The following is a 57,671-nucleotide window of genomic DNA, read 5'->3' as shown; positions in this document are numbered from 1 at the left end:
GAATCGTCCGAAAGAAGAAGTGGATGCTCTGATGCAAATTTTAATTTCCACCATCAATAAAGAAACCGAAACGCTTAATAAAAATAATATTAAGCTTAATGCCATTGGCGATATTCAATCACTACCACAAGAATGTATTGATGATTTGAAAGAAGCGATGGCAAAAACCGCCCATAACGAGAAATGCACTTTAACGCTGGCTTTAAGTTACAGCTCAAAATGGGAAATTGTAGAGGCCGTAAAGAAAATTGCAGCAGCAGTCAAAAACGATCACATCACTTTGGATGATATTGATGAAAACCTTTTTTCATCGGAACTTACAACCGTAAATATCCCCGATCCGGAATTGATGATTAGAACAAGTGGCGAACATCGGATTAGCAATTATTTGCTTTGGCAAATGGCCTACACCGAGTTTTATTTTACGGATGTTTTATGGCCAGATTTCAGACGAGAAAATCTTTTTGAGGCTATAGTTGACTATCAAAAACGCGAACGCCGTTTTGGTAAAATTAGCGAACAATTAAACTAATTTTTCTTTTAACACTTTTTAACAAGCGTTTAAACTAACTTAGCACCACTTTTATACGATAAATGAAACCACTTAAAAGGGAAACTAAATAAAGTAAATTTTGCTTTATAAAACATTGTTACCTTCGTGGCCATTACTGAACAAATTATTTTAATGAAAAGAATATTTCAAGTTTTAATCCTACTCGTTTTAGCATCTCCTGCCTTTGCTCAAATACGTCCACAAGGTCAGGCACAGGCAACACCTTCATTAAAGGTTGGAGGCTTAGATCTCGATTATTTTAGTCCAAAAGAATATATCATCGGTGGTACAACCATTACCGGAACGCAGTACTTGGATAAAGAAGTTTTGGTTACGCTATCTAAATTAACCAAAGGCGATAAAGTTGTGCTTCCTGGCGATGCTACGGCTGATGCAATTAAAACGCTTTGGGCACAAGGATTGTTTGACGATGTTAAATTAAATATCGAAAAGTTTGTTCTGGATACGGTTTATTTTGAAATTGAAGTAGTTGAGCGCCCACGTTTAAGTTCTATCGATTTAAAAGGCATTAACAAATCTCAAAGAACAGCCATCCAAGAAAAGCTTAACGATAAAACAGGAAAAATTGTAAACGACAACCTATACAACACCACAACTGCTATTGTAAAAAAATACATGTTGGATAAAGGTTATTTCTTCACACAGATTGATTACAAAACCCGTAAAGATCCAAATGCAGAAAATAGCGTTGTTTTAGAAGCCTACATCGACAAAGGAAGCCGTGTAAAAGTGCAACATATTGATTTTACAGGCAATAAAGATTTTAAATCAGCAAAGCTGAGAAAATACCTAAAAAGCCCGAAACAATTTGCTTGGTGGCGTTTTTGGGGTTCTGGTAAGTTTTCGAAAGAAAAGTATGAGGAGAACAAGGTAAAAATGATTGCCAAAATGCATGAAAAAGGTTACCGTGATGCCGAGCTTTTGAAAGATACCATCTATCAATACAATAAAAAGAAAGTTAACATCAGAATGGATTTGTATGAAGGCAAGAAATATTACTTCGGTAAAATTACTTGGGCTGGAAACGCCATTTATCCCGATAGTATCTTGAATAAAGTATTAACCATCGAAAAGGGAGATATTTTCAGTGAAGACAAATTAAATAAAAAACTTAATGGTGGTGGCGAGAACGGTGGCGATATTAATAGTTTATATACCGATAACGGTTACCTAACTTTTAATATTGATCCAGTGCAAACGAAAATTTACGGCGATACCGTAGATGTGGAAATGCGCATGTACGAAGGTCCTCAATACACCAACAATCGCATTACTTTAAAAGGAAATACGATTACCAATGATAAAGTGGTTTTGCGTGAAATTCGTACCAAGCCGGGGCAGAAATTTAATAAAAGTGATTTGATTCGTACCATTCGTGAGATTGGACAGCTAGGTAACTTTGATGAATCTAAAACCGTTCCAACACCACGCCCTAATCCGGCCGATGGAACCGTTGATATTGAATATTCAGTAGAAGAAAAACCTTCAGATCAAATTGAACTTTCAGGTGGTTTTGGCGGTGGCCGTATTATTGGTACCTTGGGCTTAACCTTCAACAACTTCTCTTTACGTAACCTGTTTAATTTAAAAGCTTATAAACCACTACCAAAAGGAGATGGACAAAAATTAAGCTTACGTGGACAAACCAATGGTAAGTATTACCAATCTTATAGTTTCTCCTTCTCTCAACCTTGGTTTGGTGGCGAGAAGCCAGTTAGCTTTGGTGTAAGTGCCTTTACCTCATTACAATCTAACGGTTTCGATCAAGAAAGTTCATCTTATCAAAAAATCCGTTTAAATGGTGTAACCGTAAGTTTGGGTAGAAGATTAAACTGGCCAGATAACTACTTCCAATTAAGCCATGCGGTTAACTTGCAACAGTACATCTTAAATAATTACACAGGTTATTTATTCAGTACAGGTACATCATATAACTTAAACTTGTCACAAGAGATCAGTCGCGATTCAAGAGATTCGCCAATTTTCCCTAAATCAGGTTCGTTCTTACGTTTTACCATTCAGGCAACGCCACCATACTCGTTGTTTAACAAAACGAACTATGCAACGGCATCTGATAAAGAAAAGTATCGCTTCACAGAATACCACAAATGGAAATTCGATTCACAATGGTATCAACGCGTTGTCGGAAACTTGGTTATCAAAGCACAAGCTCAATTTGGTTTCTTAGGGCAATACAATAAAGCCGTAGGTCAATCCGCATTTGAAAGATTTAAATTAGGTGGTGATGGTATGCAAGGATTTGATTTCTTACAAGGATCGGAATTGATTGCCATGCGTGGTTATGCCAACAATACCGTAATTCCGGTAGGTTCTGATCCAACCATTGCGCAACAATCGGGTAGCCCAATTTATACCAAATATGTTTTGGAGGCCCGTTATCCAGTAATTGCAAGTCAGCAAGCCACCGCATTTGTGTTGGCATTTGCCGAGGGCGGTAATACTTGGAATAAGTTTAACGATTTTAACCCATTTAACATCAGAAGATCAGTTGGTGTGGGTGCTCGTATTTTCTTGCCAATTTTTGGTTTATTGGGTATTGATTACGGTTATGGCTTCGATAAGATTCCTGGTTTACCAGATGCGAACAAAGGACAGTTCCACTTTAGTATTGCACAACAATTAGGTGGATTTTAATTGATAAAGAATAAAAATTTAACTATTTATGCAATAAAACATATTAAGTTGAGTTTATAGAAAGCTTAGGTTATTAGTAAGCATTAAATACACACACTATGAAAAAATATCTTTTAATCGCATTCTTACTTTGCACAACTTTTGGTGCCTTTGCGCAGAAGTTTGCTTATGTAGATACGGAGTATATCCTTAAACATTTGCCTGAATATAAATCGGCATTAAGCCAATTGGATGTAGCTTCAAAACAGTGGCAACAACAGGTTGATCAAAACTTTGGCGAAATAGACAGAATGTACAAAGCGTATCAGGCCGATCAGGTTTTATTAACGGATGATATGCGTAAGCGCCGCGAAAATGAAATTATCGAAAAAGAGAAACAAGCGAAAGAATTTCAACGCCAGAAATTTGGTCCGGATGGAGAACTTTTCCAAAGCAGAACGAAACTTATTAAACCCATTCAAGATAAAGTGGCCGATGTAATTAAACAAATTGCCAAAGCAAAATACCTTGATTTCATTTTTGATAAGAGCAGCGAAGCAACCATGATGATTTACGCAAGCAGTAGTTACGATGTGAGTAACGACGTGATTGTAAAATTAGGTTACAAGCCGGGAACTGTGAATAATTAATTATATTCGCCCCTTGATTTTTAAGAAAAACAATTAAAAAAATAATAAAGTAAAATAGAACGATGAGAAAGTTAATTAACGTATTCTTTGTAGCAGCAGGTTTATTGTTTACAGCGAATATGGCAAATGCACAACAAAAATTGGGTCACATTAATTCGGAAGAGGTATTTGCAAGTTTGCCTGAGGCTAAAACTGCTCAAACTACGTTAGAAGGGTTAGGTAAAACCAAACAAGCAGAAATTGATGGTATGATTAAAGAATATCAAACTCAATTGGCTGCTGCACAAGCTAAAGAAAAAACTTTAAGTGAAGCAAACAAAGAGCAAGTAGGTAAAGAATTGCAAGCTGCGGGCCAATCGTTGCAAGATCTTGAAAAACGCATTACTGATGCACGTACAAAAGCATCACAAGATTTAAGCACAAAGCAAGGCGAATTATTCGAACCAATTCGTGTTAAAGTTGGAAATGCAATTTCTTCAGTATCAAAAGAAAAAGGATTAGCATACGTATTTGACATCTCAAACGGACAAGGTGGTAACAACCTAGTTTTCTGGGAAGGGGGTGATGATATTACTGCTGCTGTTAAAACTAAATTGGGTATTTCTGCAACTGCGGCGAAACCAGCAGCGCCAAAGAAATAATATTGGGCCTTTAAGGCACAATTAAATTACATTGCGGAATTAAGTTCAATCTTAATTCCGCTTTTTTATTTTAAATAAATTGTAATATTGGGTAGTAGAATTTGTTCGTTGCCTTGTTTCGTGTTGCACCAGCAGATAAATGATTGTTAGCCATGGCAGGTGTTAGCAAGGAAGGATCGGGAGTGTATTTAACGTTAAAAGCTTGCTGCAATGGGTTTTGCACGGTGGCTCGCGTTAACGATGGAAGCGGCATCCTTTTTGGCTCTTTCAGCCAAAAAGATATAGCGGACAGCGTGTTTAAACGCCCAAAAAATTAATATTTCAACGCCGATAGATTAAAGTCCAGTTATGAAAAACACGTCGCCAATAGGTATTTTTGATTCGGGTTATGGCGGTTTAACCGTTTTTAAATCTATTGCTGAACAATTGCCACAGTATAATTATATCTATTTGGGCGATAATGCCCGCTCGCCCTACGGCGACCATTCTTTTGATACCATTTACCAATATACTTTAGAATGCGTGGAGTGGCTGTTTGCTAAAGGATGTAAATTGGTAATTTTAGCTTGTAACACGGCTTCGGCAAAGGCGCTGAGAACAATTCAACAAAAGGACTTGCCAGCTAAATATCCAGATAGAAGAGTTTTAGGCGTTATTAGGCCTACAGCCGAAGTTATTGGTCGATATACTCGCTCCAACCAAGTTGGTGTAATGGGAACCAGAGGAACGGTGAATTCACAATCATACCTGTTAGAGATTAATAAGTTTTATCCAGGCATTCAAGTGCATCAACAAAGTTGTCCAATGTGGGTACCGCTTATCGAGAATAACGAACATTTACAAGCTGGTGCAGATTTCTTTGTACAAGAATATTGCAATGCACTACTTCAGCAGTCGAGCGACATTGATTGTGTACTACTTGCCTGTACGCATTACCCTTTATTGCTGCCCAAATTGAAAACCGTATTGCCAGAATCTATAACCATACTATCGCAAGGCGAAATTGTAGCCAAAAGCTTGATGGATTATTTAGATAGGCATCCAGAAATGGAAATGCAACTTGGTAAAGGAGGAGAGAAATTCTTTTACACCAGCGGCGATCCAACGGCATTCGATGCGCACGCATCTATCTTTTTTGGTGCTGAGTTGGAGAGTTGTAAAATGTAGGGCTCATTTTCTAAAAGACACAAATAGGCCATTAGAGCTCATATTTTATTACAATCAGCTGAAAATCAATTAAAATCCTCGGTGCCTAATCTCTCTAATTTTTTATGAGTTTGGGATAGACTAAAATGGGTGTCAACTTCAGCATCATTTTTGCAATTCAAATTAACCGGTTTGTGACAAAAGAAAACACTTTTGTTTAGGTTGTAAGTGTTTAAAAAGATAACTTTGCGGCTTCAAACCCACACCATGAGTGATCAGATAAAACACGAATGCGGAATCGCTTTTATTCGCCTGTTAAAACCACTTTCTTACTATCAGCAAAAGTACGGTACAGCACTTTACGGCCTTAACAAGCTATATCTTTTAATGGAAAAGCAGCACAACAGAGGTCAGGACGGCGCTGGTATTGCAACCATTAAATTGGATATGAAACCTGGCAGCAGGTACATTAGTCGATACCGGAGCATGGCCTCAAATGCGGTAGCAGACATTTTCGAATATGTACAGAACAAATTCGTAGATATACAAGAAAACACACCTGAATTAATGCAGGATACAGAGTGGCTCAAAAACAACGTTAGCTTTATTGGCGAGGTGTTAATGGGCCATTTGCGTTATGGTACTCACGGTAAAAATAGCATCGAAAATTGCCATCCGTTTTTGAGGCAAAATAACTGGATGACGCGGAACTTGGTTATTGCAGGTAACTTCAACATGACTAATGTGGATGAGTTACTGGAGCAATTGTATGAGTTGGGGCAGCATCCAAAAGAAAAGGCCGATACCGTTACGGTACTTGAAAAAATTGGTCACTTTTTAGATGATGAAAACCAAGAACTTTTCGATACTTATAAAAAAGATGGACACGATAATGTTTCCATTACACACAAAATTTCTGATAACTTAAACATCGCGAATATATTACGTCGTTCGGCCAAAACTTGGGATGGGGGATACTCCATCTGCGGTATGGTGGGTAATGGAGATTCCTTTATCATGCGAGATCCAGCAGGTATTCGTCCGGCATATTATTATTACGATGATGAGATTGTTGTTGCTGCATCAGAAAGACCAGCACTACAAACTGCATTCAATATCCAATTTAAAGATGTAAAGGAAATTGATCCTGGTCATGCCTTAATCATAAAGAAAAATGGAGAGGTAAGCATGGAGCAATTCCGGGAACCTACCGAGCGTTTATCTTGCTCATTTGAACGTATTTATTTCTCTAAAGGAAGTGATGTAGAGATTTACCAAGAGCGTAAGCAATTGGGGCGTTTACTTTGCGACCAGGTTTTAAAAGCCGTTGGGCATGATTTGAAAAACACGGTCTTCTCGTTTATTCCAAATACTGCGGAAGTTGCGTTTTTCGGAATGGTTGATGGTGTAAATCAATACGTGCGAAATCATCAAAAAGACGTTTTACTGAATAAGAAAGAACAGTTAAGCGATGCGGACTTAGAAGAGCTGCTATCCATGACGCCAAGAGTAGAGAAACTTGCTGTGAAGGATGTAAAACTGCGTACCTTCATTACCCAAGATGCTGATCGAGGTGAAATGGTGGCGCATGTTTATGATACCACTTATGGGATCATCAAAAACCATCAAGATACTTTGGTCGCATTAGATGATTCAATCGTTCGTGGTACTACGTTAAAACAAAGCATCATTAAAATTGTAGATCGCCTACACCCCAAAAAAATAATTATCGTTTCTTCTGCACCTCAAATTCGCTATCCCGATTGTTACGGAATTGACATGAGCAGAATGGGGCAGTTTGTAGCTTTCGACGCAGCAATTCAATTATTAACAGAGCGTGGGATGTGGCAAGTGATTGAAGATGTTTACACAAAATGTAAGGCTTCTTTATTACTTCCAAAAGAGCAAATCATTAATCATGTAAAGGAAATATATAAGCCATTCAGTCCTGAAGAAATTTCCGCAAAAATTGCGCAAATCATTACTCCGAAAGGCACTGTAGCTGAGGTGGAAGTCATTTATCAAAGTTTAGAAAACCTGCATAGCGCTTGTCCGAAAAACAAAGGCGATTGGTATTTCTCTGGTAACTATCCAACTCCTGGAGGCAATAAGGTAGTAAATAAGGCTTTCGTAAATTGGAAAGAAGGAAATAATCAGAGAGCTTACTAAGCATTAAAAGCAATCTATTTTATAGAATAAATGAAGTCGTGGCTTTTAGCTACGACTTTTTTTTTGGAGGGATAGATGAAACGTCTGACCATTTACCGCTGATGCCCGCTACGACACCTTAAACACAAAAGCAAATAGACAAATTGGTTTAAAATGGTGATTGATGTTGGTGGAGCATGTCTTCTCGGCCTTAGGGCTGTGGATTTTCAATTCCCCTAGTATTCAACATATCAAGGCATGTAAGAATTCATAACCTAAATTGTATGATGAAGAAATGTTTTCTCAATCATGCACCCAAATTTATATAGTAGAATCTTAACATAGAATATTGCTTAATTATTTTTTACAACTTATCTTTGTAAGAATGAAGCTTAACCTTAAATACATAGTTGTTGTTTGCATTGCCACCTTACTCATTTTGAAGGTTGGGAATGTAATGGCGTATTTTAAGTTTAGCGCTCAGGTAGTATGCGAAGCGGTTAGCAATGATGATGCTGAAAAAGAAGAAAAAAAGATTGAAAGCGAAGTTTTATACGATCACTTTTCCCCTAACATAGTACTTTACTTCGTGCCAAAATCAATTAAAAAGATTGCTATTCCGGATAGCTTTTTGCCCTTATCATACTTTCCTGAAGTTTTAACACCTCCTCCCTCCGTATAAGTTCATTTCTTAAGTCTGTGTGCCCTCTTTTTTACAACTGAGGCCATCTATCTATTTTCAATTTTAAATATACAACGATATGAAACGAGCAATTTTATTCGTGGCTTTATTTTTAGTCACGGTATTTACCTTAAGCGCACAAGAGATCGCGCAAAACAATGTCAAACCTTTAAGCAATTCGTTAGAACGAGTGTTAAAACTTCAACCGGTAACCTTTAATTACGATGAGAATTGGGCTGAGCGATTAAAATTATCGAAAACTACGCAGTTGGGCTTTGTAGGTTCGGATGTAAAAACCACCCTTCCGGAAATTGTGACTGTGATTGGTAAAGATTACAGTTCCGGAAAAAATGCCTTCAGAACAGCAACTCTTACCAAAGTTGATTATGAAAGCTTAATTCCACTTTTGGTGGGCAGCATAAAGGAACAGCAACAACAAATTGATAAGCTAAAGCGTGAATTGGAAGAAATGAAAACCAAGACTGCCGAATAAATAACCAATTGTGTTTCAATTTTCTATGGATAAAAGAGATGGTTTTCTAAATAAGAGATCATCTCTTTTTTTGTCTGAATACATCACCGCTACAACAGCTTTCAATAAGGGTAAGTGGTGCCACCTACAACGGCGAGCAATTAGTTGCTGTTCTTTCTTAATTGCTACGATGTTAGATTTTGCTACTGCTTTCGGTCGAGAAGTGTTTTTTCGAGCCTAGAACTGCGGATTTGCAGTGCATGTAAGAAATTCTGAGAAATAATACCTATGCGTAAAACTTCAAGTAGGTTTTGGCGATGAGCCAAAATGCAAAAATGATGATGATTACGCCTGCAATTTTATTCAATTTACGCAAAGCATCTTCCTTAATTTTATATCGTAACTTGCTCGAATAATAACTCTTTGCGCCATCTATAGTCAGTTGTGTGGCCATGGCAATAAAAAAGCATACTAGCTTTTCATTCAGCATATTATTAAGCTTAACGGAGATGATTCCACTTACGATAATCCAAAACATTAAGGTAGAAGGGGTGAGGATGCACATTAAAAATCCTTTGATGAGATAACCCCGCTTGCTTACTTTTTGAAGGGTATCACTCTTATAGTGGATAGAGATTTTAGAAACCAAATAATATATGCCCACAGCAAGTAAAAAAACACCTCCAACAATGCCAACATATTTATCAAAACTGGCTTGATAATTTAAAAACTGACTGCCAAAAAGAACTAAGGCAATCAAGATCACATCACTAACAATAACACCAATAGCTAAAGAAAAACCAGCCTTAAAGCCCTTTTCTATACTGGTTTTAATCATTGCAAAAAATACCGGACCTGTTAAAAACGACGAAATAATCCCTGCCCCAATACCTAATAATATGGCTTCAAACATGCATTGTATTGTTTATAATATGCGAATATGCAATTTTAAAGCTAAACAACTAACATTTATTTTTGTTGCATTAGTTGCATGATAGTTGTCATTTTTTACATTTTTTTTAATTATGTTTAACCCCATTAAACTAAATTTAAAAATGAGTTCAGAACAAGCACAGACCAAGTGGGGGCAATTTATACCCTTAGTTACCGTATTCTTTTTTTGGGGCTTTGTAGCCGCAAGTAATGACATCTTAATTCCTGTATTTAGAAAGGCATTCGACTTATCACAAGCAGAGAGCCAATTGGTTTCATTGGCATTTTACATTGCCTATACCGTAGGTGCATTGATTTATAATGGTATATCGGTTTTAATGAAACAAGATATTGTTAACAAACTGGGTTATAAAAACTCTTTAGCCCTTGGTTTAGTTATTTCAGCTCTTGGAACTCTACTTTTCTATCCAGCAGCCAATTTGCATTCCTTTCCATTAATGCTATCGGGTTTATTTATCGTTGCGTTAGGCTTTTCTTTACAGCAAACCGTTGCCAACCCATTAGCCATTGCGTTAGGCCCCATCAGAACAGGTTCTCAGCGTTTAACCTTAGCCGGTGGAATTAATAACTTTGGTACCACCATCGGGCCCTTGGTCGTGAGTTTCGCCATTTTTGGCTCAGCAGCCAGCGCAACTACAGATATTAGTATTGAAAGTGTTAAAATTCCTTATTTGATTCTTGGCGTAGCTTTCATCGCGGTTGCTGTTTTCCTAAAATTATCTTCTTTACCAGACAGACCAGCTTTAGTTGAAGCCAAAGTTGATGATTTAGGCGAAAAAGGTTCTGCCTTAAAATACCCACAGTTGGTACTAGGTATGATCGCAATCTTCGTATATGTTGGAGTTGAGGTTTCTACCGCGAGTAATTTACCGGCATACATGGAGAAAGATTTAGGCTTTGCCATTAAAGATATTGCACCATACATCTCTCTATATTGGGCAAGTATGATGATTGGCCGTTGGACAGGTGCTGTTGAAGCATTTACGGATAACGTGAGCACCCAAAAAGTTTTAAGGTTTATTGCACCTTATTTGGCATTTGGTATCTTCTTGGCAGTTAATGCAATAGCTAAGCATGATCTTGCTCCATTCTATGTTTACGGATTAATTATTTTAGTACTCATCTTTGCCGATATGGCAAGTAAAGGGAATCCAGCCAGAATGTTGTTAATTTTCTCTGCTATCGGAATCACTGCATTGTTAATCGGAATGTTTACAACAGGCATGGTGAGTGTTTATGCAATCACCAGTGTTGGATTATTCTGTAGCACCCTTTGGCCATGTATTTTTACTTTAGCAGTAAGTGGATTAGGTAAACATACCAGTCAAGGTAGTAGCTTCTTAATTATGATGATTATGGGTGGTGGTATCATCAGTTGGTTACAAGGAATCGTATCCGAATTTACAGGTATTCAGTACAGCTATATCGTTGGGATTATCTGTTTCGCTTACCTAGCGTTCTATGCTTGGAAAGTAAGCGGGATATTGAAATCTCAAGGCATTAATTTCGACCAAAAAATTGCCGGTGGGCATTAATTTTTAATAAACTAATTTTACAGCCACAGATTGCTTGACGCTTTCTGTGGCTTTTTTAATTATTTGCATGACGAATAAACCAAGTTTCGATACCATATTTATGAATTTGGCAACCGATTTAGCTGCACGATCGCATTGTGTGCGTGCGCATGTGGGTGCCGTTTTAACAAAAGATACCAGAATTATTTCCATTGGATATAATGGCCCACCTGCCGGAACCCATAATTGTGATGAGGAATGGCCCGAACATGGTTGTGCTAGAGATAGCAAAGGAAGTTGCTCACTCGCGCTTCATGCAGAAGAAAATGCCATTCTTTACGCTTCGAAAAACGGCTCCAAAATAGAGGGATGTACCTTATACACCACATTATCGCCCTGTATAGCTTGTGCCAGATTAATATTGTCATCAGGCATAAAACTGGTTTATTATTCGAAATCTTATGCAGCTTACAAAGGTTTACCGAGCGATGAAGGTGTAGATTTTCTGAGAAAATTTGGCGTTGAAGTGACGTTGATGGAAACTTAAACTTATTGAATAACTAGGCAAGCTGTCTCAACAAACAAAAATAGCTTTAGCCAACAAAATAAAATTTAGAGCACCTAAGCAACCTAAGAACAAGGCACGTAAAGGGCAATTGAAAGTTCGGTTAATTTAATTTATCTGTTCCGGATATTCAGTGTTTCCGTGGCGAACAAAAAACTGAAAACTGAGCTCCCAAATCTCGTATCAAATTGGTAGCTTTGCGGATGCAAGAAAAAATCATTATCGTCGATTTTGGTTCGCAATTTACACAACTCATTGCCCGTAGAGTACGCGAATTAAATATTTACTGTGAAATTTATCCATTCAACAATCTTCCTGAAATTACTTCAGATGTAAAAGGAATTATCTTCTCTGGTAGTCCGTATTCTGTACGTCAGGAAGATGCTCCACAAATAGATTTAAGCCAATACCATTTAAAATATCCATTACTAGCCGTTTGTTACGGTGCACAATACATTGCACAACAATCTGGCGGGCAGGTGCAGGCCTCTTCAACAAGAGAATATGGTCGTGCCAACCTAAATTTTGTAAATCAAGAAAATAAACTTTTCAAGGGCATCAATATCGATTCTCAAGTTTGGATGAGCCACGGTGATACCATTACCGATATGCCTGAAAACGCAGAGCTTATTGCGAGTACAGAAAGCGTAAAGGTTGCCGCCTATCATATTAAAGATTCTGATACCTATGCCATTCAGTTTCACCCGGAGGTTACCCATAGTATTGACGGAAAGGTTCTGTTGGAAAATTTCTTGGTTGATATTTGTGGGTGTAGTCAAGATTGGACTCCTGCATCATTCATCGAAACCACAATTGCCGAGTTAAAAGCAAAACTAGGTGACGATAAAGTTGTTTTAGGTTTATCAGGCGGTGTAGATAGTAGTGTAGCGGCGGTTTTATTGCATAAAGCAATCGGAACAAACTTACATTGTATTTTTGTAGATAATGGACTGTTGCGTAAAGATGAGTACAACCAAGTGCTAGAGCAATACAAGCACATGGGATTGAATATCAAGGGCATAGATGCAAAAGATCGATTCTTGAGTCAATTGGCAGGATTAAAAGATCCCGAATTAAAACGAAAAGCCATCGGACGTGTTTTTATAGAGGTTTTTGACGATGCAGCGCATGAGGTTACCGGCGTAAATTGGTTGGGTCAAGGTACCATTTACCCTGATGTAATCGAATCAATTTCTGTAAACGGACCATCAGCTACCATCAAATCTCACCATAATGTGGGCGGTTTGCCAGATTTTATGAAACTTAAAGTTGTGGAGCCATTAAACACTCTGTTTAAAGATGAAGTGCGTAGAGTAGGTAAGGCCCTAGGAATTGACGATGTAATTTTAGGTCGCCATCCTTTCCCTGGGCCAGGCTTAGCCATCCGTATTTTAGGAGACGTAACAGCAGAGAAAGTGGAAATTTTGCAACATGCTGATGCAATTTACATTAATGAGTTAAAAGCCGCAGGCTTATACGACAAAGTTTGGCAAGCTGGAGCAATCTTTTTGCCTGTTCAATCTGTTGGTGTAATGGGCGATGAGCGTACCTACGAAAATGTAATCTGTTTACGTGCAGTAGAATCAGTTGATGGAATGACCGCCGATTGGTGCCACTTACCTTACGATGTTTTGGCAAAAATATCAAATGAGATCATCAATAAAGTTAAAGGCATTAATAGAGTTGTTTACGACATTAGCTCTAAACCACCCGCAACAATTGAGTGGGAATAATTTAATTGTGATTTAAAATCACAATCCTAAATATAAAAAAGATTATGCTAGTAAGTTGATAAGGCTTTACTGGCATATTTTGTTAAAATAACATGGTATGCGTTTTAAAAATACAGCTTGGTTTTTCGTTTTAGCTATTCTGGTTTTGGCAGCTTGTTCTCCAAAAGTTAGAACAGTAAAGAGGGAAGAAGAAAAACCTATTGAGAAAGAAAAACCAGCCGAAAAAAAGCCAATAAAAAGGTTTAGTCAGGCCAACATTTCTTTGCTTATTCCATTTAAGCTAAACGAAATCAATCTGAAAACAGCCACAAAGGCAGAGGTTGAAAAATATGCCATGCCAATTGATTTCTATCAAGGCTTCAAATTAGGATTAGATTCTGTCGCTGCATCAGGCTTAAATTTTAAGTTAAATGTTTTCGATACCCAAGACGATAATGCGCATATCGCTTCACTGTATAGTAACGATCGATTTAGAAAAAGCAATTTAATTGTTGGACCAGTATTTCCAGAGGGGGTAAAATACATTTCCAACTATTCGAAACTGAATAATGCGGTGGTTGTTTCACCATTAGCCGCGTCTCATCCTTCCGAATTTGACAATCCAAATCTGGTTTCTGTAGTCAACAACATCGATTTACATGGAAAAAAAATAGCTACTTACATTGCTAAAAATTACAGCCCAACCAATACCATTATCGTATTGATTAATCCAAAGAAAACCGAAGATGAGCAGTTTGCTGCACCCATTCGAAATTATTTTTCAAATCAAAGCTCCACAAAGTTTGTCGTTCAGGAATATGCATCTGCATTTACATTTGAAACGAAGATGATAAAGGGAAAACAGTATTTGGTAATCGTTACCTCTTCCGATCGGGCTTTTGTATCTCCAACCATAGATAAATTGTACAAGCTTAAAAATCTGCCAACAGGTGGTTACAACATTAATTTGTTCGGGCATCCCAACTGGGTTAAACAAAACTATCCGACAGACAAATTACAGGGCATGAATACTATTATAAGCTCTTCATTTAAAGTTGATTATAGAACTCCCGCTGTTGTATCCTTCATTAAGAAATACCGTGCCAAATATGGTTTTGAGCCCGGGGAATTTGCTTTTAAAGGCTTCGATGTGGGTTATTATTTTGGTAAGCTGCTTTCTAATTACGGCGAAGATTATCTAAACTACATCACAAAAGAGAAATATAAAGGTTTACAAAATAGCTTTTCTTTCATCCACGATGAAAAATTGGGCTACATTAACACCAGCCTAATGTTGTTGCGTTACAAGAACTTTGCGCTAAACGTTGTGGAATAGTACGTCGATTTATTTTTTCTTTAATCCTGAGATATGAGAGTAGAGCATCAACTGAAAGCATTTGAACAAATTTTAAATCGTTACGATGGTAATTTACCATTACATCGGTTTTTGCCTGCCTATTATAAACAGAATAAACAAATGGGTTCATCCGATCGGAGATGGGCCACGAGGCATATTTATAGTTACTATAGATTAGGTAAAGCCTTACCCAAACTTAGTATTGAAGAGCGCTTGAGCATAGCAGATTTTCTTTGCCATGATACGCTAAGCCCAGTATTGGAAAAGAATTTGCCCAAGTTTGTTGAACATATTTTGCTGCCCCTTGAGGATAAACTTAAATTGGTTGAAGAAGCTTATCCCGATTTTAGTTTGGAAGATGTTTTTCCTTTTCACAGTCATTTGTCTGAAAAAATAAGTAAAATCGATTTTTATACTTCGTTTTTTAAGCAGCCAGATTTATTCATTCGGGTAAAGGAACATGAAATAGAGGGGATTGGATCTGTCTTAGAGGGAAACAGTATTGAAGTAAAGCAAATTGGAGCAACCGCTTTGGCCTTACCAAATGGAACAAAATTAGAAACTATTTTAAAAGAAGGTTCTTATCAGGTTCAGGATTTATCTTCCCAGCATACTGGAACATATTTTATGCCCAATAAATGGGATAAATGGTGGGACTGCTGTGCCGCATCTGGCGGGAAAACATTACTCTTGCACAGTTTGGAGCCCGTTATCGAACTTTTAGTTTCTGATCTTCGCGAAAGTGTGCTTACCAATCTTGATGAACGCTTCCGTTTGGCAGGTATAAAAAAATATCATAAGAAGGAATTGGATCTTCTACAGAATAATGATCAAATTCTTCATCATTACGCATTTGATGGAATCATTTTAGATGCACCCTGCACGGGTTCTGGTACATGGGGACGTACACCTGAGATGCTAAGCTTTTTTGAGGAACGCAAAATCAGTTATTTTGCCAACCTCCAAAAAAGCATCGTTCAAAATGTAGTTAAGTACTTGAAGCCCGGTAAACCATTAATTTATATTACCTGTTCGGCATTTGCGCAGGAGAATGAAGAGGTTGTGGAGCATATGCTAAACACCCTACCGTTAACGCTCGAAAAAATGGAATTGATTAAGGGGTATGAACATCACGCCGATACCATGTTCGTAGCAAGGCTAATTAAAAAGCTCGATTAAAGGTGGGGAGGCAAACCAAGCATGACTGCGTTTAAGGCATCAATTTGCACTGCACGAAATTAGCCGTGTTCGAACCATGTTTTGAGGTTCTTTCTAATGTATTTTATAGCTTCTATCAAAACAGCTATTGCTCCAATAATAAGCGTATATTCTTCAAAGCTATTCATGAGCTAAGCTTTTGTATTTAGATGAATATACGGAATTTTTGTTACATGCTAACATTTTACTGGGCGATCTTCTTTCCCAATTTACATGATTTGCCAATTAAAGCCCTGTGTTGTTTCTAAACAACTTAATGGCAATGGCCAGTAAGATTACGCCAAAAGCCTTGCGTAGAATATTTAAGCCCGATTTGCCAAATAGTTTTTCAAGACGGTTTGTGTTTTTCAGAACGAAGTAAACAAAAAGCATATTCAATAAAATACCCACCAATATATTTTGCGTATCGTATTCTGTTTTTAAAGATAAAAGCGTTGTCATAGTTCCTGCACCTGCAATTAGCGGAAATGCAAGTGGCACGATGGATACGGTTTCTGGAGCTTCTTCTTTGAAGATGGTTAAACCTAAAACCATTTCCATGGCAATGAAAAAGATTACAAATGAGCCAGCGATAGCGAAAGATTCTACATCAAGTCCAATTACTTTCAAAAGGGATTCGCCTAAGAAAAGAAATAAGATCATTAATCCAGTTGCCACTAGCGAAGCCTTTTCCGATTGAATATGACCAGCCTTTCGGCGAAGTTCAATTACTACAGGTATAGCACCTAAAATATCAATTATGGCGAAAAGTACCATTGTGGTCGAGATGATCTGACTTACATTGAATTTCATAAAGCGTTTGGTTTATATACAAATGTAGAGCAATTAAATTCTTAGCGCAATTATTGAGCATAAAAAAGCCCCGATTTTGGTCGGGGCTAAAAATATTTTAATGTTAATCCAAGATGTCTGGTTTCGGTGGATCTTGAGGTGGTACCGTTTTTCCGGTGGTGCGCAAGATAGAATGTTTTGCGCTGTAGCCGAAGTAAATAATAAAACCAAGTGCTAACCAACCGAACAACCTTAACCAATTTGTCCAGCCAAGTCCAAGAATCATTAAACCGCAAGCTAGAACACCTAGAATTGGAATTAATGGTACCCATGGCGTTCTGAACTGACGAGGAAGATCTGGATCTGTTTTTCTCAGAATAATTACCGCAACACATACCAACATGAAAGCGAATAAAGTTCCAATACTCGTCATATCGCCAACCACGTCGCCTGGAATGAAGGCTGCAAATAAACCAACAATTACTAAAATAACTAAGTTCGCTTTATATGGCGTTTTAAATTTTGGATGTAAATCGCTGAACATTTTAGGCAATAAACCATCTTTACTCATCGAATAAAATACACGGCTTTGGCCTAAAAGCATCACTAAAATAACAGAAGAAAAACCTGCTAAAATTGCAACGGTAACCAATTTAGCTAACCAAGAGTAACCCGTCATGTATTCGCTAATTGCAGCTACAACAGAAGCTTCGCCACCTTTAGTTCTAAAGAATTCTACTGGAGCAATACCTGTTAAAACGTGAGCGAAAAGGATATAAAGAATGGTACAAACCGCTAGTGAACCTAAAATACCAATTGGCATTGCAGTTTTTGGATTTTTAGTTTCTTGCGCTGCTGTACTTACGGCATCAAAACCAATAAAAGCAAAGAAAACCGTTCCCGCTGCCCCGACAACACCCCAGAAACCACCAAAACTATGGCTAATTCCAGCATGATCTACATAAGTTGTTGCTGGTGGAATATATGGATGGTGATTGGCTTCATTAATGAAACCCCAACCTAAAACAATAATTAAAATTACAATGGCAACTTTAGTAATTACGATAACGCCATTTACAAAAGCAGATTCTGATGTTCCTTTAATGAGCAGCAAACTTAATATTCCCACAATAAATAGGGCAGGTAAGTTCATTATCCCGTTCACAGTTCCATCCGGATGCGACTGAAAAGGGGAGTGGCACCATTCATAGGGTATGGGCGACATGTGCAATACTTCTACAAGTAGTTTATTCAAATATTCGCTCCATGCAATACCCACCGTGGCAGCACCCACAGCGTATTCTAAAACTAAATCCCAACCAATTACCCAAGCCATTAACTCACCCATGGTTGCATAGGTATAAGTATAAGCACTACCAGAAATTGGAATAGATGAAGATAATTCAGCATAACATAATCCAGCTAAGGCACAGCCAATTGCAGCAATTATAAAACCGATTGTAACTGATGGCCCAGCATTCTGAGCAGCTGCTGCTGCAGTACGCACAAATAGTCCGGCACCAATGATTGCGCCTACACCTAATGCGACTAGTGCGCCTGCGCTAAGTGTGCGCTTTAAGCCTTTTGCAGAATCTCCCGCTTCCTCAAGCAGTAGATGCATTGGCTTTTTAGTAAATAAACCCATATTATAGTTTTTGTTTAGATTAATTCAGTTCCAAACCTAAATAAAAATTACGGAAAAGAAAAAGGGATTTTGGTTAAAAAATCCCTTTTACTCGTATTATATCTATGTTTTTACAACTAATTTGTTAAAGTGTCAGTGGTATTGATTAAAGTATCCACAATTGCATTGCCCAAACTGTCCATTTTTTGTTCAATCCTGATTTCTTTCCGAACTTCTAGCTTACGATCTGACGCTACAGCCTTAACTGCAATGTATGGCGCAATAACTAATGAAACAATCGACATTAACTTGATCAAAATGTTCATGGAAGGGCCTGAGGTGTCTTTAAAAGGATCTCCAACCGTATCTCCCGTTACGGAAGCTTTATGCGGTTCAGATTTTTTGTAAAACATTTCACCATTAATCATTACGCCTTGCTCGAAAGATTTTTTAGCATTATCCCAGGCACCACCGGCATTGCTCTGAAAGATTCCCATCAATACACCTGTAACGGTTACACCAGCCAACAATCCGCCTAAAACTTCAGGACCAAAAGTAAAACCAATAATAATCGGTGTAATTAAAGCAATTGCACCTGGCATCATCATTTCGCGAATAGATGCTTTGGTGGAAATCGCCACGCATTTCTCATACTCTGGTTTAGCTTTATATTCCATAATTCCAGGTATTTCACGGAACTGGCGGCGCACCTCCTGCACCATATCCATTGCAGCTTTACCCACCGCTTGAATACAAAGAGCAGAAAAGATGAACGGAATCATACCGCCAACAAACAAACCAGCCAAAACTGGTGCTTTATAAATATCAATAGCCGTAATGCCTGCAATACCGACAAAGGCAGCGAATAAGGCCAAAGAGGTTAAAGCCGCAGAAGCAATTGCAAATCCTTTACCCGTAGCCGCCGTAGTATTTCCAACCGCATCTAAATTATCGGTACGCTCACGCACTTCTGGTGGCAACTGACTCATTTCCGCTATCCCACCTGCATTATCGGCAATCGGCCCAAAAGCATCAATGGCCAATTGCATAGCCGTTGTAGCCATCATCCCAGCAGCGGCAATGGCAACCCCATACAATCCAGCAAAATGGTAAGAAGCCATAATCCCACCAGCCAAAACTAAAATTGGAATCACGGTCGATTTCATTCCGACAGATAAACCTGCAATAATGTTCGTCGCATGGCCGGTTGAAGATTGCTGAATGATCGAATTTACCGGTCCTTTACCCATTGCTGTGAAATACTCGGTTACAACACTCATAATGGTGCCTACAACCAAACCAACAAGTATGGCATAAAACACATTAATGCTCGAAAACTCGTATCCACGCAAATTCAATGTTTCTGGTAACATCCACTTCACAATAAAGAAAGAAGCAACCGCAGTAATTAAAATGGATGACCAATTGCCCAGATTCAAAGCATTTTGAACATTCGACTTTTCATCCTTAATGGTTACAAACCAAGTTCCAATTATTGAAAAAATAATGCCTAAACCACAAATTACCATAGGCAATAGGATAGGAGACATGCCACCAAACTTATCTACAACCGTAATTTCTTGTCCTAAAACCATGGTGGCTAATATTGTTGCTACGTACGATCCAAATAAATCGGCACCCATACCTGCAACATCCCCCACATTGTCGCCCACATTATCGGCAATTGTTGCAGGGTTACGCACATCATCTTCTGGAATTCCAGCCTCAACCTTACCTACCAAATCTGCGCCAACATCTGCCGCTTTGGTATAAATACCTCCACCAACACGCGCAAATAAGGCAATAGATTCTGCCCCCAAAGAAAAACCTGTAAGCACCTCAATGGCTGTTCTCATTTCGGTGCTATCTACATGCGTTACATGGAAAAGTTGTAAAAAAACGATAAACAATCCGCCTAAACCTAAAATGGCTAAGCCAGCAACACCCAAGCCCATTACGGTACCGCCTGTAAACGAAACCTTCAAGGCTTGTTTTAAGCTTGTTCTTGCGGCCTGTGTGGTTCTAACGTTGGCTTTTGTTGCAGATTTCATACCGATGTATCCAGCCGTAGCCGAAAATACTGCACCAATAATAAAGGAGATGGAAATAATCCAGCTCGAATGCATGGGCACGCCTTTAATTTCAGTAATGGTGCCCGAATAGGCAAGCAAAGCAGCCGTAAAAACTGCAAAAATACTTAGCACTCTCCATTCGGCTTTCAAAAAAGCCATAGCTCCATCGGCAATATAGCCTGCGAGTTCCTGCATGTTCTTGTCGCCAGCATCCTGTTTGTTTACCCAGGCGCTTTTAAACATCATCACAATAATCCCGATCAGGCCAAGTGCGGGAATACAATAAAGTAAATTGTCTTGTAAAAAATTCATAGTTAATATTTGGTTATGGTTCATTAATTCATCCCTTCCTAAAACAGGAACCGAGATGTTAGGTGATTTGAAATTATAATTTGGTTATTCGTTAAGCAATATAATAATTTTATTTCCTTGAGGTTAAATAATTAACAACCCAAGAGAATATTTTTTATTCAATTAAAATAATACATTCCAACACCTGCCTATTTATTTTTTTTAGATAAATTAGCCACAAACTACATAAACCAAACAAAACGATAAAATGGAAAAACTGCAGGAACAAGGATCTCCCAAGAGAAAATTAGGTCTTTTTGATGCTATAATGCTGGTAATGGGCTCGATGATTGGGAGCGGTATTTTTATCGTAAGCGCCGACATTATGAGGAATTTAGGCTCTGGTTATTGGTTAATTGTGGTTTGGCTCATCACTGGTGTAATGACCGTTGCCGCCGCCATTTCTTACGGGGAACTTTCTTCCATGTTTCCTAAAGCTGGTGGTCAATACACTTATTTAAAAGAAATTTTTGGCAAAATGATGGGTTTCTTGTATGGTTGGGGGCTTTTTACCGTAATACAAACTGGTACCATTGCAGCCGTGGCCGTTGCCTTTGGTAAGTTTACAGCCTATTTAATACCTGCTTTGAACGATGCCGCCCCGATTTTTCAAAGCGGCGGTTATAAAATTACATGGATTCAGATTTTAGCCATTTTTGTCATTTTGCTTTTAACCTACATCAATACTAAAGGTGTAGAAAGCGGTAAAATTTTGCAGAATATTTTTACAGGTTCTAAAATTGTAGCGCTAATCGGCTTAATCCTTTTGGGTTTTCTGTTGGTGAAGAATAATTTTTGGGCAGATAACATGCAGTTCAAATGGAGCGCATTTAACAACCTCAAAACCGATGTTAGTGGAAATTTCCTGAAATCTGGATGGGAATCTATATCTGGCATGGCCATAATGGGTGGTATAGCTGCTGCAATGGTGGGTTCTGTGTTTTCTAGCGTCGCTTGGGAAAACGTAACTTTCGTTTCTGGCGAAATCGAAAACCCCAAAAAGAATGTGGTACGATCGATGGTTTTAGGTACTTCGGCTGTAATGGTACTCTATTTACTGGTTAATTTTATTTACCTCAATACCTTAAATAGAGATAGTATTGCATTCGCTGTTAACGATCGCGTTGCTGTTGGGGCATCCGAGCAAATTTTCGGCAGTGGCATTGGCACAATCGTGATGGCCATATTGGTAATGATTTCCACTTTTGGTTGCGTAAACGGTATTGTACTTGCGGGTGCAAGGGTTTTCCAAACGATGGCGCAAGATGGAATGTTTTTTAAAGCCGCGCTTCAGAACAATAAAAACGGAGTGCCCGAAAAATCACTATGGATGCAAGGCATTTGGGCATCGGTTTTATGTTTAAGTGGCCAATATGGTAACCTGTTGGATATGATTTCTTTTGTGATTGTACTCTTTTATATGATAACCGTTTTTGGGGTAATTTATTTGCGTATTAAGAAACCGAGTTTAGAACGTCCATACAAAACTTGGTTATATCCCCTTACGCCAATTATCTACCTATTAATCGGCGCTGCATTTTGTATTTTGCTGCTCATTTACAAACAACAATATACTTGGCCTGGGCTCATCATCGTATTAATAGGTGTTCCTGTCTATTTTTTCATCAATCGTAAACAGGCGTAGGAGCATATTCTCAAATCGCAATTCATTCAGTTTTTAATTGGAAAGCAAATGCTTGGTAATTGTGGTCCGGGTTTATTGTACTCGGGTAATTGCAAGAACCGCCAATCTCTAAACCCGATATTGCGGATACCGGTGATTGGCTTAGGCCTATAGGCGCCTGCCTGCGGTAGGCAATTCACGGGATGTATGCTAAAATGAAATGCTGGCCTTGCTTTCCAAATCAATAAAAGGTGTTGTTAATTTATTTAAAATTGGAAAGCAAATGCAGTGGTAATCGGCTACGATAGTCCCGTGCTTACTTCAATCTTTTACCTCAAATCCCTGAAAAAGGGATTTGGTAAAAGGATTTCCGTGCCGCCCGGGTTTATTGTACTCGGGTAATTGCAAGAACCGCCCATCTCTAAACCCGGCATTGCGGATACCGGCCAGTGGCTTAGGCCTGCACGGGTATGAGCAAATGACAGGATGAACGCTAAAATGAAATGCTGACTTTGCCTACCAAATCAATAAAAAGTGTTATTAATTTATTTAAAATCGGAAAGCAAATGTAGTGGTACTCGGCTACGATAGTCCCGTGCTTACTTCAATCTTTTACCTCAAATCCCTGAAAAAGGGATTTGGTAAAAGGATTTCCGTGCCGCCCGGGTTTATTGTACTCGGGTAATTGCAAGAACCGCCCATCGCTAAACCCGGAATTGCGGATAGCAGCCAGTGGCTTAGGCCAGCAAGGGTATGAGCAAATGACAGGATGAACGCTAAGATGAAATGCTGACTTTGCCTACCAAATCAATAAAAGGTGTTATTAATTTATTTAAAATTGGAAAGCAAATGCAGTGGTACTCGGCTACGATAGTCCCGTGCTCACTTCAATCTTTTACCTCAAATCCCTGAAAAAGGGATTTGGTAAAAGGATTTCCGTGCCGCCCGGGTTTATTGTACTCGAGTAATTACAAGAACCGCCCATCGCTAAACCCGGAATTGCGGATAGCAGCCAGTGGCTTAGGCCTGCAAGGGTATGGACAAATGACAGGATGAACGCTAAAATGAAATGCTGACTTTGCCTACCAAATTATTATGAACATGCGCTAGAAAACTCTCTTGACGATGCCTTAAACCCATCCGTCATGCTGAATAAACAATCCGTCATGCTGAATTTATTTCAGCATCTTAATGGGCATTAAAATTGGTTTTAAATTATGCGTATCGAAAATACCTTTAAAAAAAGCTAGCTAAGGCCCTGAAATAAATTCAAGTTGACGATACCTTGAAACCATCCGTCATGCTGAATTTATTTCAGCATCTTAATGGGCATTAAAATTGGTTTTCCATTATGCGTATCGAAAATACCTTTAAAAAAACCTAGCTAAGGCCCTGAAATAAAGTCAAGGTGACCATGGCTCAGCTTATGATAAATGAAAATATAATAAAATACAGAACCTTAATAGTAAATATTAAGGCTTTGTAATCTTAACACTTCTTCGCCCGAACTCGCTACTAATTATGTATTTTTGCGTTTAATGGGAACACAGGTAGATTTAGGCATTAAGGGCTACAAAAATTACGGAACGCATTTGCGTGAAAAATATAACGGACAGCGGGTTTTTAAAACAATTGTTGATGGAGGCTTTACTTGCCCCAATCGAGATGGGAGTAAAGGCTATGGGGGTTGTACCTACTGCAATGTAGATTCTTTTACCCCAGAAATTTCCAGGAAAATGCCCACCATTCGCGAACAGTTGGAAAAAGGCATGGAACGGGGAAAGAATTTTTATAAAGCCGATAAGTTTATTGTTTATTTCCAGCCGAACACCAACACCTATGCACCCGTACATTATTTAAAGATGATGTATGATGAGGCTTTATCTATTAATACCGAAGATGTTGTTGGTTTTTCGGTAGGTACCCGTCCGGATTGCATAGATGCCGAGAAAGTGGCCCTGTTGGAAAGTTATACCGATCGTTTTGATGTGGATTTGGAAATGGGCATGGAATCTATATATGATGAAACGCTAAACCAAATTAATAGAGGATGTAGCCATGGCGAATTTGTAGAAGCAGTAAAACTTTTAGAAAACAGTAAGTTGGATTTGTGCGTGCACACCATTTTCGGATTTCCTTGGGAAACTAAAGAAATGATGTTGGGTTATATTCATGAAATTAACCGATTCCCCCAGATAAAATTTGTTAAGTTTCATCACCTTCACATTGTAGAGGGTTCTATCATGGGCGCAAAATACAAAAAGGAGCCTTTCAAGTTATTTTCTTTGGAAGAATACACAGATTTACTTTGTGAGTTGATTCCTTTACTGCGACCCGACATCGTTATCCAGCGTTTGTTCGGGATTTCGGATTGGGATTTGCTAATTGCCCCCAATTGGGGACTGAATAAGTCAGCAATTCAAACTTATATTGATAAAGAAATAGAGAAAAGAGGTGTCGTTCAAGGTTCTCGATATTTTGAATAAAAGCGCTTTATTTTAGATAAGTTTTTCAAAAAACCTGCGAAATTTCGTGGGTTTTTTCTTTTTATATGTGTTTTAAAGCCAAATTGTTATAATATTTTGATAAAATATCATAATTCGGTACTAAAAGTGGATTTTCTTTTTGTTAAAAACGAGCTTATTTAGACTTCATTTTTTTTATTAATTACATTTTTTAAATTGTTTTTTGCTTGGTTTTGCAAAAATTCAATGAATTTGTTTGAATATTTCCAAAATATGGTGTAAAAATTACAATATGTTGTATTTTTATAAAAATTAAATGGATATAAATCGATTATTTTATTAAAACAAACAAATTAAACTAAAAACTATGAGTAAATTTTCCTTTAAACAAGCTGCGCCGTTTCTGGTGCTCTCTATTGTAGCCATTGCTGCGATATTTATTCCCGCTAAAGCGAATTATGATGTAGGAAAATATAATGCCGCAGATGTTGCTTGGATTCTTGTTGCAACGGCATTGGTATTTTTAATGACTCCGGGCTTAGCATTCTTTTATGGTGGTATGGTGCATAGAAAAAATGTATTATCTACCATGATTAAAAGTGTTGTGGCAGCAGGTGTTGTATCGGTATTATGGGTAGTTGTAGGTTTCAGTTTGGCTTTTGGTAAAGATATTGGTGGTTTCATTGGCGATCCATCTACATTCCTTTTCTTTAAGGATGTAAACTCTGGCGAACCATGGAGCCTTGCACCAACCATTCCATTAACTTTATTTGCCTTGTTTCAATTGATGTTTGCCATCATAACACCAGGTTTAGTTGTTGGCGCGATTGCAGAACGTATTCGTTTTACATCTTATATTTTATTTACGGTGCTTTTCGGCCTATTGGTTTATGCGCCATTGGCTCACATGACTTGGAGCCCTGATGGTTTATTAATGAAAATGGGTGTGTTTGATTTTGCCGGCGGTACAGTTGTTCATATTTCAGCAGGTATGGCTGCGTTAGCAGGTGCTTTAGTGTTAAAACGTAGAAAAGCGCACTTAGATCATAAAGAAATTCCACCTGCAAACATTCCATATGTATTAATTGGTACAGGTTTATTGTGGTTTGGCTGGTTTGGTTTTAACGCAGGCTCTGCATTGGGCGCTGGTTCTTTAGCGGTTTCTGCTTTTGCTACAACAAACGTTGCTGCAGGTGCTGCAGGTTTATCTTGGATGTTCTTTGATGTACTTCGCGGTAAAAAGCCTTCGGTATTAGGTTTCTGTATTGGTGCTGTAGTTGGCCTTGTTGCCATTACACCAGGCGCAGGTTATGTTGCTATTCCACAAAGTATTTTTATTGGTGCATTTGCAGCCATCGTATCTAACTTGGTGGTTTATGCGAAATCTAAAACGACAATTGATGATACTTTAGATGTATTTCCTTGCCATGGTGTTGGTGGTATTGTAGGTATGATTTTAACTGGTGTTTTTGCAACCAAAACCGTTAATGCTGCGGGTGTAGATGGTTTATTGTATGGCAACCCAGAATTTTTCTTTACCCAATTAAAAGGTGTGGCACTTGTGGTTGTATTTAGCTTTGTGGTATCGTTTATCATCTTCAAATTCGTGAATTTAATTCAGCCAATCCGCGTTTCAGATGAAGAAGAAGAATTAGGTCTTGATGCTTCACAACATGATGAAAAATATTCTCAAGGTACTTTATTGGTAGAAGAGAAAGCCATTTACATCGAAAAAAATAGTCCAGTTCAAGAAACGATTTAATATATTATCTAAACCCCCAATCCGCTCAAACATGAAGAAACTTTTAACCGCTATATTTGCTATAGCTAGCACTACGTGTGCCTTGGCTCAAGAGACGCCAACATCACCACTTGAAATTTCAGGTTCGGTTGATACTTACTTTAAATATGATTTTGCTAAAAAGCCAAACAATATTTTAACTTCTTTTGCCTCTGATCACAATTCAGTTTCACTGGGAATGATTGATTTAGCATTGAAGAAAAAAACCGGAAAAGCATCATTCGTTGGCGAACTTTCTTTCGGTCCGAGAGGCCAAAGCCAATCCATTCCAGATGCCGCCAATGGTGGATCATCTTTCCACATTCAGAATTTATACATTAACTATGATTTTTCTGACAAATTTGCAATGACTGCAGGTTATATGGGTACTTTTATTGGATATGAAGTGATTTCTCCGGTAGGAAATTTCAACTATTCAACTTCATATTTATTTACCAATGGACCATTCCAAAATGCAGGCATTAAAGCAACATACAAATTCTCTGATAAAGTGAGTTTAATGGCTGGTTTGTTTAACGATTGGAATGTGTACAGCGCAACTCGTGGCGTATCAAGTGTGGGTGGTCAGTTAATGATTGCTCCAGTTGAAGGTTGGACGGCGTATTTAAATGTATTATCTGGCGCTGGTGGCGGTGGTTATGGCACCATCGAGGATTTAACGACTGCTTATCAGATTACAGAAAAATTTAAATTGGGCTTAAATGCAGCCAATTATGATATTGATAATGATGGCGGTGGTTATGCTGGCGTTGCTCTGTACCCTCAATATGCGGTTGGAAGCGCAGTAACACTAGGTTTAAGAGGCGAATACTTTAAAACAAAAGATGTTGGCCCCGTTACAGGTACAAAATACACCGCTGTTACCTTAACGGCCAATGTTAAATCTGGTGGTTTAACTTTTATCCCTGAGGTAAGACTTGATCACAATGGCGATAAACCATTTTTTAATAAAAATAGCTTATCTGCTCCAAATGCAGGTCAGTTCTCTTTAGCTGCTGTTTACGCTTTCTAAAAAATAATTGATTTTGATTTAAGGCCGTCAGCTTTCTAAAACTGACGGCCTTTTTTAATGTGCTTTGTTTATATTTTGCCCTAATAATTTCTACATTTATGGCTTACCGAAAACTCCTACGAATGAAAAAGTATTTAACCTTCATCATGCTCTTAACCACCTTTGCAAGGCTCTCGGCCCAGCAAAAGCAACTTCCTTTGGATGATCGCGGCAAATATATTTACTATGAGGTTGTTGAGGTAAAAGCAATAAACAAAGATAGCTTGCTTAAACGGGCTGCAGATTTTATACATCAGGATTATAAAAAATCCATGAATTTGGAATCATCAACAGATACATCAATTCTTGCTAAAGGAACCCTAGTTATCGATAAAACGCTGTTGGTGGCGGGTCATCCAAGTGGTGAGGTAAAGTATAATTTTACAGTTGAATTCAGATCAGAGAAATATAGGTTTTGGCTTACGGATTTTGAGTACATTCCTTACCAACGCGATCGGTATGGAAATTTTGTCGCTTCTACCAACATCGGTACGCCTTTAGAAAAAACGCCGAGTAAATTGAATGCAGGGCAATGGAAAGATATCTTGGGTGGAGTATCCGTAAAAGCAACCAAGTTTGGTGAGGATTTCAAGAAATTCTTAGCAAGCTCTAGAATTGAAACAGCTAAAAAGAAAGCAGAAACCATTTCAACTAAAAAATGGTAAATGCATTCCTATTCGATAAGTTTGTTAATTGATTTTAAAGCTTACCAAAAAGTTCTTCTACCTTTTTAAACCTAAAATTAAAAATTTCGTTTATTTTTTTGCTCACTATTAAGCTGTTTGCAATCGCTCCGATAGGGCCAAATCCAATACCATAATGCAAAATATCGTGCATTAAAACGCCTCCTTCTACAGCTTCAAAATGATGATTGTGATGCCAAAAGGCAAATGGGCCAAAGCGCTGCTCATCAATAAAGTATTCCTTTTCTTTTACGTGGGTAATTTCGGTCATCCAGTTCAGTTTTATGCCCAAAAGGGGAGAAACTTTATAGGTGATAATCATGCCAGGATACATTTTAGCGCCTTCCAGATTGGGGGTTGTTACATCAAAAGTCATGTCTTTCGGTGTAATTTCTGAAAGATTAAGGGGTGATGAAAAGAAATCCCAAGCGGTATCTAAATCAACAGGTATTTTTTGTGTAAATTCTATTCTATAAGTTTTCAATTTTGATTATTTAAGGATAAATGGAATTGAGTTATTTTGTGGATAATGTAGATAATTTATCTTGAATAATTTTGACTAAAGTTTTAAACTCGCTTTCTTCATAACCCATTGATTGATAGATGATTTTTCCATTTTCATCAATCAAAATGTTTCTCGGGATGGATTGTTTGGCAAACTTACTAAAGATGGATCGGTCGGCATCGGGTAAAATTGGGAAAGTAAAACCTTTTTTCGCTTTGTAAGGCACCAGTTTTTCCCAACCTTCTTCACGACCGAAAACAAAGAAAGCGAAATTTTTATTGTCTTTGTATTGATCCCAAATTTCCTTTTGAGCCAGCGGGAGTTCTACATTGCAGGGTGGGCACCAAGTGGCAAATAGATTAATCAAAACAACTTTACCCTTATAATCGGCTATATTTACGGTTTTTCCCTTTTCAATTTCGAATTTGAACGGAGGGACAGGACCGCCAACTTTAACATAAGAATCCGGATCGGCTTGAGCAAAAGCCACAAGGGTATTCGTTAAAATAAACAGCGTGAGGAGTATCTTTTTCATAGATGATGATTTATGAATTAAAGATACTCCTAAATAATTTGTTTTGAAACTAATGCACCATTTTATCGGCACACGTAGAGCTAGCAAAAGCTTCAGGCTTGGCTTTGAAAATAAAACCCATGCTTAAAATATAGCCCATAGCATCGTTTAAAGCTTTGTTTGATTTAAACGAGGGGTTTGTGTTAATATCAGCATGAACTTCCAAGGCAACATCATAAATGTCCAGCAAATCGCAAATAGAATAAGCCGTTTCGATAGACTTTTGCACTTCCAAGAGCATTCGCTCTTTAATGCTTACTTGTTGCGAACTTTTTTCTTGATGGATGTACATGAAGCCGCCATGATGTTCTCTTAGCAAAACGATAACGGTTGCGAAATCGGTTACTGCGCCTTTAACTTGAGAATCTGTACCTATACAGACCTTTAGTTTGTAGCCATTTTCAGTTTCTCTAATAATAGCTTGTTCTACTTCTTCTAAGATTGATGATTGGACGATTTCACCACTAAATTTTTTCCAGGTCATACACGATATTGTTTGAGGTTAACAAATGGTAATCAGGTTTTTATAAAAATAAGCGCTAAAAATTAAATCCGTGTTAAGTGTATTTGTTTATTTGCTAACAAAAACTTAGTTATCAACAAGTTAGTTAAAATAATCGGAATTGATTTGATGTTTTTTGAAACATTTAAATATTCTTGTCGTTGTTAATTAGTATATCACTAAACCGATAAAGTTATGAGAATCGAATTAATCCAAGAGTTTGAGCAATTACAGCAAAGCAGAGCCAATAAGTTTGCAGATGAATTAACCGACAAATTTTTATCATCTGTTGATTCTGTTAATGAAAAGATTACATCTTCTTTATCAAAAAGAGGAAAGATGCTTTTTTTGTTAGAAAAAAGATTGAATCTTTCTACTCTTAAACGATTTAGTAAAAAATATTTAAAGTACTAAACCTAATCTAAAAAGCGCCCAATGCAGAAATGCTTATCTTTGCGGCACAATGGTAGAGAACGCGCTTAAAAGATTAAACATTTCTGCACTTAATGAAATGCAACATGCTTCCATCAAATCGGCCAAAACCGGTAATGATGTTTTGCTTATTGCCCCAACAGGTTCTGGAAAAACCCTTGCCTTTTTATTGCCCTTAATTAGTAGTTTAAAGGCGGATGTAAAGGGAGTGCAAGCGCTTATTTTAGTTCCATCAAGAGAATTGGCGCTGCAAATTGAGCAGGTTTTTAAGCAAATGGGCACACCTTTTAAAGTAAACTGCTGTTACGGTGGCCACGCTGTTCGAGTTGAAAAAAACAATTTAGCACATCCACCTGCGGTACTAATTGGTACGCCTGGTAGAATTGCCTACCATTTAGACCATCAAAACTTCGACGAATCATTTGTAGAAACCTTAATTTTGGATGAGTTTGATAAATCGCTTGAATTTGGTTTCGAAGCAGATATGTCATTCATCATTGGTTCCCTACGATCATTGAAACAAAGAATTTTAACATCGGCAACCAAAATGGAAGAAATTCCGCCTTTCGTTAAAATTAACAACCCTGTATCTATAGATTTTTCTAATAACATTCAGGCAAAACCAGACCTTAAGCTTAAAAAGGTAATGGCGCCAGCTGCAGATAAACTGGAAGTTTTATTCAAATTATTAAGCAAAATAGGTAGCCAAAACACTTTGGTTTTCTGCAACCACAGAGAAACCGTCGATAGAATTAGCGATTTGCTTTTTGAACATGGTTTGGGACATGATGTTTTTCACGGTGGGATGGAGCAGATAGATCGAGAAAAATCTTTATTAAAATTTAGAAATGGTAGCCATAAAATTTTAGTTACAACAGATTTAGCCGCCCGCGGCTTGGATATACCTGAAGTAGAGCATATTGTGCACTACCAATTGCCCTATACTGAAGATGCCTACATCCACAGAAACGGGAGAACTGCACGCATGCACGCTAAAGGCACCGCATATGTCGTTTTAACCGAAGAAGAGCATTATAAATACCTCCCAGAAAGCATAGAAGAAGAGGTTTTATCTGATAAATATACACTGCCAGAACAAAGTGATTGGCAAACTTTATACTTGGCACACGGTAAAAAAGACAAAATCAATAAAATTGACATCGTTGGCTTGTTTTTGCAAAAGGGCAATTTACAAAAGGACGATTTAGGGTTAATTGAAGTTAAAGACACCACAAGCTATGTGGCTGTAAAAAGAAGTAAAGTAGAAAAGCTACTTAAAATTTTACAAGGAGAAAAAATAAAAGGTAAGAAACTAAAGTTAGAAATAGCAAGCTAGTTTGGCGTATAGAATTGTTGAGCCAGCTAGGCTTCAATCGGGGCCTTTCGAGCTTTGACTTTCGTTAATTTTATTAAACGATAATTAAATATGAGCAATAACGATATTTTAAAAAAATTGAGGGTAGCCTTATCCTTAAAAACAGAAGATATTATTACCATTTGTGATTTAGTTGGCTTTAAAGTAACAAAGGCAGAATTGGGTGATATTTTCAGAAACGATGACCATGAGAATTTTAAACCCTGCGGAGATCAAATTCTTCGTAATTTTTTAAATGGCTTGGTCATTTATAAAAGAGGTCCGAGGGATGAAAAAAAATAGTAAACGTGTTATTTTATTAATTTTTGTACTGACCGTTACCGCCTTTAGTTCATTCTCTCAGGTTCAGTTTAAGGTTATTGGTATGGTAACCGACTCACTGAAGAATCCGATTGAGGGTGCAAGTATTCGTTTAATTACCAAAAAGGACACACTTCGATCCACTACGGATCTTAGTGGGAATTTCTCTTTCCCAAACGTAAGCGACAATAAATTTAACATCGTTGCCTTTGCTTTAGGCTATAAGCGATATAACTCTATGCATGAGGTAGATTCGAAAACGAAAGAAACTACCCTAGCTGCCATTGTGCTCAAAAATGAAGGTATTTTTTTGGATGATGTTGAGATCAAAGTAAAGGCAAATCCAATCAAAATCAAAAAAGATACAGTTGAATATAATGCTAAGGCTTATAACATTAGGCATAATGATAAGGTAGAAGATTTGCTAAAACAACTACAAGGCATAGAGGTTGACGAAAACGGTACGGTTAAAGCAATGGGCAAAAAAATGACCAAGATTAGGGTTAATGGAGAAGATTTTTTTACCAGTGATTTAAAAGATTACATGAAGCAGTTACCCGCAGAAATTGTTGATAAACTGCAAGTTATTGATGATTATGGTGATGAGGCTAACTTTACAGGGATAAAAACTGGTGAACCACAGAAAATGCTCAATTTGGTAACCAAACCAGGCTTGGGAAGTGGAATATTTGGTAATGCTGACGCAACATCTGCAACAAGCAATGCACATAGTTTGGCTGTAAATGGGAACACCTGGGCAAAAAGTAAGCAAATTGGTTTTGGCGCTAACTATGGGATCACCAATAATGCTTTCTCCAAATTGGATAACATGAGCTTGAATGGCAATATAAGAGATAAACTCAATAAAAACCTGAACATTACAGGTGGCTATAGTTTAACCAACAACTCCAATAAATCCATTGTCAGCAATTACACCGAAACTTTTAATCCACAGGGCACCATCTTTGACTTAAGGGAAAATGCAAATGACAGTAAATCTTTTAGCAATAGAATTAACTTCGGCTTAAATGGTGCCACAAAGAAAAATTTTGTAAACGCATCCATTTCTGGCTCATTTGGAGCCAATAGAAACAATTCATTATCTAGCTCAAATAAAACTGGCTTCATTAAGCAAGATTTACTCACAAATGCGGAAGTTAAAAATAACAACCCTAATGTAAATGGAAACATCAATTGGGCCCGAAAAATGGATAACAACCGTAAATCATTGTCGGTCAGCTTCAACTTCGGTGCTAATGGTGGGCAAACGAACAGTAGTATCAATGATATTATAAAGTACTATAATGCAACCACCAATATTTTGGTAAAAGATTCTTTACTGAATAGACTCGTATCAAATAACACCTCAAATTTAAATGTAGGTGGTAATATTCAATTCGCCAATTCTTTAAAAAAGCAAAACGATAGTAGTGGCTATAGTTTTATAAGTATGAGTTATGGCATTTCATTGAGCAGAAGCAAGAACTTGCAAAGCACCCGTGTCGAAGATCAAATGGGAAATGGCTTTATTGTCGATTCACTGAGTCAAAACTATGTGTCGAATTTTATCAACCAAAACATTAGTTTGGGCTTTAATGCAGACAAGAAAAGGCTTAGCTACAGTTTTGGTGTTAATTTTTCGCCAAGTATTATTATTGGTGAATATAGAACCACCGGCGAAAGCTTAAGAAATTATCAGCTAAATTTTTCACCCTCTGCTAATCTCAGTTATCAAATTAAAAATAATAAAACCCTAAATTTTGGTTACAATGGCTACACTACTTCTCCCGATTTTAATAAAATACAGCCGGTAAGAAACAGTAACGATGTACAAAACATCATTATCGGGAATCCAAATTTAAAGGCCAGTTCAACCCATTCCGCAAATCTAAACTATAATCAATTCGGACAAAAATCGGGATTGAGCATCATGTTGGGCTTAAGTGGAAATTTCTCTTTCAACAGCGCAGTGAGTAATACTGTTTTTTTAAGAGATACATTAAACACCTTAAAACAGCAAACCACATACGAAAATGTTAATGGAATTTATAATATAGGTGCCAATTATTCTATTGATAAAAAGCTACTCTCCAATAAATTGTCGGTATCTTATATGGGAAATGTAGCCTATAGTCATAATGTTTTTTATACGGATAACGTATTGAATGGGAGTAGTGGAATTAACCTATCAAATACTTTTCGTGTAAGTTTAAGTGAGAAAAAATATGCCTTCAACCTGAGCACAGCTCATAGTTTTAGTTCTAATACCTATTCTGTTGCCAATCAAAACGTAAAGAACATTCAAATTTTGGCGTTAAATGGAGGTGCTTCCTGTAGCTTAATCAGACGTTTACGACTGAACACAACAGTTTCCAAAAGCTTAAATCTCGGTTATAATATATATTCGGGAAATCCCTTATTGGTTAATTTAGGTTTAAACACCAGTTTCCTAAGGTCTGAACAATTAAATTTGGCAATACAGGCCAATGATTTATTTAATAATGGGGCATTATTTAGATCAACAATTATCAATAACTCCATCAATGAAAATAGAACTCGATTTATTAGCAGGTTTGTGCAGGGTACTTTGAGCTATAACATCAACCAATTCGGAAAGGTTACGAACAGACTGAGGCCATCGGCCAATCAGGATCCATTCTAATCGAAAAGTCGGCAACTCACAATAAAATCGCTTAAATTAGGTGCTGAATAAATTTATTAATTGTTTGCCCATCCCATGAAATACAAAATCATCCTCCTATTTATTTTTATTGTAAGCACACACGCTTCTGCACAAAACGTTGCAGATTCGATAAAGCTAAAATATGATGCGCCAGTTAAAGAAAACTTTGCAGATGATTGGGCAATGTTGTCAAAGTATAAAAAGGAAAACGAGGAATTGGGAAAGCCAAAAAAGGGTGAAAAAAGAGTAGTCTTCTTGGGAAGTTCCATCATTGAGTTTTGGAAACAAAAAGACCCTGGTTTCTTTGCAAATCGCCCTTACATTGATCGTGGGATTTCTGGCCAAATTTCTCCACAATTGTTAATCAGATTTAGGCAGGATGTTATTAATCTGAAACCTAAAGCTGTAATTATTTTGGCTGGAAGTAATGATATTGCGGGGAACACTGGCCATGTTACGAATGAAAGCATTTTAGATTGTATAAAATCTATGTCAGAGCTGGCCAGAAAACATCGCATCAAAGTGATTTTATGTAAGTATTTACCTGTTTACGAATATCCATGGAATAAAGGCATTACAGATGCAGCTGGAAAAATTATTGCATTAAACCAAGCAATTGTTGAATATGCTAAAAAAGAACACCTCACGGTAGTAGATTATTTTAGCCCTTTGGTTGATGACCGCAACGGACAACGTGCAGAACTTACTACCGATGGCGTTCATCCAAACTTGGCAGGATATAAATTGATGGAAACCGTAACTGAAGTAGCAATTAAAAAAGCGCTTAAAAACAGACATTAAAATTTATTACTCGTTTTTTTGGTTAGTCGGGGTTTGCCCCGTTTTCTAAGTTAGGGATTTCTGGTTTTTAGTGGATTACAAATCCACAGATTGATAGGACGAGATTACAAATCTCGACCAGCAATTAAAAATCCTTGATCAAGCTTTTGTTAGTCGGGGTTTGCAAGTCCGTCTTGTGAGCCAAGGATTTTTAATCCTTTATCAGGCTTGCAATAACAACAACTGCAATTTTCGACTGTTTAGATAAAAATTTAACTATTATTTTAGCTTAGCTTTTCGTATCTAATTCAGGGATTTCTGGTTTTTAGTGGATTACAAATCCACAGATTGATAGGACGAGATTACAAATCTCGACCAGCAATTAAAAATCCTTTATCAAGCTTTTGTTAGTCGGGGTATGCAACCCCGTCTTGTGAGCCAAGGATTTTTAATCCTTTATCAGGCTTGCAATAACAACAACTGCAATTTTCGACTGTTTAGATAAAAATTTAACTATTATTTTAGCTTAGCTTTTCGTATCTAATTCAGGGATTCCGTCTTGTGAGCCAAGGATTTTTAATCCTTTATCAGGCTTGCAATAACAACAACTGCAATTTTCTACTGTTTAGATAAAAATTTAACTATTATTTTAGCTTAGCTTTTCGTATCTAATTCAGGGATTTCTGGTTTTTAGTGGATTACAAATCCACAGATTGATAGGACGAGATTACAAATCTCGACCAGCAATTAAAAATCCTTGATCAAGCTTTTGTTAGTCGGGGTTTGCAAGCCCGTCTTGTGAGCCAAGGATTTTTAATCCTTTATCAGGCTTGCAATAACAACAACTGCAATTTTCTACTGTTTAGATAAAACTTTAACTATTATTTTAGCTTAGCTTTTTGTATCTAATTCAGGGATTTCTGGTTTTTAGTGGATTATAAATCCACAGATTGCTAGGACGAGATTACAAATCTCGACCAGCAATTAAAGCCAAGGATTTTTAATCCTTTATCAGCCTTGCAATAACAAAAACTGCAATTTTCCACTGTTTGGATAAAAATTTAACAGGTGTCCAAGCAGATATTTTCAAGGCTGTTGAATTTTTCTGATTGGACACCAACTATTATTTTAGCTTAGCTTTTTGTATCTAATTCTCTTAGGTGTAACATCCCCCAAGCGTTTTTTGCGATTTTCTTCATAATCAGAATAATTTCCCTCAAAGAAATAAACTTCTGAATTGCCCTCGAAAGCCAAAATATGCGTACAAATTCGATCTAAAAACCACCTATCGTGACTAATTACTACCGCACAACCACCAAAGTTTTCTAATGCCTCTTCCAAGGCTCTCAAGGTGTTAACGTCGATATCGTTAGTAGGCTCATCCAGCAAAAGAACGTTTGCTCCTTTTTTTAAGGTGATGGCCAAATGAACTCGATTACGCTCCCCTCCAGATAAAATTCCAACTTTTTTCTGTTGATCTCCACCGTTAAAGTTAAATTTAGAAACATAGGCACGGCCATTTACGGCTTTAGTTCCCAATTGTATGTTGTCTAAACCATCGGTAATGTTTTCATACACCGTTTTATCCGAATCTAAATCGTTGTGCATTTGATCTACATAACCCAATTCTACGGTTTCACCCACTCGGAAAGTTCCTGCATCAGCTTCCTCTTGCCCTGTAATTAATCTGAACAAAGTGGTTTTACCCGCACCATTGGGGCCAATAATACCAACAATACCAGCAGGGGGTAAAGAGAAATTTAAGTTATCAAACAGCACTTTATCGCCGTATGCTTTTGTTACGTTGGTGGCTTCAATTACAACATTACCCAAACGAGGGCCAGCTGGGATAAAAAGTTCCAATTTATCTTCTCTTTCTTTTCCATCCTCCGAGGCGAGCTTATCATAATTTGCCAAACGGGCTTTAGATTTTGCATGACGAGCCTTTGGAGCCATTCTTACCCATTCAAGCTCGCGCTCTAAAGTTTTCTGGCGTTTACTTTCTGTTTTCTCCTCTTGCGATAAACGTTTTGCTTTCTGATCTAACCAACTGCTATAATTACCTTTCCATGGAATACCTTCTCCACGATCAAGCTCTAATATCCATCCAGCCACATTATCTAAGAAATATCTATCGTGGGTAACGGCAATAACAGTACCTTCATAATTTTTCAAGAATTGCTCCAACCAATCGATACTTTCTGCATCCAAGTGGTTGGTTGGCTCATCCAAAAGTAAAACATCAGGATGCTGTAAAAGTAAGCGGCACATGGCCACCCTGCGACGTTCTCCACCGGAAAGCACACCGATTTTTGTTTCCGGATCAGGGCAACGCAATGCATCCATTGCTCTTTCCAGCTTAGAATCGATTTCCCAAGCACCTAAAGCATCAATTTTGTCTTGCAATTCGCCTTGTCTTGCCATTAATTTATCCATAGCATCCGGATCGGAATAGTTTTCTTCTAATCCAAAAGCTTCATTTACTTCTTCATATTCTTTTAAAATGGCAGTTACTTCGGTAACACCTTCTTCTACCACTTCCCGAACTGTTTTTTCTGGATCTAAAATAGGTTCTTGAGCAAGATAACCCACAGAAAAGCCTGGTGAAAAAACCACCTCTCCTTGATATGATTTATCTAAACCTGCTATAATTTTTAATAATGATGACTTACCCGAACCATTTAAGCCGATAACACCAATTTTGGCTCCGTAAAAGAAAGAAAGGTAAATATTTTTTAAAACCTGTTTTTGTGGGGGGTAAATTTTATTTACACCCGCCATTGAAAAAATGATTTTTTCGTCTGACATAGAAAATGTTGCTTTAAAGTACTTTAAAGGTAATTGTTAAAAAATGGACAAATCTGGATTTCGAACTAGATCCAGTGATTGATTAACAAAGATAAGAACAACAAGCCGATTACAAAGCGATTTGGAAAGTATGCAGTATTTTTAGTGCAGAAGGTAATAGGTGCCAAAATGCCACGCGCTATCACGGGGCGAAAATTAAAGCAAGATTAATTACATTAGCACTTAAGCCACGTTATCAATGAGTTTTAATGAGCTATGTAAATCTTTTTTTCTAATTCTGCTTAAGGTTTCTACCCGGATGGATAAATAGCTGGCGATATAGCGCAACGGAATTTCCCGAATAATTTTTTCACTATCCATAGTCAGTTTCCTGTATCGATCTGATGCCTTTGTGATTCTAGCCAGAATCGATCTTTTAGAAGCCTCAAAATATTGTATAGCCATCAGCTTTCTGCCAATGATGTTTGCTTCAGGGTAATCCTCGCAAATTCTATTCATAAAGTCGTGGGGTATACATACCAGAAGGCAGTCTTCAAGCGCATGAAGATATTCCTGTTCGTAAATTTCTTGTCCATCGGGGTGGCAAATGGTGCCTATAATTTCATTTTGAAAGGCAAACCAAGTGGTGATGTCTTTTCCTCTATCTCTAATAAATCCGCGGGCAGTGCCGCTAACAATAAAGTATAAAAATCTATTATTGTCCATTGGAGAAAGTATAAACTTGTTTTTTTTAATTTTAGATACACTGCAATGATTTCTGTATTCGGTTGCAAGGCCCTCGGAGAGTGTACTATACTGCCCTAGATAAGACAGTAGGAGAGAAATTGCAAGTTGATCTTCTTCTTTAAAACTCATGCAATAAATATTTTGATATTTTAGTTAGGGTATGATCCATATTCGAATATGGAGTAACTCAAAAATGAACTATTATATCTTTACTATCCTGCCTGATTTGTACGCTATACTGCCAAAATTTTGTTTTCTTGAGCGCTTTGCTTAGGAAATGGAAGAAAGCGTTGTGTTGGTTTTTGCAGATTGAGCAAATCTCCATCTATACAACCAATTACAGATGTTAAAACAGCATTAAAAAAGCTGAATGGAAATGCACCTTTAAAATTTTATAATGAAATCGTTTTTACTTAGCTTATAAGTTTTTATATCTTGCCAATAGATTGAAAGATGTTTGAAGAATATTTTAACTTTGTGAACAGAAAACTACTTTTGTTATATAAAAAATCGATTTTAGCAGATTAAATTTTGCCTTTAACCGCTCATGGACAAACTCTCTTTAACACTTACTTCTTCAAAGTGCGAGCTTCTAGACAACATTCTAAGGGAATTTGGAACAGAGAAGTACATAAAGACAGATTTGGTAAGCAAAATCTTCCGTGGTAACAACATCCTTGCATCCGAATATTTAAGCCTACTCGTACAATTGGATCTCATCTTCTTAATTGGTGAAGTTAAAGGATACCCCCTTCCCGCGATGATTGGTAAGCAGCCTGGCGTTGAGCGGTTTATGAATGAAGGCGGTTTTATGCGTCGTTTCGAACTCAAAAAGCTACAAGAAGAAGCCGGAAAGAACCTGCAAGAACTTCAAATCGAAAACATCCGTTTACGGCATACTGTAGAAGTACAAAAAAAACAAATTGAACTCCTGGAATATACCCTTAAGCAGTTGGAAAATAAGTTGGGTTAAAAAAAACTCAAATTAAAAATGAGGTTAAGGTATCGGATTTCCAGACTTACAACAGCTAATGCTAAAAATCTTGAGCGCAGAATTATCTCTCAACTGGAGAAGGGAAACTATAACATTCTGTCGAAAAATAATGGTGAAATTGTCTTTGATGATTTGCTAGGTTCAACATCAAAGTCCAATTATTACAAGATGGTGAATCACGGAACTATTAAAGTTATGAAGGATGACAATTGCACAGTTACCTATATATATGACATATCTATTAATTTTGAATTTGTTCTCTGTTTATTAATCATTGGCTTCGCTGTATTTAGTCAAATTCTAGAGCTAATACTTTTACTTCTGGGAGTTATACTTCAATTTATAGTTAAGTTAAGGATTTTAAAAGAACAAGGAATAGCTCTGATGGATTATGTAGCATGGAGCGGCCACCACTATATAGATTTGGCAACCAATCTTCAAACAAAAGGGGCAAGGTCATAACAACCTCACCCCAATCTAAATTAACGCTCTCGAAACAAAAGTATATCTCCTTTATGAAGCTTTGATGAATTTTTTTGATTTCACCAAGAAATTTAAGATCCGTTTCTGCATGAAAAGTAGAAACAGAATACACCTCAGTTTTCTTAAAAACAAAAACAACTTTCTGAGGGTTCATTTCGTATAGTTGCTAATGGGTTTTAAATTGTAAATATCATTGCATTTAAATTTTGTTTGAAATTTGTTAAATGATGTCACGTTCTTTTTGTTTTTCTGTCAAAACTTGTAAATTGCTTTATTAAAAAGCTACAAATTGTCAGTTATTCGAATTGAATAAATCCTTACAATAAACCGACAAAATGAGAATTTAAAAGGGTTGTAATTAATAAATTCCCTTTTAAAACCTATAAAACAGTTATTACGTAGATAGATATATCAAAACACATCGTTCTCTCAAAGATATTCTTTTGGTAATTTTAGGTTGGGGGATATATATACTGCCTTTTATCCACCTATATGGCGCAATTGTTGATAAAATAAACAAAACGGTACAGTCGCTTTTTATAATTTATTTTATAGTTTAGGGACGTAGCTGTTAAGAAAGGTATTATGGAAGCAAAATTTTCACCACAGGTTAAAGATGTAATCTCTTTTAGTAGGGAGGAAGCGCTCCGCTTAGGGCATGATTACATTGGAACCGAACATTTATTATTGGGCCTCATCCGCGAAGGCGATGGTATGGCTATAAAAATTTTACGATCGTTAGGAGTTGATACAAGTAAATTGCGCCGCTCAATTGAAGATGCTGTTCGTGGTACTTCGAGTGTTACAGTTAACTTAGGGAATATTCCATTAACTAAGCAGGCCGAAAAGGTTTTAAAGATTACTTACTTAGAAGCTAAAATATTTAAAAGCGATTTAATTGGAACAGAACACTTGTTGTTATCTGTTTTAAGAGACGATGATAATATTGCCTCACAAATCCTACTACAGTATGGCGTTACTTACGATGTTTTTAAACAGGAGGTAGAAGTGAACAAAAATGGTTTCAGAGATGATATTTCAAACAGCGCCTCAACAGGCGGCGATGATGATTATCGTGAAGAAGAAAGTTTCAGTACCCCTAAAAAGGTATCTGATATTAAATCAAAAACCCCTGTACTCGATAATTTTGGTCGTGATTTAACTAAGGCAGCAGAAGAAGGTCGTTTAGATCCAATCGTAGGTCGTGAGAAAGAGATTGAGCGTGTGTCTCAAATTTTATCTCGAAGAAAAAAGAACAACCCAATTTTAATTGGAGAGCCAGGTGTTGGTAAATCGGCCATTGCAGAGGGTTTAGCCCTGCGCATTGTACAACGTAAAGTTTCGCGTGTGCTTTTTGGCAAACGTGTAGTTACTTTGGATTTAGCATCCCTTGTTGCTGGCACAAAATATCGTGGTCAGTTTGAAGAGAGAATGAAAGCCGTTATGAACGAGCTTGAAAAATCTACAGATGTAATTTTATTCATCGATGAGATTCATACCATAGTTGGAGCAGGTGGCGCGTCCGGTTCTTTAGACGCTTCAAATATGTTCAAGCCAGCATTAGCAAGGGGAGAAATTCAATGTATCGGTGCTACAACTTTAGATGAATATCGCCAATACATAGAGAAAGATGGTGCACTCGATCGTCGTTTCCAAAAAGTAATGGTTGAGCCAGCTACACCAGATGAAACTGTAGAAATTTTAACCCGTATTAAAGATAAGTATGAAGAGCACCATGGTGTAACCTATACTGATGAAGCAATTTTAGCCTGTGTTACTTTAACATCTCGTTATATTTCTGATCGTTTTTTACCAGATAAAGCCATTGATGCTTTAGATGAAGCCGGTTCTAGAGTACACTTAACGAACATCCATGTTCCTCAAAACATCATCGATATCGAAGCTAAAATCGAAGACATTAAGTTAGAGAAAAACAAAGTTGTTCGTAGTCAGAAATACGAAGAAGCAGCAAAACTTCGCGATACGGAGAAAAATCTAATTGAAGAATTAGATAAAGCCAAAGCAGAATGGGAAGCAGAAACGAAAACTAAACGCTACGAAGTATCAGAAGACAATGTAGCTGAGGTGGTTTCTATGATGACTGGTATTCCTGTACAACGTGTCGGACAAACTGATAGCGCCAAGCTGTTAAACATGTACGATAAGGTTGCAGAGAAAATTATCGGTCAGGATGATGCCATTAAAAAATTAACCAAAGCAATTCAACGTACAAGAGCTGGTTTAAAAGATCCTAAAAAACCAATCGGTTCATTTATTTTCTTAGGCCCAACAGGTGTTGGTAAAACAGAATTAGCAAAGGAATTGGCTCGTTTCATGTTTGATAGTGATGATTCATTAATTCAAATCGACATGAGTGAGTATATGGAGAAATTTGCGGTTTCACGTTTAGTTGGAGCGCCTCCAGGCTACGTTGGTTACGAAGAAGGTGGTCAGTTAACCGAAAAAGTTAGAAGAAAACCATACGCAGTAATCTTATTGGATGAAATTGAAAAAGCGCACCCAGATGTATTTAATATTCTGTTGCAAGTTTTAGATGAAGGGCAACTGACAGACAGTTTAGGTCGGAAGGTTGATTTTAGAAATACCATCATCATCATGACTTCAAACATCGGTGCACGACAGTTAAAAGATTTTGGACAAGGTGTTGGTTTCTCTACCACTGCAAAAACGACTCAAGCAGATTCTCATAGCCGTGGCGTTATCGAAAGTGCTTTGAAACGTGCTTTCGCCCCAGAATTCTTAAACCGTGTGGATGATGTGGTTGTATTTAACAGCTTGGGTAAAGATGAGATCTTCAGAATCATCGACATCGAATTGAAAGCTTTATTTGGTCGTGTTCATACACTAGGTTACGAAATTGCATTAACAGAAAATGCAAAAGAGTATATCGCCGACAAAGGTTTTGATAGTAATTTTGGTGCTCGTCCATTAAAAAGAGCGATTCAGAAATATTTGGAAGATCCAATTGCAGAAGAAATTCTGAAAGGAGAATTGACCGAAGGTGATGTTTTAGAAATCGACTACGATAAAAAAACAGAACTAATTTCAATCGTTCATAAAAAAGGCGAAAAGAAAAAGGAAGAACCAAAAAAGGAAGAAGATTCTTCAAGTAAATAAATTTCAAACTCCCGATTAAAGTCGGGAGTTTTTTTTTTGATTTATTTTCAAAGTTTGACCTGCTTTTCTATGAGCTCAATTGTAGTGATCAGCTTGGGCCATTTTTGAATCACTTAAAACAAACCACAGGCTTAAAATAAACTTGTTTGATTGCTAGGAATTTTAAATAAAGTATGGTTTAAGCTTATCTCATTTATATTCAGACCATTCCGTTTTGCATGTAACCTAAAATTATCTCTAATCATTTGTGCAATATTTCCATCCCCCCGCATTCGATCACCAAAGCGACTATCATTCACATTTCCACCATGACAGCTTTGAATCATGTGCCAAACTTTGTCAAACCGATCCGGAAAATTTTTCCGCAACCAATCTTCAAAAATCTGTGCAATTGCGCCATTTAACCGTACAACCGTATAGCCCGCTTTAATTGCCCCAGCTTGGGCAACTGCTTTTAAAATTTTGGGAATTTCATGGTCGCTTAATCCAGGAATGAGGGGCGCAACCATTACACCCATCGGAATTCCTGCTTTGCTCAATTCTTCTACAACCCTCAATCGTTGTTTGGCAGAAGTGGTTCTAGGCTCCATAACTTGCCTTAAATCTTCATTTAAACTGTTGATGGATACATAAACCATGCATAAATTTAACTTGGCCATTTCGGAAAGAAGATCGAGATCCCTTAAGATGAGTGAATTCTTGGTAATCATTCCAATAGGTTGCTTATACGCTAACGCTATTTCTAAAAGCTGTCTGGTGAGTTTGAATTTTCGTTCGGCAGGCTGGTAGCAATCTGTATTTCCAGAAAGCGAAATGGTGCTGGCATCCCAACCTTTTTTCTCTAAAAACTTTTTAAAAAGCGCTGGGGCATCCTGTTTCACGATGATTTTCCGTTCGAATTCTATGCCGGCACTGTAGCCCCAATATTGGTGGGAGTTTCTCGCATAACAATAGGTACATCCATGCTCACAGCCCTGATAAGGATTTAATGAATACGCCATGCCTACATCTGGGCTATCAACCTTATTTACAATGCTTTTAGAACGATCAAATAGAAATGTTGTTTTATGATCGGTTTCTTCCCAATCGTCTATACCCTCATCGTGTTCCTTCACATAAACATCTTTTAAAAATTTGTTATGCGGGTTCACTTGTGCTCCACGACCTTTAAAATATGGCTTTTCAGCATCAATATTCATAGCTTAAAAATACTAATATTTTTAGTAATTCGAGCTATTGTTGAAAAGTTTGTTCTACAGTTTTGGCATGTTAGATAGCCTTAATCTAGCGCTAATTTGCGACTAAGGATTTGGCATTAGCTTTCGGTAGTGGTATGTAGTCCATAGGAACCATATCTGCTACTTTTTCGTAGGCCCAATAGCCTTCAAAAAGTAATGATCTAGAATCGTAAATGCCTCCATTTTCATAAAAGCGAACAGGTGCTTGCAATAAATTAATTACTGATATTTCATTTTCTGGAACATCCAACGGTCTAAAAACCCAAAAACCTGATTTTGAATAGGCCAAAGATTCTTTTTCTTTCGTGTATTGTACGCATAGTGCATCCGTATAATCTAGCCATTTCAAGTTTTGGTTGTAGTAATGCACCAACGTATCGGTTAATAATTCTGCCCGACTAAACTTATCGATTGTTTTCGGCATATCTCTTTGTTTGGTCCAAAAGGATAGGAGCGCAGTATCAATTTTCCCAGCGGTTTTTCTTATTCCGGTCTTTTCGGGCAAGGTTTTTATTTTTCTTAAATTCTCATTAATCACATGTTCCGGATAGCGGTTTGGATTTGGAATTTTAATCATTTTGGTAATGATATAGCCCTCATCCTGAGCTTTATTTTGATACAATGATTTAAAGAAATGTTGCGAAGAGCCGTAATAAGCGACCTCTCTTGCTGCAATGTATTTTTTCTTTTTGGCTGCGGTGGCTTTCAATTCTTCAAAAAATGGATGACCGGAGTAATAAATGATGTGCGTTCGAGAATTATATTCAAAATGATCGAGCATGTATTTCAACCGATAACCCAAGGCTTTATTTTCGACCACTAAAAATTCGGTAGTGCTAACGGTTAGCGTACTGTTTGTAACATCAAAATCTACATTTAAAACCTGTGGGTTCAATATTTTGCATTGGAGTGCATTTGGCGTTTTACCAATAAAAAACTCCTTAAACTGATTGATGTATTTTTGTCTGTTTGGGTCTGCACGGATAACCACTTCATCCAATTGGGCAATATTTTCTTTCAGCACCAAATCAACCTGTACAGATTGATCGGAAATGATTACGCTTTTTGAGAAGGGTAAGTAGCCAACCAATTGAACCAATAAATCATAGCTTCCCGGTTTCAAATTGCCGAGTTTAAACCTGCCATCATTATCTGCAACGGTTGCTATTTTATAACCGCTTAAATAAATGCTTGCACCAGGCAAGCCGTCTTTCTTATCGCGAACTATCCCTGTAATGGCATAGGTATTTTGAGCAAATGAATTGTTAGCCAGAATAAGAAGTAGGAGGGATACTAAAAGACGCTTAATCATGGAGACGAATGTAGCCAAAAGCCTTAATATTTAGGAAAATGAAAAAGGAATTTTAACAATTTTAACATTCTAAAACGATATAACAGGCATGGTTTTACTTTGTGGGAGGCAAATAATCCATTGGCACGCTATCTGCAACTTTTTCCCAAGCCCAATACCCCTCATAAAGCATTGATCTTGTATTGTAAACGGAGCCATTTTTATAAAAATATACCGGCCTAATCGATAGATTGATCAACGAAACTTGGTAGTTGGGCATGTCTAATGGTCGAGCAATAGATTGACCCATTCTACTGGAAAAGGCCTCGTTTTCTTTTTCCTTAGTATAGATGATATACAACACATCGTTGAAATCTATACTTTTAATGTTCTGGTTAAAATTGTGCACCAAAGTATCAGGTGAAATCTGGGTTCTATTTAACACAGAGATACCTTTTAGTAAATTTCTCTTTGCAATCCAGTAGCTCAAAGAATCCTGTTCATGGGTATTTATGCGCAGTGTTCCGTTCTGAGCTTTCATCAAGCGTTTTATGTTTGCGTTAATGATACTGTCAGATGGTCTTTCCGTATTGGGTTTTCTAATCAGTTTATTGATTACGAAACCTTCCTCCAACGAAGAATGATTAAAAAGTGAAGTAAAAAAATGTTGTGCAGAACCATGATAGGCTTCTAATCTTTTTGCCGCCCATTTTTTCTTCCTAGAAAGAGAACCAGGTAAATCTTCATAGGTTGGATAACCCTCGTAGTAAATAATTCTCGCCCTAAAATCGTACTGAAAATCATTGATTAAATATTTAATCTTATAGCCTAGTGCTTTATTTTCGATGATCAAAAACTCCTCTGTTTTTACTTTTAGGATGCCTTCTTCCTTACTAAAATCTATCCTCAAAACCTGTGGATTAAGAATTTTGCAGTTTTCAGCATTTGGCGTGTTGCCAATAAAATAGGTTTTAAAAGTGTTGATGTAGTTTTCTCTATTGGGATCTGGTTTTATGGTAACTTCCGCTAGCTGCGTTACACTCTCCTCCAATATGAAATTTAGTTTCACAGGTTTATCTATCATTACAACATTTTTATTTACAGCTTTAAATCCAATCAGCTGAACAAGGATGTCGTAATTCCCGGGTTTTAAGTTTAAAATGTATTCTCCATCATTATTGGTAGAGGTGGCAATTTTATATCCACTCACATAAATGCCAGCGCCCGGTAAAGCCTCACCTTTTTTATCTTTTACAGAACCACTCAAACTGAGATTTTGCTGAGCAAAGGTTTCAACAAAGCACAACAATAGAAACAATAAAATAGGGATTTTTTTCATTATTCAAATATAAACTAATTTTCTAGTTTGAATAATTTAGATTAAGAATCTTTTATTAAAGAATCCGCTAGCAGTATAATCAATTTTTTTAGCACCCCTAAAATCAGTAAGGCCTAAACTTTTCCTAGCAACTTAAATGGAACATCAACGGAATAAACGTCTCTAATAGGTTTACCATTTCTGATGCCGGGATTCCATCTGCTCATAATTTTTAGTGCCTTAATAACTTCCTCTGCACAGCCATATCCTATATCCTTTGTTACGAGGAAATTTTCTGGAAATCCTTTAGCATTTATCACAAACTCTACGGTAACTAGACCTTCCATAGAGTTTTGCACCGCTTTTTTTGGGTAAATTATATTTTCGCTGAGGAACTTATACAGCTGTCTTGCACCTCCAGGGTATTCAGCTTTACGATCTCCCATGCCGTACCCGCCATCAAAATCATATACTTTAGTTTTTGAATTTGGAGATAGCTGCCTGTATTTTGGTTTTTCATTTAATTTTCTTGCAGCTATTAAGATTTGAGTTTGATCTGCATTCATTTCAACAATTGGAGAAGGTGCTAGCCTAACCAATAAATACCGACTAGAAACACGGTTTAGATACGATGTTCCTTGGTTAGAATCGACGATAATGCTATTATTGGGCTTAAACCCAACAATTCTGAACAAACCATTTTTATCAGATTTAGTCGTTTGGTCATTTCCAAATATGATGACTGCATCTTTAACAACGGCGCCATTTTGGTTCACTACCTTTCCATTAACATTGATGGTATCAATGTAGGTTATCAAAGTATCTTTCAAGGTTTGTGATTTTGCTTGAAGCGTTAAACCAGTTAAAAGGATTAGAATCAAATGTTTCATATCTTTAGGATGAATTTAATTCTCGATTCCACAAACTATGCTAACAATTCCTTTGCATTTTCGATAGCCGATGCCCCAGGATTTTTGCCACTTAACATTTCTGCAAGCACCTCAATTCTTTCTTCTTGCTTAAGTTTTCGAATACCCGTTGTGGTTTTACCACCATCTTCATTTTTGTAAACAAAGTAATGAGACAAGCCTTTGGCAGCAATTTGAGGGAGGTGCGTAATGGAAATCACTTGCATATTATGCCCCAATTGAGCAATTACCTCACCAACTTTCAAGGCGGTTTCTCCTGAGATACCTGTGTCTATCTCATCAAATATTATGGTGGGTAGAGAAGTATGTTTGGCCAACAAAGCTTTTATAGAAAGCATCAGTCTTGACAACTCACCTCCAGAGGCTACCTTATTTACAGGGGCAGGAGCCTGACCAGCGTTGGCTGTAAAAAGTAAATTGATTTCATCCAAACCATCTTTGCCAAGATCTTGTAGAGCCTGTTGGTTTAAGACCAATTTTGCATTTGGCATGCCTACATTTTTTAAAGTTTGGCTGTTTTGTTCTTCTACAGTTTTTATGGCTTTTTTGCGATTTAAACTAAGTTGATTTGCTTTCTTTTGGAGTTCAACTTTAAGTTGTTCTATCTCTTTGGTAAGTTGCTCAATCGTTTCGTCAGAAGATAGAAGCTGATTTAAATTGTTCTCGAGTTGCTTTTGCAGTTCAAGCAATTCTGTATTATCCGCAACGCGATGTTTCTGCTGTAAAGAATACAACAAATCTAAGCGCTGATTGATCACATCCAAGCGCTCGGCACTATGTAATGTATCGGCTTCTATTGCAGCAATTTCATCGGCAATGTCTTTAATTTCGATAATTGAAGAACGCAATCTTTCGTACAAGCTGTTTATTGATGGGTCGAACTTTTCAATGCCTTGTAGCTGGAGTTGCGCCTCTTTGAGCATTTGCAAGGCTGAAGGTTCAGTTTCATTAAGTAAACCTGAGGCTGTTAAAAGTGCCCGTTTTATGCTTTCGGCATGGGTTAAGCGTTCTAATTCCTGCTCTAACTCTTCTTGCTCATGCGCTTTCAGATTAGCTCGCTCCAGCTCGTTAAACAGAAATTGCTCATAATCCTGCTTGCTTCTGGCCTCATTGGCATCCGCAATTAGTTTTTTTAATCGATTACTTTCTAGTTTGAGTTTTTTGAAGCCAGTCCGATAATCAAAAAGCAATGCATTATGGTTCGCTAGAGAATCAACAATCAACAACTGAAAATCGGCATCGTTAATTTCCTGCGTGGCATGTTGCGAATGGATATCGATTAATTTCTCTCCAATTTGCTTTAATATCGAAAGGTTTACCGGCGTATCATTTATGAAAGATCTCGATTTACCGTCAATTGAAATTTCTCTGCGGAGCGTACTTTCGTTAAAGAAATCCACATCATGTTCTTCAAAAAGACTTTTTAAGTTTTCGTCACCTAAAGAGAAAGAACCTTCTATAACGCATTTTTTATCTTGGTTGAAAAAGTACTTGCTTTCTGCACGTTGCCCTAAAATTAAAGATAGCGCACCCAAAATGATGGATTTACCAGCACCAGTTTCACCCGTAATAATATTTAAGCCTTGATCAAATTCAATGTCCAGACTATCTATTAAAGCGTAATTTCGTATTGAAAGTTTTTGTAGCATAGAGACTACGAAAATAAACATTTAACCTCGTAGGTTGGAATATCCATTGGGTTTTTTTGAAACAAAAAACGGCGAAGATTTTTCCTTCACCGTTTTAATCTATTTGGTTTAATTGTGGTTATTGTTCTCGTCGTTCTGGTTTATCCTTTTTCTCTTTTTTCTCCATTTTTTCTTGAAGTTCTTTCACTTCCCGATTAAAACGCTCTTTAAGTTTTTTGTACTCGTCAGATTCCCTCACTTTTCTCGATGCACCCTCTTGAAGAAAAAGTACTTGCCCGTCAGAATCTAAATTTAAGCTGCGTAACTTACCTATCGAATCTAAATTTGTGCCAGATAGGGATAGCATTTTTCGACCATCAAAGTCTTTCATTTGAATTTTCAACCCTTCTATTTGGGCTCTGAATTCGGGACTGTTCACCTTTGCCGACATCTCTAATCCAATTTTTCTCCATTTTTCCTGTGCCTCTGGCGAACTGAATTCTTTAGCCATATCCTCACTCATTTTTTTCCATTTGGCTTGTTCTTCAGGAGAATTCATTTTCTTTGCCATTTCTTCACCCATTTTCTTCCATTTGGCTTGAGCTTCTGGCGAGTTAAATTTCTTAGCGAAATCTTCTCCAAATTTTTTCCATTTGGCCTGTGCCTCAGGAGAGTTGTACGTTTTGGCTACATCTTCCCCAAATTTCTTCCATTTCTGTTGTGCTTCGGGCGAACTAAATTCGCGGTATATTTTGGCTTGAAATAGAGAATCTCTAAACTTGAAAGCGGTGTCTAAATTTAGTCTGTAAACCTGATTCCCTTGAAAAAGTTGATCTCGGTAAAAATCTTTCCTCAAGCTGTCGGGCATCTCTTTCACAGAGTTGTATTCTTTTTTATTGCCATTTGCATCAATCGTTACAATTTTAATTTTATTCTTTTTGGTTGTGTCTAAATAAACGGTCGATTTATTATAGGTTTCCAGGATTGATAGAGATTTGTTTTCTTTAACGATTTTTTTCGTTGTCGTTTTGCGCTCCGCAGGATTAATCCACGCGATTGAAAACAGGCAGGCAATACCCAATGTTAAGGCCGCCATTTGCTGTTTGGCATTTAAGTAATTGGTTTTCATGTTGGTAATTCTTTTAATACGTTGATATAGGTTTTGGGTTTTGCCTGTTGCGGCTAAAGCATAAGCAGGACTATTTTTTTCTTTAAGTAATTCTAATTTCAATAGGGCATGAGCATAATTCAAAGGCTTGCCCGTAATTTTCAATACCAAATCGTCACAAGCGTGTTCTCTTTCTATGTGTATAAATCTGCCCGCTAGCCAAACAAAAGGGTTAAAGAAAAGCAAGTTCTCAACGGCAGTTTTAATCAAGTTTAATAAGAAATCGTTTCTGCGGATGTGAGAAAGTTCATGGATCAATATCGCTTCCACCTGTTCTTCATCCAATTGATTCACTAAGGCCAAAGGGAATAAAACAACTGGTTTTAAATAGCCAATAACCAACGGCACGTTTACAATTGCAGATAGGTGAAACTTAATGGTTTTATTAATTTTTAGATTCGACGTAACTTGAATAAATAGCTCCTGCCAACGATCCGGAATCGCACTTAAGCTTTGTTTTTTAAATCTGGATAATTGACTGTAGCCTTTAACAATAACGAAAAGTTGTAACACAATTCCGATGATATAGAATGCCACCACAACTGGGAAATATTGCTCAGCCTTGCTGCTAAAGCTTTGCGGCATGTTGTTGAAATAAGCGTAAGCTTGAAGATTCTGAAAGTTGGTAGCGGATATCGGTTCGGTTGTACGCTCTAGCAACTGGTGGATTAAGTTATAAGCAAATCCAGCGAACATCATTAATATGGAGCCGAAAGCCAAATTGTGTTTGTATTTGGCGGCCAATTTGGGTAGGCTAAATAAAACGATAAACAAACTACCGTAAACGATAGCACTTTGCCACAAGGAGTTTAAAATGCTCCAGCCAAATGCCTTAATAAATTGTTGAACTAAAGTTTCCATAGTAATAATTTTTCTGTTCGAGTTTTTAATTGTTCATAGAGGGATCCAAACCCACACCATTCAATCCTAAGCCATTTTATTTTAGACTGTCTAAATATTTTTTGATCTCGTCAATTTCATCAGCACTCGCACTATGGTTTCCTAAAGCCTGCATCACTAACCTTGCTGCCGATCCATTAAATACATTGTCAATCATTTTGTTAACCAACTGTTTCTCCGTTTTATCTCGATTAACAATGGCCTTGTAAATGTGCGTTTTCTGATTTGTATCCCGCTCTACCATGCCCTTTTCATGCATAATCTGCATAAGTTTAAGCGTTGTGGTATATCCAGAGTCTTTTTTGTTCAGCGATTCATGCACTTCTCTCACAGTTGCTAGGCCTTTTTGCCACAGCACCTGCAAAATTTCCATTTCTCCTTCAGTGGGTTTGATGTTGCTACTCGTCATATTGTTACAGTTGTACGAATTATTTCGTATGTAAATGTACGAAGATATTCGTATAATCAAAATATTTTAACATTTTTTTTAATTATGATACAGGGGATAATTTAAAATTGCACTAGAGCGTGTAAAGGGGGGGAAGGGTTAAAACCCTTTGAATGGACTAAGTACTACAACCAATAAGCAAATCTTCCCAGCTCGGCACATGGCGAAGGCTTGGCAAATTGAGGCACAACATTGAAATCCTCAGTAAAATTTTCGGAGGGCTATTAGATATTAGTGCTTGAAAAAATTTTTGGGTAATCCGTAACTGTTTATTTCCTTAAAGCCTCGTATTTTCCAATGTTCGCAGGATCGATTTCGGCAAGCATGTTGTACGCTTTTGCTCGTTCTTGTCCATTCAATTTCGACAGCACGTTGGTAATTTCTTCCGCTTTTGATGCAAAATAAACATTTGGAAATATAGAGCCAAGCTTCTGTTTGTCCATTTGTTGAAGAGCGGGCAGCGCAGAAACGATTTGACCTAAGCCCTTATCGTTATCCGTCAGCTGGTCTAAACCACTTAAGTGATAACTATAAATGAATGATCTAAGTTCACTAAAAACCGGATTAAGCGCATTCTCATTAAACCAAAAACGGTTACGTAAACCATCGGCAGCTTTCCAACCCGTATTGCCAGAAGCTTGCGCTAGGTTAATAATATTTTGGGCTTTCTTAAAATATGGCGTACCACCCATTTTGCTAAAGCTATCCTTATCCAAGCCAATTATGGTATAGGCATAGTAAGATAGCAGGGCACTGATGTTAGAAATGTAATTCTGATCTGAAAAATCTATGGTAGATCCATCATTAAAGCTAAAGTCGAAATTCTTATCGCTCATATTCAGCAAGGTGCTATTGTACGAACTGTTAAAAACCGGCCTGCTGCTTTGAATTTGAGCTTCTGCAGCATAACCCGAACCACCATCCCACGAAGTTATGGTGATGACAAAATTACAGTCAATTCTTTCCTGTGGTTTGTAGCTTTCGTTGCTAAACTTGTTATTATTCAAAAAATCGCGAATGGTTTTTTGCAGTGCTTCTAAAGTTGGCTTGCTAATGTTAGAAACCTGTGGTGCCAAAAGTTGTACCCTAGCATTCAATTCTTGAGCATTGAGTTTTCCAAAACCAATCAAAAGAAGAAAAAAAACAATTCGTTTTATCATTTTATAAGTTTTAAAATGGCATTACAAATATCTTTTGCAACTTCATTTTTCGATTTCACATCAAAAACAGTACGCTCTAATGCCCTGCTAAAAATAGTAATTTTATTTGTATCTGATTTAAAACCCGCTCCTTTATCGTTTAAGGAATTTAATACAACCAAATCCAAATTTTTCCTTTCTAGTTTTCCCTTGGCATAATTCTCCTCATCGTTGGTTTCTAGGGCGAAGCCAACCAAAATTTGTTCAGGCTTCTTAATTTTACCCATGGAAGCTAAAATATCTACCGTTTTCTCTAGCGCTAAATTAAAATCGCTTTCCTGCTTTTTAATTTTTTGCTCCGCAATCATCTTTGGTCTGTAATCGGCCACAGCAGCGCACATGATAGTAACATCGCTTTGTTCGAAATTCGCATTGCAAGCATTAAACATATCTTGGGCACTGATCACATCAATTCTGGTTAAGGCTTCGGTACTTTTCTCACTCGTGGGTCCAGCAATCAAAGTCACCTCAGCACCAAGCTTTGCCAATTCGTCCGCCAAAGCAAATCCCATTTTACCAGAAGAATGATTACCAATAAAACGAACCGGGTCAATCGCCTCATAAGTAGGGCCAGCAGTTACCATAACCTTTTTACCAAAAAACGGCATCGACTTTTTTAGTGCATGCTCAAGGAAAGCCACAATTTCTTCAGGCTCTGCCATGCGCCCAGCACCATGAAGCCCGCTAGCCAGTTCCCCGGTTCCAGGTTCAATTACCGTATTGCCAAAACCAGTTATAGTTTGAATGTTATTTTGCGTAGCCTCATGCTTCCACATGTCTAAATCCATCGCGGGTGCCACATATACCGGGCATTTTGCAGAGAGGTAAACCGCAGTTAACAAGTTATCGCAAATGCCAGTGGCTAATTTTGCCAGTGTATTTGCGCTTATGGGTGCAACAATCACTAAATCAGCCCAAAGGCCCAATTCAACATGATTACTCCATACACCGGTTTCTTCTTCGAAGTATTGCGTGTAAACTGGATTTTTAGAAAGCGTAGCGAGGGTAAGTGGTGTAATGAAATTAGCACCATCCTGGGTAAGAATAACCTTAACGTTTGCACCAGCTTTAACCAACAATCTAACCAAAAAGGCCGATTTGTAAGCTGCAATGCTACCGCAAACGCCAAGAATTATGTTTTTATTGTTGAGCATGGAGCATCAGTTTAGGGCATATAGCAAGGCGCCTAATGCATAAAAACGCCATGCGCTAAACGTCTTGCGCTTCTGCTGTTACTTTTGTTCTTTAGATGGATTTCTGTGATAAATTTTTTCATTCAAAAATTCATCAATAGCAACCAAAACAGGCTTAGGCATACGTTCGTAATGCTTGCTGATTTCAATTTGCTCACGATTTTCAAAGATCTCTTCTAAGTTATCATTGCTAGAAGCAAATTCTGCTAATTTACCATGCAATTCCTCTTTCATGTTATTTGAAATCTGGTTTGCTCTTTTAGCAATCACAACTAAAGATTCGTAAAGGTTATCTGTAGTTTTATCTAAATCGTGTACATTTCTGGTAACAGTAGTATTCGGTACAGCAGGTTTGTTAGTATTCATGTATTACTTGTTTTTAATATCCGTTTTGTTAACTGTAGTGTCTTTTAGCTTTCCAGTTCTAATCAACATTTCTTTGTATTTTGCCTGTTCAACAGCAAAGTCTGCAAGTTCTTGTTTAGTAACAATCAAACCAGCATCAATATCCTGTTTCACTTGTTTTGCCTCTCTGGCAAACTTGCTATCAGGGTGATTTTCATTAAATTCAGTGTATAAAGCTGTCGCCTCATTGTAACGATCTTCCTGACGGAAAACGTAACTATTTTTGGCATACAAATACTGTGCTTTGATCATCAAGAAATCCATTTCCTCAGCATACTTAATATCTGGAAAATCTCGTTGAGCATTTTTCAAAGCAATAACTGCAGCTCTGTAATTGTCAACATTACTTGGGCCAGTAGTTAAATACATTTTAGCATTTTCAAAAGCCTTATCTTCAAGTTTTCCTCTTAAATCAGCAATATATTTACTTGCAGCAGCAGCCCGATCACTTGTTGGGTATAAATTCACAAACAACTGTAAAGCATCTATAGCCTTATAAGTGTTTTCTTGATCTAACGAAAAAGTTGGCGATTCTAAATAGTAGCAATAAGCGCCCATGTAACGAGCTTCTTCCGCATTTTTACTCGCTGGGTAAGTATCTGCAAAGCTTTTAAACTGGTATCTTGCAGTGGTATAATCGCTTAATCTATATAAAGTATAAGCATAATAATAATTCAAATCTTCAGCTTCCGCACGGCCACGATACTTCTGAGATAAATCCTCAAAAAGCACCAATGCTTTACTATAATCCCGTTTATTGTATAAACGAAGCGCCTCTTGGTATTTTTTAGCTACGTCATTACTAGCCCTCAATTTCTCGAAACGACTCTTACAACCCGCCATACCCAAAGCGGCGACAAATACTAAAATAATTAAGTGTTTAACTTTAAACATTCTGCAAAGATAATTAATAATACGATAACATCAATAAAAACAATTGGCCACTAAGCTATGCAAAGCAATTCAGTCCAATATAACCATTAACAATTTTTAACATTACACCATACCAATCAATTAGCAAACGCCTGTTCCATTTTTTTTAGAAAAGCAAAACCCGTACTACTATATAAGGATAGTCCCGCCCTCATTACAAATCCGCTCCCGAGAAAATCGGGATGCGTGTTTTCCATTAGGGTCGGGTTTAGTTAACATCATTCAGTTTCCCAAACCAACAGTTGCAAATCGTGCCGCCTAACCATCAAAGAAACTATAAAAAACACGTTATCGGTAGTTGCAATCGAGATCAAGATTATAGCCTGTTGGAAAAGATTCAGTACTTATTGGTATAAGCAAACTGTTTTTGCAAATATTTCGATTTTTGTTGGGTACTCCTTATATATTAGTAGTCAAAGAAACCTTAATTCGCAAGCAATGGTAAAATTCTAAAATCATTTCAATACTAGGAATAAAATTAGCACGATAATATTGCAAGCTATAATCGCTAATCTGCTCGATAATTTACTCAATTCCATTATTTAATCTCCACAGGATTCGCATTGATAACGGCATCTATAGATATTACGATAGAGTCGAAAATCACCAAAACACTTATTCACTCAAAAAGTTTGCATGGGCCGCTGATTTTTTCTGGTTGATTTTCATTGGGTTATGCCTTTTTCCCAAATTTATTCAGTGATGTGTTTGCACTGGCGATAATTTTTTCTACTTTTGCATCCCGCTTCGGAGGAAACGGTACGAGGGAACAGAGGCTGAGAGGGATCAAGAATTATTTTCAAATAGTTCTTGGAGAAGGGGAAAAAGTTCTTACCTTTGCAACCCGGTTCGGAAGGAACGGGAAGCCCTTGAGAGGGGGCGAGATTGAAGGCATGTGGCGGGAAGAAGCGGGACGAAAAAATAAAAACATTTTATTTGGAAGTTCGGAAAAGATTCCTACCTTTGCACTCCCAACCGAAAGGAAGGGAAAAAAAGACCGGAACGGCGGATG

The 57,671-nt window shown here is 37.4% G+C and carries 47 protein-coding genes (1 of these 47 running past the window's edge); 27 read left to right on the top strand and 20 right to left on the bottom strand.

Features of this window, described 5'->3' with window-relative positions; all coding sequences use genetic code 11:
* The 8 genes from DHW03_RS11920 to DHW03_RS11880 all read left to right on the top strand — a co-directional run.
* Positions 1–532, top strand: the 3' portion of a protein-coding gene (locus DHW03_RS11920; RefSeq protein WP_109926082.1) for an isoprenyl transferase. 209 nt of this gene lie to the left of the window's left edge; the window shows 532 of its 741 coding nt (coding positions 210–741); the start codon falls outside the window, past its left edge; it ends in the stop codon at positions 530–532.
* Positions 533–685: 153 nt separating this feature from the next.
* Positions 686–3,229, top strand: a complete 2,544-nt coding sequence (gene bamA, locus DHW03_RS11915) for an outer membrane protein assembly factor BamA (protein WP_109926613.1) — start codon at positions 686–688, stop codon at positions 3,227–3,229.
* Positions 3,230–3,327: 98 nt separating this feature from the next.
* Entirely contained in the window at positions 3,328–3,858 is a 531-nt protein-coding gene (locus DHW03_RS11910; RefSeq protein ID WP_109926081.1) for an OmpH family outer membrane protein, read from the top strand.
* 62 nt (positions 3,859–3,920) lie between these two features.
* On the top strand, positions 3,921–4,499 hold the full coding sequence (locus tag DHW03_RS11905; protein ID WP_109926080.1) for an OmpH family outer membrane protein: 579 nt from the start codon (positions 3,921–3,923) through the stop codon (positions 4,497–4,499).
* 348 nt (positions 4,500–4,847) lie between these two features.
* Entirely contained in the window at positions 4,848–5,666 is an 819-nt protein-coding gene (gene murI / locus DHW03_RS11895; protein ID WP_109926078.1) for a glutamate racemase, read from the top strand.
* A gap of 246 nt (positions 5,667–5,912) precedes the next feature.
* A complete protein-coding gene (locus DHW03_RS11890; RefSeq protein WP_109926077.1) occupies positions 5,913–7,814 on the top strand; it encodes an amidophosphoribosyltransferase in 1,902 nt (633 codons plus the stop codon).
* A gap of 364 nt (positions 7,815–8,178) precedes the next feature.
* Complete coding sequence (locus DHW03_RS11885) at positions 8,179–8,475, top strand: hypothetical protein (RefSeq protein WP_109926076.1); 297 nt, start codon at positions 8,179–8,181, stop codon at positions 8,473–8,475.
* Positions 8,476–8,554: 79 nt separating this feature from the next.
* A complete protein-coding gene (locus DHW03_RS11880; RefSeq protein ID WP_109926075.1) occupies positions 8,555–8,968 on the top strand; it encodes a tail fiber domain-containing protein in 414 nt (137 codons plus the stop codon).
* Between the two features lie 265 nt (positions 8,969–9,233).
* On the opposite strand, the gene DHW03_RS11875 is transcribed toward DHW03_RS11880, so the two are convergent.
* Positions 9,234–9,860, bottom strand: a complete 627-nt coding sequence (locus tag DHW03_RS11875) for a LysE family translocator (protein ID WP_109926074.1) — start codon at positions 9,858–9,860, stop codon at positions 9,234–9,236.
* Between the two features lie 142 nt (positions 9,861–10,002).
* Here DHW03_RS11875 and DHW03_RS11870 point away from each other — a divergent pair, with 142 nt between their 5' ends.
* From DHW03_RS11870 to DHW03_RS11850, 5 genes are all read left to right on the top strand, one after another.
* The gene (locus DHW03_RS11870) at positions 10,003–11,436 is read left to right on the top strand and encodes an MFS transporter (RefSeq protein WP_109926612.1); all 1,434 of its coding nucleotides are present in this window, start codon (positions 10,003–10,005) and stop codon (positions 11,434–11,436) included.
* 67 nt (positions 11,437–11,503) lie between these two features.
* Complete coding sequence (locus DHW03_RS11865) at positions 11,504–11,962, top strand: deoxycytidylate deaminase (RefSeq protein WP_109926073.1); 459 nt, start codon at positions 11,504–11,506, stop codon at positions 11,960–11,962.
* 221 nt (positions 11,963–12,183) lie between these two features.
* Entirely contained in the window at positions 12,184–13,713 is a 1,530-nt protein-coding gene (gene guaA, locus DHW03_RS11860) for a glutamine-hydrolyzing GMP synthase (protein WP_109926072.1), read from the top strand.
* Positions 13,714–13,810: 97 nt separating this feature from the next.
* A complete protein-coding gene (locus DHW03_RS11855; RefSeq protein WP_109926071.1) occupies positions 13,811–15,028 on the top strand; it encodes an ABC transporter substrate-binding protein in 1,218 nt (405 codons plus the stop codon).
* Between the two features lie 33 nt (positions 15,029–15,061).
* A complete protein-coding gene (locus DHW03_RS11850; protein ID WP_109926070.1) occupies positions 15,062–16,228 on the top strand; it encodes an RsmB/NOP family class I SAM-dependent RNA methyltransferase in 1,167 nt (388 codons plus the stop codon).
* Between the two features lie 264 nt (positions 16,229–16,492).
* Here DHW03_RS11850 and DHW03_RS11845 read toward each other — a convergent pair whose 3' ends face one another.
* The 3 genes from DHW03_RS11845 to DHW03_RS11835 form a co-directional block, all read right to left on the bottom strand.
* Positions 16,493–17,059, bottom strand: a complete 567-nt coding sequence (locus DHW03_RS11845; protein ID WP_109926069.1) for a MarC family protein — start codon at positions 17,057–17,059, stop codon at positions 16,493–16,495.
* Between the two features lie 103 nt (positions 17,060–17,162).
* Positions 17,163–18,683 carry an amino acid permease gene (locus DHW03_RS11840; protein WP_109926068.1) on the bottom strand — a complete coding sequence of 507 codons (1,521 nt, stop codon included), beginning with the start codon at positions 18,681–18,683 and terminating at the stop codon, positions 17,163–17,165.
* Between the two features lie 116 nt (positions 18,684–18,799).
* On the bottom strand, positions 18,800–21,046 hold the full coding sequence (locus DHW03_RS11835; RefSeq protein ID WP_109926611.1) for a sodium-translocating pyrophosphatase: 2,247 nt from the start codon (positions 21,044–21,046) through the stop codon (positions 18,800–18,802).
* Between the two features lie 247 nt (positions 21,047–21,293).
* Here DHW03_RS11835 and DHW03_RS11830 point away from each other — a divergent pair, with 247 nt between their 5' ends.
* The 5 genes from DHW03_RS11830 (at position 21,294) to DHW03_RS11810 (ending at position 28,691) form a co-directional block, all read left to right on the top strand.
* Positions 21,294–22,730, top strand: a complete 1,437-nt coding sequence (locus DHW03_RS11830; protein WP_109926067.1) for an APC family permease — start codon at positions 21,294–21,296, stop codon at positions 22,728–22,730.
* 1,517 nt (positions 22,731–24,247) lie between these two features.
* On the top strand, positions 24,248–25,195 hold the full coding sequence (locus tag DHW03_RS11825) for a TIGR01212 family radical SAM protein (RefSeq protein WP_109926066.1): 948 nt from the start codon (positions 24,248–24,250) through the stop codon (positions 25,193–25,195).
* A 346-nt stretch (positions 25,196–25,541) separates the two neighbouring features.
* Positions 25,542–26,936 carry an ammonium transporter gene (locus DHW03_RS11820; RefSeq protein ID WP_109926065.1) on the top strand — a complete coding sequence of 465 codons (1,395 nt, stop codon included), beginning with the start codon at positions 25,542–25,544 and terminating at the stop codon, positions 26,934–26,936.
* A 31-nt stretch (positions 26,937–26,967) separates the two neighbouring features.
* Positions 26,968–27,987, top strand: a complete 1,020-nt coding sequence (locus tag DHW03_RS11815; RefSeq protein ID WP_109926064.1) for a porin — start codon at positions 26,968–26,970, stop codon at positions 27,985–27,987.
* Positions 27,988–28,109: 122 nt separating this feature from the next.
* The gene (locus tag DHW03_RS11810) at positions 28,110–28,691 is read left to right on the top strand and encodes a DUF4468 domain-containing protein (RefSeq protein WP_165825415.1); all 582 of its coding nucleotides are present in this window, start codon (positions 28,110–28,112) and stop codon (positions 28,689–28,691) included.
* Between the two features lie 34 nt (positions 28,692–28,725).
* Here DHW03_RS11810 and DHW03_RS11805 read toward each other — a convergent pair whose 3' ends face one another.
* From DHW03_RS11805 to DHW03_RS11795, 3 genes are read right to left on the bottom strand one after another with little or no spacing between them, the layout of a single operon-like run.
* Complete coding sequence (locus DHW03_RS11805; RefSeq protein WP_109926062.1) at positions 28,726–29,193, bottom strand: SRPBCC family protein; 468 nt, start codon at positions 29,191–29,193, stop codon at positions 28,726–28,728.
* 31 nt (positions 29,194–29,224) lie between these two features.
* A complete protein-coding gene (locus DHW03_RS11800) occupies positions 29,225–29,749 on the bottom strand; it encodes a TlpA family protein disulfide reductase (RefSeq protein WP_109926061.1) in 525 nt (174 codons plus the stop codon).
* A gap of 49 nt (positions 29,750–29,798) precedes the next feature.
* Positions 29,799–30,272: a ribonuclease H-like YkuK family protein gene (locus tag DHW03_RS11795; protein WP_109926060.1), complete on the bottom strand. Its 474-nt coding sequence runs from the start codon at positions 30,270–30,272 to the stop codon at positions 29,799–29,801.
* A 213-nt stretch (positions 30,273–30,485) separates the two neighbouring features.
* Here DHW03_RS11795 and DHW03_RS11790 point away from each other — a divergent pair, with 213 nt between their 5' ends.
* The 5 genes from DHW03_RS11790 (at position 30,486) to DHW03_RS11770 (ending at position 35,881) form a co-directional block, all read left to right on the top strand.
* Complete coding sequence (locus DHW03_RS11790) at positions 30,486–30,704, top strand: hypothetical protein (protein WP_109926059.1); 219 nt, start codon at positions 30,486–30,488, stop codon at positions 30,702–30,704.
* 49 nt (positions 30,705–30,753) lie between these two features.
* The gene (locus tag DHW03_RS11785; RefSeq protein WP_109926058.1) at positions 30,754–32,058 is read left to right on the top strand and encodes a DEAD/DEAH box helicase; all 1,305 of its coding nucleotides are present in this window, start codon (positions 30,754–30,756) and stop codon (positions 32,056–32,058) included.
* Between the two features lie 90 nt (positions 32,059–32,148).
* On the top strand, positions 32,149–32,379 hold the full coding sequence (locus DHW03_RS11780) for a DUF1456 family protein (protein WP_109926057.1): 231 nt from the start codon (positions 32,149–32,151) through the stop codon (positions 32,377–32,379).
* A complete protein-coding gene (locus tag DHW03_RS11775; protein WP_165825414.1) occupies positions 32,366–35,059 on the top strand; it encodes an outer membrane beta-barrel protein in 2,694 nt (897 codons plus the stop codon). Before DHW03_RS11780 ends, DHW03_RS11775 begins: the two co-directional genes overlap by 14 nt.
* 75 nt (positions 35,060–35,134) lie before the next feature.
* Complete coding sequence (locus tag DHW03_RS11770; protein ID WP_109926055.1) at positions 35,135–35,881, top strand: GDSL-type esterase/lipase family protein; 747 nt, start codon at positions 35,135–35,137, stop codon at positions 35,879–35,881.
* 1,107 nt (positions 35,882–36,988) lie between these two features.
* On the opposite strand, the gene ettA is transcribed toward DHW03_RS11770, so the two are convergent.
* Complete coding sequence (gene ettA, locus DHW03_RS11765) at positions 36,989–38,668, bottom strand: energy-dependent translational throttle protein EttA (RefSeq protein WP_109926054.1); 1,680 nt, start codon at positions 38,666–38,668, stop codon at positions 36,989–36,991.
* A gap of 222 nt (positions 38,669–38,890) precedes the next feature.
* Positions 38,891–39,523, bottom strand: coding sequence for a Crp/Fnr family transcriptional regulator (locus DHW03_RS11760; RefSeq protein ID WP_109926053.1), 633 nt, complete (start codon positions 39,521–39,523; stop codon positions 38,891–38,893).
* 418 nt (positions 39,524–39,941) lie between these two features.
* On the opposite strand from DHW03_RS11760, the gene DHW03_RS11755 reads away from it, so the two are divergent.
* The 3 genes from DHW03_RS11755 to DHW03_RS11745 all read left to right on the top strand — a co-directional run bounded on the left by DHW03_RS11755 (position 39,942) and on the right by DHW03_RS11745 (position 44,009).
* Entirely contained in the window at positions 39,942–40,367 is a 426-nt protein-coding gene (locus DHW03_RS11755) for a hypothetical protein (RefSeq protein ID WP_109926052.1), read from the top strand.
* Positions 40,368–40,385: 18 nt separating this feature from the next.
* The gene (locus DHW03_RS11750; protein ID WP_109926051.1) at positions 40,386–40,850 is read left to right on the top strand and encodes a hypothetical protein; all 465 of its coding nucleotides are present in this window, start codon (positions 40,386–40,388) and stop codon (positions 40,848–40,850) included.
* Between the two features lie 606 nt (positions 40,851–41,456).
* On the top strand, positions 41,457–44,009 hold the full coding sequence (locus tag DHW03_RS11745; protein ID WP_109926050.1) for an ATP-dependent Clp protease ATP-binding subunit: 2,553 nt from the start codon (positions 41,457–41,459) through the stop codon (positions 44,007–44,009).
* Positions 44,010–44,140: 131 nt separating this feature from the next.
* Here DHW03_RS11745 and DHW03_RS11740 read toward each other — a convergent pair whose 3' ends face one another.
* The 11 genes from DHW03_RS11740 to DHW03_RS11690 all read right to left on the bottom strand — a co-directional run bounded on the left by DHW03_RS11740 (position 44,141) and on the right by DHW03_RS11690 (position 56,620).
* Entirely contained in the window at positions 44,141–45,208 is a 1,068-nt protein-coding gene (locus DHW03_RS11740) for a PA0069 family radical SAM protein (RefSeq protein ID WP_109926049.1), read from the bottom strand.
* Between the two features lie 91 nt (positions 45,209–45,299).
* Positions 45,300–46,559, bottom strand: coding sequence for a carboxypeptidase-like regulatory domain-containing protein (locus DHW03_RS11735; protein WP_109926048.1), 1,260 nt, complete (start codon positions 46,557–46,559; stop codon positions 45,300–45,302).
* Positions 46,560–46,653: 94 nt separating this feature from the next.
* Positions 46,654–47,877, bottom strand: coding sequence for a carboxypeptidase-like regulatory domain-containing protein (locus DHW03_RS11730; protein WP_109926047.1), 1,224 nt, complete (start codon positions 47,875–47,877; stop codon positions 46,654–46,656).
* 113 nt (positions 47,878–47,990) lie between these two features.
* Positions 47,991–48,746 (bottom strand): energy transducer TonB, encoded by a 756-nt coding sequence (locus DHW03_RS11725; protein ID WP_109926046.1) that lies wholly within the window; start codon positions 48,744–48,746, stop codon positions 47,991–47,993.
* 35 nt (positions 48,747–48,781) lie between these two features.
* Positions 48,782–50,434 carry a DNA repair protein RecN gene (recN, locus tag DHW03_RS11720; RefSeq protein ID WP_109926045.1) on the bottom strand — a complete coding sequence of 551 codons (1,653 nt, stop codon included), beginning with the start codon at positions 50,432–50,434 and terminating at the stop codon, positions 48,782–48,784.
* Positions 50,435–50,552: 118 nt separating this feature from the next.
* The gene (locus DHW03_RS11715; protein WP_109926044.1) at positions 50,553–52,442 is read right to left on the bottom strand and encodes a M56 family metallopeptidase; all 1,890 of its coding nucleotides are present in this window, start codon (positions 52,440–52,442) and stop codon (positions 50,553–50,555) included.
* A 76-nt stretch (positions 52,443–52,518) separates the two neighbouring features.
* Positions 52,519–52,890, bottom strand: coding sequence for a BlaI/MecI/CopY family transcriptional regulator (locus DHW03_RS11710; RefSeq protein WP_109926043.1), 372 nt, complete (start codon positions 52,888–52,890; stop codon positions 52,519–52,521).
* A gap of 308 nt (positions 52,891–53,198) precedes the next feature.
* On the bottom strand, positions 53,199–54,089 hold the full coding sequence (gene porD / locus DHW03_RS11705; protein ID WP_109926042.1) for a type IX secretion system protein PorD: 891 nt from the start codon (positions 54,087–54,089) through the stop codon (positions 53,199–53,201).
* Positions 54,086–55,282: a bifunctional phosphopantothenoylcysteine decarboxylase/phosphopantothenate--cysteine ligase CoaBC gene (gene coaBC / locus DHW03_RS11700; RefSeq protein ID WP_109926041.1), complete on the bottom strand. Its 1,197-nt coding sequence runs from the start codon at positions 55,280–55,282 to the stop codon at positions 54,086–54,088. The genes porD and coaBC overlap by 4 nt, the downstream gene beginning before the upstream one ends.
* Positions 55,283–55,360: 78 nt before the next feature.
* Positions 55,361–55,687, bottom strand: a complete 327-nt coding sequence (locus DHW03_RS11695) for a DNA-directed RNA polymerase subunit omega (RefSeq protein WP_109926040.1) — start codon at positions 55,685–55,687, stop codon at positions 55,361–55,363.
* Between the two features lie 3 nt (positions 55,688–55,690).
* The gene (locus DHW03_RS11690) at positions 55,691–56,620 is read right to left on the bottom strand and encodes an outer membrane protein assembly factor BamD (protein ID WP_109926039.1); all 930 of its coding nucleotides are present in this window, start codon (positions 56,618–56,620) and stop codon (positions 55,691–55,693) included.
* Between the two features lie 743 nt (positions 56,621–57,363).
* Between DHW03_RS11690 and DHW03_RS19430 the strand changes: the two genes are divergently transcribed.
* Positions 57,364–57,671: hypothetical protein (locus DHW03_RS19430; protein WP_205941000.1), on the top strand; the 308-nt coding region annotated here is incomplete at its 3' end.

This window comes from Pedobacter yonginensis (genome assembly GCF_003173595.1).
GTDB lineage: Bacteria > Bacteroidota > Bacteroidia > Sphingobacteriales > Sphingobacteriaceae > Pedobacter > Pedobacter yonginense.
The sequence above is the reverse complement of the archived record's forward strand: the minus strand, read 5'-3'. Positions and strand labels throughout refer to the sequence as shown.

Bases quoted from the DNA above. Each gene is read 5' to 3' on its own strand.
- bamA (WP_109926613.1), top strand. From the start codon at position 686: ATGAAAAGAATATTTCAAGTTTTAATCCTACTCGTTTTAGCATCTCCT.
- DHW03_RS11910 (WP_109926081.1), top strand. From the start codon at position 3,328: ATGAAAAAATATCTTTTAATCGCATTCTTACTTTGCACAACTTTTGGT.
- DHW03_RS11905 (WP_109926080.1), top strand. From the start codon at position 3,921: ATGAGAAAGTTAATTAACGTATTCTTTGTAGCAGCAGGTTTATTGTTT.
- murI (WP_109926078.1), top strand. From the start codon at position 4,848: ATGAAAAACACGTCGCCAATAGGTATTTTTGATTCGGGTTATGGCGGT.
- DHW03_RS11890 (WP_109926077.1), top strand. From the start codon at position 5,913: ATGAGTGATCAGATAAAACACGAATGCGGAATCGCTTTTATTCGCCTG.
- DHW03_RS11885 (WP_109926076.1), top strand. From the start codon at position 8,179: ATGAAGCTTAACCTTAAATACATAGTTGTTGTTTGCATTGCCACCTTA.
- DHW03_RS11880 (WP_109926075.1), top strand. From the start codon at position 8,555: ATGAAACGAGCAATTTTATTCGTGGCTTTATTTTTAGTCACGGTATTT.
- DHW03_RS11875 (WP_109926074.1), bottom strand. From the start codon at position 9,860: ATGTTTGAAGCCATATTATTAGGTATTGGGGCAGGGATTATTTCGTCG.
- DHW03_RS11870 (WP_109926612.1), top strand. From the start codon at position 10,003: ATGAGTTCAGAACAAGCACAGACCAAGTGGGGGCAATTTATACCCTTA.
- DHW03_RS11865 (WP_109926073.1), top strand. From the start codon at position 11,504: ATGACGAATAAACCAAGTTTCGATACCATATTTATGAATTTGGCAACC.
- guaA (WP_109926072.1), top strand. From the start codon at position 12,184: ATGCAAGAAAAAATCATTATCGTCGATTTTGGTTCGCAATTTACACAA.
- DHW03_RS11855 (WP_109926071.1), top strand. From the start codon at position 13,811: ATGCGTTTTAAAAATACAGCTTGGTTTTTCGTTTTAGCTATTCTGGTT.
- DHW03_RS11850 (WP_109926070.1), top strand. From the start codon at position 15,062: ATGAGAGTAGAGCATCAACTGAAAGCATTTGAACAAATTTTAAATCGT.
- DHW03_RS11845 (WP_109926069.1), bottom strand. From the start codon at position 17,059: ATGAAATTCAATGTAAGTCAGATCATCTCGACCACAATGGTACTTTTC.
- DHW03_RS11840 (WP_109926068.1), bottom strand. From the start codon at position 18,683: ATGGGTTTATTTACTAAAAAGCCAATGCATCTACTGCTTGAGGAAGCG.
- DHW03_RS11835 (WP_109926611.1), bottom strand. From the start codon at position 21,046: ATGAATTTTTTACAAGACAATTTACTTTATTGTATTCCCGCACTTGGC.
- DHW03_RS11830 (WP_109926067.1), top strand. From the start codon at position 21,294: ATGGAAAAACTGCAGGAACAAGGATCTCCCAAGAGAAAATTAGGTCTT.
- DHW03_RS11825 (WP_109926066.1), top strand. From the start codon at position 24,248: ATGGGAACACAGGTAGATTTAGGCATTAAGGGCTACAAAAATTACGGA.
- DHW03_RS11820 (WP_109926065.1), top strand. From the start codon at position 25,542: ATGAGTAAATTTTCCTTTAAACAAGCTGCGCCGTTTCTGGTGCTCTCT.
- DHW03_RS11815 (WP_109926064.1), top strand. From the start codon at position 26,968: ATGAAGAAACTTTTAACCGCTATATTTGCTATAGCTAGCACTACGTGT.
- DHW03_RS11810 (WP_165825415.1), top strand. From the start codon at position 28,110: ATGAAAAAGTATTTAACCTTCATCATGCTCTTAACCACCTTTGCAAGG.
- DHW03_RS11800 (WP_109926061.1), bottom strand. From the start codon at position 29,749: ATGAAAAAGATACTCCTCACGCTGTTTATTTTAACGAATACCCTTGTG.
- DHW03_RS11795 (WP_109926060.1), bottom strand. From the start codon at position 30,272: ATGACCTGGAAAAAATTTAGTGGTGAAATCGTCCAATCATCAATCTTA.
- DHW03_RS11790 (WP_109926059.1), top strand. From the start codon at position 30,486: ATGAGAATCGAATTAATCCAAGAGTTTGAGCAATTACAGCAAAGCAGA.
- DHW03_RS11785 (WP_109926058.1), top strand. From the start codon at position 30,754: ATGGTAGAGAACGCGCTTAAAAGATTAAACATTTCTGCACTTAATGAA.
- DHW03_RS11780 (WP_109926057.1), top strand. From the start codon at position 32,149: ATGAGCAATAACGATATTTTAAAAAAATTGAGGGTAGCCTTATCCTTA.
- DHW03_RS11775 (WP_165825414.1), top strand. From the start codon at position 32,366: ATGAAAAAAAATAGTAAACGTGTTATTTTATTAATTTTTGTACTGACC.
- DHW03_RS11770 (WP_109926055.1), top strand. From the start codon at position 35,135: ATGAAATACAAAATCATCCTCCTATTTATTTTTATTGTAAGCACACAC.
- ettA (WP_109926054.1), bottom strand. From the start codon at position 38,668: ATGTCAGACGAAAAAATCATTTTTTCAATGGCGGGTGTAAATAAAATT.
- DHW03_RS11760 (WP_109926053.1), bottom strand. From the start codon at position 39,523: ATGAGTTTTAAAGAAGAAGATCAACTTGCAATTTCTCTCCTACTGTCT.
- DHW03_RS11755 (WP_109926052.1), top strand. From the start codon at position 39,942: ATGGACAAACTCTCTTTAACACTTACTTCTTCAAAGTGCGAGCTTCTA.
- DHW03_RS11750 (WP_109926051.1), top strand. From the start codon at position 40,386: ATGAGGTTAAGGTATCGGATTTCCAGACTTACAACAGCTAATGCTAAA.
- DHW03_RS11745 (WP_109926050.1), top strand. From the start codon at position 41,457: ATGGAAGCAAAATTTTCACCACAGGTTAAAGATGTAATCTCTTTTAGT.
- DHW03_RS11740 (WP_109926049.1), bottom strand. From the start codon at position 45,208: ATGAATATTGATGCTGAAAAGCCATATTTTAAAGGTCGTGGAGCACAA.
- DHW03_RS11735 (WP_109926048.1), bottom strand. From the start codon at position 46,559: ATGATTAAGCGTCTTTTAGTATCCCTCCTACTTCTTATTCTGGCTAAC.
- DHW03_RS11730 (WP_109926047.1), bottom strand. From the start codon at position 47,877: ATGAAAAAAATCCCTATTTTATTGTTTCTATTGTTGTGCTTTGTTGAA.
- DHW03_RS11725 (WP_109926046.1), bottom strand. From the start codon at position 48,746: ATGAAACATTTGATTCTAATCCTTTTAACTGGTTTAACGCTTCAAGCA.
- recN (WP_109926045.1), bottom strand. From the start codon at position 50,434: ATGCTACAAAAACTTTCAATACGAAATTACGCTTTAATAGATAGTCTG.
- DHW03_RS11715 (WP_109926044.1), bottom strand. From the start codon at position 52,442: ATGGAAACTTTAGTTCAACAATTTATTAAGGCATTTGGCTGGAGCATT.
- DHW03_RS11710 (WP_109926043.1), bottom strand. From the start codon at position 52,890: ATGACGAGTAGCAACATCAAACCCACTGAAGGAGAAATGGAAATTTTG.
- porD (WP_109926042.1), bottom strand. From the start codon at position 54,089: ATGATAAAACGAATTGTTTTTTTTCTTCTTTTGATTGGTTTTGGAAAA.
- coaBC (WP_109926041.1), bottom strand. From the start codon at position 55,282: ATGCTCAACAATAAAAACATAATTCTTGGCGTTTGCGGTAGCATTGCA.
- DHW03_RS11695 (WP_109926040.1), bottom strand. From the start codon at position 55,687: ATGAATACTAACAAACCTGCTGTACCGAATACTACTGTTACCAGAAAT.
- DHW03_RS11690 (WP_109926039.1), bottom strand. From the start codon at position 56,620: ATGTTTAAAGTTAAACACTTAATTATTTTAGTATTTGTCGCCGCTTTG.